The organism is Amycolatopsis sp. A133 (assembly GCF_031082405.1).
Classification (GTDB): Bacteria; Actinomycetota; Actinomycetes; order Mycobacteriales; family Pseudonocardiaceae; genus Amycolatopsis.
Genome location: NZ_JAVHJU010000036.1, coordinates 1 through 57010 on the forward strand (window position 1 = coordinate 1; position 57010 = coordinate 57010).

Below are 57010 nucleotides of genomic sequence, written 5' to 3' on the forward strand. Positions count from 1 at the left end.
AGCACGTCGATCCGGGCTCCGGTATCGGCGTCGATCAACACGGTGGCGTAGTCATGCCCCCTGCGCAGGGCGAAATCGTCGATCCCCAGCACCCGAGGCACCGCGTGCTCCGGTAACGGCAAGCCCAGCAAGACTCGTACAGCGGTGTCGCGCCCGAGGGCGATCCCGACTTTGGGCAGCAACCGGGCAGAGGCCCTGCCGGCCAACTCGCGCACGACAGCACGGACCTGTTCACCGAGCCGGACGGTGCGTCGCTGGTAGCGCTCGACCAGGCCCGGTACTTGCTCCCGGAAGGTCTGGCGCGCGCACTCGATGACAGAGCACCGCATCCGGCGTACCCGCAGCCTCACCAGCACCCGGCGTCCATCAACCGGCACATCCGCCGGGACCCGCTCGTGGAAAGCATGAACCCGGCCCGTCGGCGTCCCACAGCCAGGGCACGCCACCGCATCGCCCCTGGTTGATGCCCGTACCACGATCACATCTCCAGCGTCCTCGACACCCTCGATCGACAGCGCCGAAAGCCCCGAGAACACCACACCGACCAGCTTCGCCATCTCAGCCACAAACGATCATGGCAACCCCGCAAAACCCGTCCCGGCCGGGGACCCACCGCCCCACCACCGAAAGCGCGCCAGAGCCGATCACGGGATAGACCCACAGTCGGCGGGACTGCCGGCGGAACTCGCGTGACCAGACCCGTATCTCACGTGACTGAAGACGGAACTCGCGTGATTGGACGCGGAACTCGCGTGACTGGAGGGGCTTCTCGCGTGACTGGGGAGGTATCTCGCGTGATTGGGGAGGCTTCTCGCGTGATTGGCGGGGCATCACCGCTTACCGGGCCGGGCGGCGAAGCAGGTATGTGTCCATGATCCAGCCGTGGCGTTCCCGAGCCTCGGCGCGAACCTCGCGGATGCGGGACGCCAGCGCCGGCGTCAGCGGACCCGAGATCAGGATCTCGTCGGGCGTCCCCACGTACGCGCCCCAGTAGATCGTCAAGCCCGCGGACGTGAAGCGGTCGAACGTCGTGTGGGCGTCCAGGAGCACGAACACGTCGTCGACCCCCTCCGGCCAGCCCGCGGCCAGCCGGCGGCCCGTCGTCAGCTGGACAGCGCGGCCGATCTGGTTCATCGTCGTGCGGTGGCGGGCCACCAGCGCCGAGATGCTGCTGATCCCCGGCACCACCTCGTACTCGAACGTCACGTTCCCCCGCGCCAGGACCGCCTCGATCAGCGCGATCGTGCTGTCGTACAGCGACGGGTCGCCCCACACCAGGAACGCCCCCACCCCGGCGGGCCCGAGCTCCGAACCGATCAGCTCCTCGTACACCGCCGCCCGCGCGGCGTGCCAGTCGGCCACCGCGGCCCGGTAGTCCGCCGGCGTGCGGTCGCGCGGCGGGTCCGGAACCAGGACCACCCGGTACTCCCGCGTCACGAACCGGTCGAGGATCTCCTGCCGCAGCCGCACCAGGTCGGCCTTCTCGGACCCCTTGTCGAGCACGAAGAAGACGTCTACGCGGTTGAGCCGGTCGATCGCCTGCACCGTCAGGTGTTCCGGGTCGCCGGCGCCGATCCCGATCGCGTAGAGCTTCCGCATGCCGCGAGTCTCGCGTGCCCCGATAGAGAACCCCTACCCCCGATGGGTATAAAGGAAGGAGACGAAAGGAGCGGGAGATGGCCGAAACGACCTACACCGTCGAGGGCATGACCTGCGGACACTGCGCCACCTCGGTCCGCGAGGAGGTCTCCGAGCTCGACGGCGTCCGGCAGGTGGACGTCGACGTCGAGAGCGGGCGCGTGACCGTGACGAGCGACACCCAGCTGCCCACCGACGCGGTCGCCGCCGCCGTCACCGAGGCCGGCTACCGCCTGGTCGCGTGAGCCAGGCCGAGGTGACCACCGCGGCCCGCGTCGAACTCGCCATCGGCGGGATGACGTGTGCGTCCTGCGCCGCCCGTGTCGAGCGCAAGCTCAACAAGGTCGACGGCGTCACCGCGACCGTCAACTACGCCACCGAAAAAGCGCAGGTCATCTATCCGAGCGGGCTGTCGGTCGACGACCTGCGGGCCGTCGTCGAAGCCGCCGGCTACTCCGCGCGGCTGCCCGAGCCGGAGACCGCCGACGAGACGCCGGCGCTGCGCAAGCGTTTGCTGATCTCGGCCGGGCTCACCGTTCCGCTGATCGCGCTCGCGATGGTTCCGGCCTGGCAGTTCGCGGCCTGGCCGTGGGTCGCGCTCGCCCTCGCCGCGCCGGTCGTCACCTGGGGCGCGTGGCCGTTCCACCGCGCCGCCGCGGTCAACCTGCGCCACGCCACCGCCACGATGGACACGCTGATTTCGCTCGGCGTCGTCGCTTCCGTGGCCTGGTCGCTGTACGCGCTCGTCTTCGGGATGCCCGGCCACCACCAGCTGTACTTCGAGGTGGCCGCCGCGATCACCACGTTCATCCTGGCCGGCCGCTACTTCGAGACGCGCTCGAAGCGTCGCGCCGGCGCCGCCCTCCGCGCGTTGATGGATCTCGGCGCGAAGGACGTCGCCGTGCTCCGCGACGGCGAAGAGCACCTCATCGCCGTCGAAAAACTGCAGGTCGGCGACGTCTTCGTGGCCCGGCCCGGCGAGAAGATCGCCACCGACGGCGTGGTCGCCGAAGGCGGCTCCGCGGTCGACACCAGCGTGCTCACCGGGGAGCCCGTGCCGGTGGAGGTCGGCCCGGGAGACGCGGTCACCGGGGCGACGGTCAACGTCGGCGGCCGGCTGCTCGTGCGCGCCACGCGCGTCGGGACGGACACCCGGCTGGCGCAGATGGCGCGGCTCGTCGAAGCCGCGCAGAACGGCAAGGCCGACGTCCAGCGGCTCGCCGACCGGGTGTCCGCGGTCTTCGTCCCGGCGGTCGTCCTCGCGGCGCTGGCGACGCTGGCCGGCTGGCTGGCGACCGGCGGCACGGCGGAGGCGGCGTTCACCGCGGCCGTCGCCGTCCTGATCATCGCCTGCCCGTGCGCGCTCGGCCTCGCAACGCCGACGGCGCTGCTGGTCGGCACCGGCCGCGGCGCGCAGCTGGGCATCCTCATCAAGGGTCCCGAGGTGCTCGAGTCCACCCGCCGGGTCGACACCGTGGTCTTGGACAAGACCGGCACGGTCACCACCGGCCGGATGGCGCTCGTCGAGGGCGACGGCGAGGCACTCCGGCTCGCGGGCGCCGTCGAGGCCGCCTCCGAGCACCCGATCGCCCGCGCCATCGCGGCCGCGGCCCGCGAGCGCTCCGGCGCGCTGCCCGCCGTCACGCAGTTCCGCAGCACCGCGGGCCTCGGGGTGACCGGCGTGGTGGAGGGACACGAGGTCGCTGTCGGGCGGGCGGCGTTCGTCGGCGGTGAGCTCACCGAGACCAAAGGCGCGACCACGGTCGGCGTGGCCGTCGACGGCGAAGTCCGCGGACGGCTGGTCGTCGCCGACACGATCAAGCCGACGTCCGCGCGGGCGGTCGCCGAGCTGCGCGAACTCGGCCTGACGCCGGTGCTGCTGACCGGCGACAACGCCGGCGCGGCGCGGGCGATCGCGGCCCAGGCGGGGATCGACGAGGTCGTCGCCGAGGTGCTGCCGGAGGAGAAGGTCGCCGTCGTCAAGCGGCTGCAGGCCGAGGGCCGCGTGGTGGCGATGGTCGGCGACGGCGTCAACGACGCGGCCGCGCTCGCCCAGGCCGACCTCGGCTTGGCCATGGGCACGGGAACGGACGCGGCCATCGAGGCGAGCGACCTGACCCTGGTGCGCGGCGACCTGCGGGTCGCGGCCGACGCGATCCGGCTGGCCCGCCGCACCCTCTCCACGATCAAGGGGAACCTGTTCTGGGCGTTCGCCTACAACGTGGCGGCGCTGCCGCTGGCCGCGCTCGGCCTGCTCGACCCGATGATCGCGGGCGCGGCGATGGCGTGCTCGTCGGCGTTCGTGGTGAGCAACAGCCTCCGGCTGCGTCGCTTCCGCTGACACCCCGGGAGGGTATAGTCGGGGCGAAGGGTGCCGACGACGGGGACAGGTGGGCGATGACGGGTTACGGCAGCGAGCGGGACGCCTATCTCAAGCGCTTGCGCCGGATCGAGGGGCAGATCCGCGGGTTGCAGCGGATGGTCGAGCAGGACAAGTACTGCATCGACATCCTGACCCAGGTCTCGGCGGCGACGAAGGCACTGCAGTCGTTTTCGCTGGAGCTGCTCGACGAGCACCTGGCGACGTGCGTGGTCCAAGCCGCCGCGGCGGGTGGCGAGGAAGCGGATCTGAAGGTGCGGGAAGCCTCGGACGCCATCGCCCGGCTGGTTCGTTCGTAGGCCGGGGCAGGTCAGCGGACCAGCACCGCCAGCGTCAAGCCGCCCGCGTTCGTCGTGAAGTGCACGATCACCGGCGCCAGCACGCCGCGGCCCGCGTGGCGCCACCAGTGCATGAAAATGCCCGCCGCGGCCGCGGCCGCCATCGCCAGCACCTGGAGCACCACCGCCGGCGTCGAGCCGAACACCGCGTGGACCGCCGCGTTGCGGCCGATCGCCAACGCCGGCAGGGCGTGCCACAGCCCGAACAGCGCCGCCGCCGCGAGGATCGGGGGCCAGCGCCACCGCTCGTCCGTGGCCCCGAACAACGCCGGGAGCACTCCGCGGAACGCCACCTCCTCGATCAGGACCGTCCCGAACAGGATGCGGCCGCACGTCAGCCACAGCAGCTGGCCCACGTCCGGGTCGCCGACGCGGCCGTCCTGGTACACCGTGCGCAGCGACGGCACGGCCAGCGCGATGCCGAACCCCAGCGCCACCAGCCCGGCTCCGGCCAAGCCGACCAGCGCCGGGCGGCGGAACGTGCGCAAGCCCAGGTCGTGCCACGTGCAGCTGGCCGCGCGCCCGAGCAACACCAGGACCAGCGCCGCGACCAGACCGCACAGCGGATACGCCCAGCCGGGCAGCACGCGGTTGGCCAGCGTCGTCGACGCCGCCAGCGTCACCACCGCCGCGACCACAGCCGGCGCGCGCCGGGGCGGGGCAGGTGCGGCGTCGGTCAAGGCACGCTCAGCCGACCGCGTCGGTGAGGTCGTCCGCGGGTGACCGTCGCTGGACCGGCACTCTCTTCGACATCGGCAGGGTGGCCTCGGGGTCGAACGGTGCCGCGCGTTCGTCGAGGGCCACCGCCGCGTCGGCCAGCAGGGCGCGGCAGCCCGTCAGGCTCGCGTGGAGCTTGTCGCGGACCTCGGTCAACGCCGTGACCTCGCGTTGAGCCGCCTCGACCAGCGTTTCGCCGTGGCGGGTGGCGTCGGTGACCAGCTGTTCGGCTTTCTTCCGGGCGGCGGCCAGCTCGCCCTCGCCGGTCGCGACCAGCTGTTCGGCCTTCGCGCGGCCGGCCGCTTCCTGCTCGGCCAGTTCACGCATCGCGTCGGCGCGCCGGACCGTCATGGCGCGCGTGTGGTCCTCTTCCAGCTGCGCACGCCGGCGCGCCGCGGCTTCGTCGAGCTCACGGCGTCGCTGCTCGGCCGCGCGCACGAGTTCCTCGTGCTCGGCGCGCTGCCGCTCGCGTTCGGCTTCGGCCTCGGCGACCAGCCGGCGTTCCTCCGCGGTGAGCCGGACGGCCTCCGCCTCGGCGTCGCGCCGGATCCGCTCCGCGGCTTCCGTTGCGTGCGCGGTGATTTCCGCCGCTTCCTCGCGGGTCAGCTCGATCATCCGGCGGGAGCGCTCCTGCAGCGCGTCCGCGGGGATCGGGGTCATGCTGATCCGGTCGATCTTCACGCGGAGCTCACGGTTCTCCTCGGCGAGCGCCGTTCCGCGACGGCGCGCCGCGTCGCGTTCGGCGGTGAGTCTGCGGATCTCGGCCTCGGCCCACGCGACGTATTCGGTGACCTGGGCGCGGTGAAAACCGCGCCACGCCAGGTCGAATCCGGGCACCGCGAGCGCCGCGTCCTCGCCACCGCCGGGGGCCATGCCTCACCTCCGAATTGGATGGTTTCTCCCCGGCCGCGCGTTTTTGTTGCGGCACCGGGGAATTTCGCGTGCACCCCAGTGTGCCGCAAACTCACCGCCGAGCGCTCCCCGGGCGGCCGATCATTCGTCGAACGGTTCCCCGCGGCCGGTGGACGTGCCCCGCACGTCGGCCGGTCCGGCCGGTTCCGGCGCAGCGTGACGACCGCGATCCGTTGTCCCTCTTCGGAAAGCGGCTCGTGGTCGACATCGACGTGGTGCACCGACCAGCGCTCGCCGAGGTGGACGACCGAGTGGGCAAGGTCACGACCTCCCGAGGGGCCGGGCTGGGGGGCAACCGGGGAGAACCGCCGGGCCCGTCACCAGGTCATACTGGGCCGGGAGCACGACCGTGCCAGGGTGAGGTGGAACGCGTGACAGCGACTCGGCCGGTCCCGGCCCCGGACTTCGTGGCCTACCCGGAGGTGCGGCGGGGCATCCGCGCGCTGCTCGACGGGCGGCCCGGCACCCACCGCCGCCCGGTCCCGGCGTGTCCGGAATGGACGGTCACCGACCTGCTCGGCCACCTCACCGCCATCGCCGAGCGCGTGCTCGAGCGCCACGGCGGCACCCCACCGGCACCGGCGGCGGCGTTGGCGGTGCCGGAGCTGCTCGACCGCTGGGACGACGTCGGCGAGGACCTCGACCGGCGGCTCGCGGACGCGGGCGGCCGCAGCGGCGAGGTCATGGTGATGGACGCCTACACCCACGAACTCGACCTGCGTGCGGCACTGGGCGTCCCGCCCCCGGTGGAGCACGTCGCCTGGGCCCCGAGCTTCGAAGTGCTGGTTCGCGGCTTCTCCGGTTCGGTCGCCGGCCGCGGCCTCCCCCCGCTGCGCCTGCGCACCACGGGCGGCTCGACGTGGACGGCGGGCCCGGGACGCCCCCGGGCATCGGTGACGGCCCCGGCCCACGACCTGTACCGCGCCCTGGCCGGCCGGCGGTCGGTCGCCCAGCTGGTGGCGCTGGAGTGGAGCGAGGCGCCGGGGCCTTGGCTGGCCGCCTTCAGCTGGGGGCCGTTCGTGCCGCCGGCGCGACCTGGGGTTTGAGCCCGGACGCCGGGGCGGGATCGCCGTTCTCGGAGCCGGCAGCATCGCTCGTGCCGCTGCCGCCGGCGCGACCTGGGGTTTGAGCTGGTGGTGGGCGGTCCCGGTGCCGTTCTTCCGGCGGCCGCGGCTTGGTGTCCGAACCCGGCCGCCGGGTGGGATCACGGCCGCTCGTGCCGCCGCTGCGAGCCGGTGGGCGGGTTGGGGCGGTGGTGTTCGTCCGGCGGCCGGGGCCCAAGGCCGGCGCCGCCGGGTGGGGCCGCCCTGCCCAGCGCCGCCGCGGCGGGCCTGGCAACTCAGGCTGCCGCCCCTCCCGCCGCGGCGGTCTGGCAACTCAGCCGTTGGGTGGGGTCGCCGCACCCGGCCCACCCGCGGCCCCCGCAATCACCCGCCCGGCGGGGTCACCGTCAGCAGGGCCGCCAGCCCCAGCACCAAAGTACTCAGCACGACCTCCGCGGCCACCGCCAGCCGCAACCGGCGCAAATCCGCCGTTACCGTTGCCGTCGCGCCCGCTCCCGGGGCCGCCAGACCTCGCTGCACCACCCGCCGGGACCGGCTCGCCACCGCCAGCAGCAGCACGAACCCCGCGATCTTCAGCAGCACCAGCACCCCGAAGCGGGTCGTCCACAGGGACGACAGCGACGGCATGATGCGCAGCGCCAACACCGCTCCGCTGATCGCGATCGCCGTCACCGAGCCCGCCGCGATGCGGGAGAACCGGGCCGCCACCGGGGTCAGGTCCTCCCCGCTGCTCGGGCGGTACAGGCACACGGCCAGCTGGATCAGCCCGCCCGCCCACACGGCGATCGCGCCGAAGTGCACCAAGTCCGCCGAGACCGAGAAGAACATCACCGGGTCCGTGACCGGGTGGCCGGTGGCCGAGAACGTCAGGAGCACGAGGAACCCCGTCACCATGGTGAGGTTCTCGTACCGGGAACGCAGCCGGTCCGGCAGCTCCGGCCGCAGCAGCCTCGGCAGCAGCACGGCGAACGCCGCCACCGCGGCCAGCCTCAGGAGCAGCAGCTTCCCGTACGCGACGCGCAGCGTGTCCGCCAAGAGCCCCGTGTCGAACACCGCTCCGAGGCCCCGGCCGGCCGCGTACGGGCCCTGCAGCACGAACGCCGCGACCGTCGTCGCCGCGACCAGGCCGACGCCGCCCGACAGCAGGCGGCGGGCTCGGCGGTCGGTGCGGGCGGCCGGGCGGCACAGCACCACGAACACGAGGCCGCCGAGGAGCACCACCCCGAGGTAGGCCAGCCAGCGCACCGCCGTCGACGTCGTGTCGACCGCCGTGTCGGTGCCGGTGGCCGCCGAGACCGCGCCCGCCGAGGTCACGAGCGGCCCGGTGCCGACCACAAAGGCGAACGTGCCGCGCACCGGGTGCGAATCGGCCGAGACGAAGGCGTATTCGACCAGGTAACTGCCGTCCGGCAGGCCCGGCCGCAGCCGTACCCCGACCTCCTCGGCCACCTGGCCCGGCTGGAACACCGGGCCGGAGTCGACCTGGTGGCCTTCGAGGTCGACGACCTTGATCGACCCCGGCTGGATGCCGACGTTCTCCGACAGGGTGATCGACACCAGGGACGGCGCCGCGCTCAGGCGGGCGCCGTCCCCGGGGGTCGACGAGACGACTTCGACGTGCGCCGAAGCCGGTGTGGCGCTGAACAGCAGCCAGCCGGCGAGCAGCGTCAGCAGGGTCAGCGCCCGCTTCACGACGCGGCGAGCGCGGGCTGCCTCGGCACGCCGCAGGAGCAGCCGGTCAGTTCGCGTTCGGCGGCCGAGGCGCGCCGGTGCAGCACCACCGCGACGATCATCGGGATGGTGACGATCGTGTTGTAGAACAGGTGCAGCTCCACGCGCGGCACGAGCAGCTGGACGATGCTGGTGGGCACCTTCGAGCCGGCCAGCCGCCAGCCGGACTGGGCCTGGACGAACAGCAGCAGGTGCTCGATGTGGTGCCAGAACTGCAGGCCCAGCGCCAGGTTCCACCACTGCCGCGACCGGCCCGCGAACCCGCGCCGCAGAGCCCACAGGAACACCAGCATCACCAGCGCGTAGCCGTAGTGCAGCCATTCCTGCGAAATCAGCCACGGGAACGGCACGCCGAGGATGCCGCGCGCCCGCGCGGTGGGCCAGCCGAACCCGTAGATCTGGACGGCCTGGACGATGTGCTCCGCCCAGTGCGCCACCACGACGAGCATGAACACGGCGAGCGCGCGGTGGTGGTGGCGGCTGTTGAGCCCGCCGAGGAACCCGCCCGGCCGGGCGATTTGAGACGTCGACATGCTGACCCCAGTTCCCGAAGACGACGGTGTGCGTAGACGATAGCCGCTCCGGAACGATGATCCGTTACTCCGGATTGCTGATCTCGCAACGGAAATTACGATGCTCGGCGGATTGCCTGCCGCCGGGCGGGGCAGTGCGCCCCGCCCGCGCGACTGGTCAGTGCGCGACGAGGCCGGTCGGGCGGTCCGGCGACGGCGGGACGTGGAACAGCCGGGTGAACAGGTCCAGGTGCGCCGGGTCGCCCTGGACGCGGACCTTGCCGCTGGCGATGGCGTCCCGTGCGGACAGGCTGCCCCGCAGCAGGTCCAGGATCGCCGGCCCCTGCGGCTCGATCACCAGGTCGGCGGCGGGCAGCGCGCCGGCGGAGGCCTTCAGCGCGCCGTCGTCGACCATGGCGTGCACGATCATCTCGCCGCCGAGGTGGTGCAGTTCGTAGTTGACGTGCACGCCCGCGGCGGCCTCCTCCTGGAAGGTCGTGTACAGCGAGATGATCGCGGCGTCGAGCGTGAAGACCTCGTCCGGCTTCGGGTAGCTCAGCGAACGAGCGCCCCACAGGCCGAGGTCGAGCACGATGTGGTCGAGTTCGCAGCCGTACTCGGTCAGCTCGTAGACGACGCCGGCGTCCAGCTGCGACAGAACGCGCCGGCGGACGACGCCCGCCTCTTCGAGCTCGTTGAGGCGGGAGGTCAGGATGCTGACCGGGATCCGCGGGAGGGTGCGCTGCAGGTCGTCGAACCGCTTCGGGCCGAGCATGAGATCACGCACCACGAGCAGTGACCACCGTTCGCCGACGATCTCGAGCGCCCGCGCCAAGCCGCAGAACTGTCCGTACGTGCGAGCAGAGGTAGTCATACTCGGGTCCTCACTTGTCTCGGGGTGCCAGGCCGGGCGCCGCCCGATTCGCGCAGGGCCGCGAGTTCGGTTACGGTCCCCCGTGACGCGCCGTGCCGCCACGGGCGTCGCTGTCTACGGTGACGGTTCGCCGCCGTGCCCGGCCAGTGAGCCGTACACCGCCGCCCCATGTGTTTCGCACGCCGGACCATGCGTTTTGCACGACTTCCCCGTGCTCACGGCACTGGTCGAGTAGACGTCGGGTGGAGCAGGATTCCCTGGTCTCCCATCTCGCCTCCCGACGACCGGCAGGAGAGCTCATGCGCACGACAGCGGTGGACGCGTGGGTCCCGGACGACGGGGGCGCCGCGGCCGCGCCCGCCGCTCCCACGCGGTCCCCGGCGTTCCGGCGGCACCTGCGGGCGGAGGTCCGGGCCGGCAAAGGGGCGTACCTGTTCTCCGAGCAGGGCGTGATCGCGATGCGCGGGGCGAAGATCGAGTCGCTGGCCGCGCTGCTGGACGGCACGCACGACCTCGAGCGGCTGCTGCGCGGCCGTCCCGGCGGGATGGCGCCGGAGGAGGTCGCCGCGCTGCTGGCCCAGCTCGTCGACGCGGGGCTGGTGACGCTGCGCAGCCAGGGCGGCGACGAGCGGCCCGGCGACGAGCACGCGCTGGCCTACTGGGACGCCTGCGGCGTCGACGCCGACGTGGTCGCGGCCCGGCAGGGCACCGTGCGGCTGACCGCGGTCGGCGACAGCGCCGACGGCGTCGACCCCGGCGCGGTCGAGCGGGCACTGGCCGGGGCCGGCCTCGAAGTGGTGCGCCCGGACACCGGCGCCGCCGACCTGTCGGTGGTGCTGTGCGCCGACTACCTCGACCCGCGGCTGGCCCGGATCGACGCGGAGCACCGGCGGGCCGGGCGGCCGTGGCTGCTGGCGCGCCCGTTCGGGGCCCAGGTGTGGATCGGGCCCGTGCTGCAGCCCGACGGCGCGTGCTGGCACTGCCTGACCCACCGGCTGTGGGGACACCGGCACGCCGAAGCGTGCGTCCAGGAGGAGCTCGGCCACGCCGGCCCGGCACGCCGCCCGGTCTCGGCGCTGCCGCCGCTCACCTCGGCCGCGGCGCACCTCATCGCGCTGGAGGCGGCCAAGTGGGTGGCCGGGTACCGCCACCGCGGCCAGCAGTGCGTGTGGACGCTCGACACGCTCGACCTGCAGGGCAGGCTGCACGAGCTGCGCCGCCGCCCGCAGTGCCCCCGCTGCGGCGACCCGTGGCTGGTGGCGTGGCGCTCGACGCGCCCGGTCGTGCTGCAGCCGGCCAGGAAGGCGACCACCGGGGGCGGCGGGCACCGCACGGCGACGCCGGCGCAGATGCTCGACCGGCACCGGCACCTGGTCAGCCCGGTCACCGGGATCATCAAGGAGATCCAGCCCGACCCGGCCGCGCCGTGGTTCGCCAACGCCTACCGCTCCGGGCCCAACATCGCCCGCGGCGTCACCGGGATGGCCGCGCTGCGCGCCGGATTGCGCTGCGAGAACGGCGGCAAGGGCGTCAGCCCGCTCGACGCCGAGGTCAGCGCGCTCTGCGAGGCCGCGGAACGGTTCTCCGGCAACTTCCAGGGCGACGAGCTGCGCATCCGCGGCTCCTACGCCGAGCTGGGCGAGGAAGCCGTGCACCCCAACGAGTGCATGCTCTTCGCGGACCGGCAGTACGCCGAGCGTGCGACCTGGAACCCCGAACACGCGGACTTCCAGCGCGTCGGCGAGCCGTTCGACTGCGCGGCCCCGATCGACTGGACGCCGGTGTGGTCGCTGTCCGGGCGCCGCCGTCTGCTGCCGACGTCCTACCTGTACTACGGAACCCCGCGGGAGGGCGCGGCGCGCGGGGTGCGCGCCGACTCCAACGGCGCCGCGGCGGGCAGCAGCCTGGAGGACGCGATCCTGCAGGGCGCGCTGGAACTCGTCGAACGCGACGCCGTCGCGCTGTGGTGGTACAACCGCACGCCGGTGCCGGGTGTCGACCTCGCCTCCTTCGCCGACCCGTGGCTGGACGAGATGGTCGCGAGCTACGCCGGGATCGGCCGTCAGCTGTGGGTCCTCGACGTGACCTCGGACCTGGGGATCCCGGTGACCGTGGCGCTGTCGCGGCGGATCGACGGGCCGCACGAAGACATCATGCTGGGCTTCGGTGCGCACCTCGACCCGCGGATCGCCGTGCGCCGCGCGGTGACCGAGCTCAACCAGATGCTGCCCGTCGTGCAGGCCGCCGGCCACGGCCTCGACGACCCGGACGCGCGGCGCTGGCTCGAGTACGCCACCGTCGCGAACCAGCCGTACCTGCGGCCCGCGGCCGGGCAGCGGATGCGGACCGCCGCGGACTTCCGGTTCGTCAACCGGGCCGACGTCCGCGACGACGTCGAGGCGCTGACCCGGGTGTTCGACCGCGCCGGGCTGGAGCTGCTGGTGCTCGACCAGACCCGGCCGGACGTCGGGATCCCGGTGGTCAAGGTGCTGGCGCCGGGGCTGCGCCCGTTCTGGGCCCGCTTCGCGCCCGGACGGCTCTTCGACGTCCCGGTGCGGCTGGGCAGGCTCGACGCACCGACCCCGTACGAGCGGCTCAACCCGTTCCCCATGTTCCTGTGAAGGCGCCCGCGGGCGCCCGCTGTTCGTTGTCCGCTTGAGGAGTTGGCCTTGCCTGCTGAGCGCCCGGAGGGGATCCCGGAGACCATCCGGCTCTGGTCCCTCACCGAAGACACCCTGCTGGAGGCGGGGGACGACGACACGGTCGTCGCGATCACCTGGTGGGGCGAGTACGAGCTGCCGGGCATTCCCGGGCCGGTCCGCGAGTCGCTGAGCCGGATGGTGCTCGGCCCGGTGTCGATGCGCAACCTCGCGTCGTCGGCGAGCGGGGGTTCCGAAGCCTGGGCGGTCGTGCTGCGCAAGGTCCTCAGCCGGCTGTCCGGCTCGGTGGTGCACTCGCTGGCGCTCAACGACGGCCGCGGGCCGGTGCTCTCGGCGATCCCGGTGACCCAGTCCCCGGTCTTCCCGACCGATCCGGTGCCGCCCGGCAGGCTGATCAAGCTGTCGCGGTTCTCGGCGATGCGCCCGGACAGCGGCGGTCTGCTGCTCGAGTCGCCCCGCGCCCGGTACCGGGTCGCGCTGCTGCGGCCGCCCGCGGTGAGCGTCGCGTCGTCGCTGGCCGGGCCGGTCACCGTCGCGCAGGTCGCCGAGACCACCGGGCTGACCGAGGCGCTCGTGGCGGACGTCGTGGCGTTCCTGGTCGCCGCGGGCGTGGTGCTGGTGGCCGACGACTGGGCGGCGTTCGCCGAGGACACCGACGCGGAACTGGCCGTCTGGTCGCCCGACGACCTGATGTTCCACGCCCGCAGCCGGACGTGGCAGAAGGGCGGGCCGCCGGACCCGGAGGCGCACCGGAAGGGCACCGAGCCGCCGGTGGTCAAGCAGATCACCGCCGGCCCGACCTTCCCGCTGCACCGACCCGACCCGGCGGTGCTCGAGGCGACCGACCCGACGCTGAGCACGTTGCTCGAACACGACCACAGCTGCCCCGAGGTCACCGAGCGCGCGCTGTCGGCCGAGCAGGTCGGGGAGCTGCTCTACCGCGCGGCCCGGGTCCGGTCGATCGGGCCGGCGTACCTGCCCGGCGGGCCCGGCCACGAGGCCTCCCAGCGGCCGTACTTCAGCATCGCCTGCCTGTACGAGCTGGAGATCTACGTCGGGATCAACCGCTGCGCGGGCCTGGCGCGGGGGATCTACCACTACGACCCGCTGTGGCACACGCTGACGCTGATCAACGACGACATGGGCGTCCTCGACGGCATGCTCGACCTGGCGATGATCGGCGCCGGCAGCCACCGCAGGCCCTCGGTGCTGCTGACGATGACCGCGCGGATGTCGCGGATCGCCTGGGTGCTCGGCAGTGCCGCGTACGCGACGACGCTGGTGCACGTCGGCGCGCTGCAGCAGGTCCTCTACCTGACGGCGAAGGCGATGGGACTGACCGCGCACGCGGTGCCGGTGGACGCCGGCGACCGCGTCGACCGCTCGCTGAAACTGGAGTGGCCGGCCGAGGTCAGCGTCGGCGAATGCGTCCTGGACTTCCCGCTCGCGCGGTGAAACGGCGGTCCGCCCGGTACGTCCGCCCTGTTACCTTGGTGTCGCCGGGGTGCGGGGGGTATGCGGGAGAGGGGCCGTGGTCAGCCGGTGCGGATTCGCGGTGCGTGGTTTCGGGAACGGGACGACGGGCAAGCTCCCCCGTTCAGGGAGGAGCGGCCCGGCAGCCGCACGCTCGTCTTCGGCGCCCAGGCCGTGGCCGCCGCCGCGGTGGCGTCACTGGCGTTCCTGCCCGTGCTGGCCGGGCGGGAGCCCTGGTTCGTGCGGCTGGCCGCGCTGGTCTGCGCCGCGGCGCTCGCGGGCGCGCACGTGGCCTGGTTCGCTCGCGGCCGCGTCCGGCGTCCGGTGCTGGCTCTCGTCGTGCAGGCCGCACTGGGATTCCTGCCGTTCCTGCAGCTCGGCGCGTTGTGGAGCACGGCGCCCAGCTTCTTCGCCGGCGGGCTGCTGCTGGCGTTCCGGCCGGGAAAGGCGGTGCCCGGCGCGGTGCTGGTGTGCGTCGCGGCGGGCGGCGTCTCGGGGTGGTCGGCCGGTTCGGTGGACGCGGCGGTGGCGGGTGCGGTGTCGGCCGGGGTGGCCGCGCTGACGCTGTTCGGGCTCGCCACGGCCGCGCGGCTGGTGGCCGAGCGCGCGGACGAGGTGCGCGAGCTGAAGCGCCAGGCCATCGCCGAGGAGCGGAAGCGGTTTTCCCGCGACCTGCACGACCTGCTGGGGTTGAGCCTTTCGGCGATCACCCTCAAGGGTGAACTGGTCGACCGGCTGGTGCTGAGCAGACCCGCGCAGGCGAAGGACGAACTGGCGGAGCTGCTGGTGATGTCGCGACGGGCGCTGGCCGACGTCCGCACGATCGCCGCGGGCTACCGCGAGCTGTCGCTGGACGACGAGTGCCGCGCGGCGGCGGCGGTGCTGAGCGCGGCCGGCACCCGGGTGACGGTCGCCCGTTCGGGTATCGGCGACCTGCCGCCGCGGGTGGCGACGGCGCTGGCCACGGCGCTGCGCGAAGGGGTGACGAACGTGGTGCGCCACAGCACGGCGAGCTGGTGCGCGTTTTCGGTGAGCACGGAGGACGGAACGGCCTGGCTGGAGATCGTCAACGACGGCGCGGGCGGCGCGGCGGGCGGCGGCGTGGATTCCGGTGCGGGGCTGCGCAACTTGAGCGCACGCGTCGAGGATTTGAAGGGCACGCTGACGACCGAAGCCGGCGCGGACGGCACGCACCGGCTGGTGGTGGCGATCCCGGTCCGCGAACCACGGGCACCGCGGGCGCCACGCACACCGCGCGCACCGCGCCAGGGCGGCCGGCGGTGGGCGAGCTGAGGCGGTAAGCGCTTTCCACCTCGGGCGGTGCGGGGCCGGCTCAAGCGCCCCAATGTGGCGTTCGGTGCGCTCAACGCACCCAATGTGGCGTTCGGTGCGTTGGACGCAACCAACGCCACATTGGGGCGGTAGGGCCTGCTAGAGCCACTCGGCTTCGGTGGCGATGCGGATCGCGTGGACGCGGTTGCGGGCGTTCAGCTTGGTCACCACCGCCGCCAGGTAGTTGCGGACCGTGCCCGCCGACAGGAACAGCTCCGACGCGATGTCCGCGACCGTGCGCCCGCGGGCCGCCAGCGAGAGGATCTCGATCTCGCGGGGGGTGAGCGGGCAGTCGTCGGTCTCCCAGGCCGCCAAGGCCAGCTCGCTGTCGATCACCCGGCGGCCGATCGCCACCGAGCGGACCGCGTTCGCCAGCTTGTCCGACGGCGCGTCCTTCAGCAGGAAGCCGTTGACCTTGGCGTCCAGCGCCCGGCGGACCGTGCCCGGCCGGCCGAGGCTGGTGAGGATGAGCGTGTGGCAGTCGGGGAGGCTCTCGTGGATCTCGATCGCCGCGGACAGGCCGTCCTTGCCCGGCAGATCGATGTCGATGACCGCGACGTCGGGCTGGGACGCCTTCGCGGCCGGGAGGATCTGGTCGCCCGAAGACACTTCGGCCACCACTTCGATGTCCGATTCCAGGTTCAGGAGGGCGACCAGGGCGCCGCGGACCATGTGCATGTCCTCGGCCAGCAACACCTTGATCACGACGGTACCTCGCACCCCAGTCCGGCGACTCCGAAGGGCAATTGTACGCCATTGCGCGACAGCGCCGGTGTTTCCGCGTTCGCGGCCGCCGTGAATACCGAATTGCCCGGCCGGTTACCCGAGTTCGGCCGGTGACCGCAATCCTGCCGCCGATGTCGGCAGGTTGGGCCGAATGGCTGCGGTTCGGCCCGGACCGGGTGAGCCCGCCGCCCGCGGATTAACGGACGGCGGATTCGGGGTCCGTCAATTGCACGCTCAGCTCGCCATCGGGCGGGCGACGGCGGCCTGGCGCAGGTCCGGCAGCGCCAGCAGGACGGGCGGGTCGAAACCGTGGCGCGGGCGCAGCCGGACGTCGGCCAGGCTCGCGGTGACGCCGCGGTGGATGGTCACCGGCCCGGTGAGGCCGGTGAACGGGCGCAGCCCGTGGTTGTCGAGCGGTGAGGTCCCGTAGGCGTGCGTCAGCACGTACCACGAGCCCTGCGGCACGTCGGCCAGCGCGTACGGGCCCGGCCCGGGCAGGATCGCGTACCGGGCCGGCGCGCCCTCGGCGATCCGGGCGGCGAAGAGCCCGACGAACACCGGCCCGACCTCGGCGGGCGAGGGGACGCGCAGCTGACCGCGCACGGTCGCCCCCGAACCCGGCTGGGCCTGCCGGTCGGCGATCCGCGGCGCCATGCCGTGCAGCTGGCGGTAGCCGGACGGCGAGACGCCGACGCTGCCGCTGAACCGCGCGCTGAACGTGCCGACGCTGTTGTAACCGACCTGGTGGCTGATGTCGGCCACCGAGATCACGGTGGTGGCGAGCAGGCGCTTGGCCTCCGCCAGCCGCAAGGCCGAGAGGAACCGGCCCGGCGACAGCCCGGTGACCCGCAGGAACACCCGGGTGAAGTGGAACTTGCTGAACATGGCCGCGCGGGCGAGGTCGTCGATCGTGAGCCGCTCGCCCAGGTTGTCTCGCATGGTCACGATGGCTCGTGCCACGGCTTGCCGGACGATCTCATCCATGGCCGTCCCTCCGGTCGACGGTGCCGCCGCCGGTGCCTCCGAAGCGGAGGCACCCGGTGCGGGGAAATGATTTCGGCTAAAACTGTAGGTCCGCGGCCGTCTACTTCTTAAGTGCTCTGTGCACCGGTCGGGATGGATTTCACCGGTGGTCGACATGCGTTTTGCACATGCCTGGTTTGGCCGCGCCGTCGCCGGGTACTCCGCCCATGACGGATGCACGTCGAAGCCGTCGTTGATAGCGCGGTGCACCTGTGCGATCGCGCATGGTGACGAAATTCGCGGGTTTCGACGTCCTTTCGATGCCTTGTTAGTCCATTCGGACTCCCTCCCGAAACCGCACGGACCATGTGTAAGCCACAGCAGCCCGATGACGCGGGCACTGGCTGTTGCTGCACTGCTGGGCGACGATTTATGTCACGTGAAGCATTCATCTTCGCCACTGGGAGCACAAAATGTCCGCACAGGTTTCTGCTGACGTCCGCACGCTTTTCGCCGGTCTGGGCATCGAGGTCGAGAAGACCGTCACCGATCTGGCGATCGACCGGTTCGAGCAGTGGAGCGACGGTGTCGCCGACGTCCGGCCGATCCTGGGCAGCATCTGCCGGCTCGACGTCCTCGAGGCGGCCTGAGGCCGTTTTCGCAGTTCTCGTGTCTGCTGAGCCGGTCCCGTCGGGCGCGCGCCGCGCGCCGGCGGTGGCCGGCTCATCGCGTGTGGAGCACAGAAATGTCCACAAGCGACGTGACGGGAAAATTTCCAACAGCATCCCGTAGGGGGTGTACATCCGTCACGGGTGGTAGCCGCCCGGTCGCGACCAGACGTTTTCAACCTGACATTTGCCTGTGCATGTGCATTTCGGTGCATCGCCCCCAAGAGGTGCCCGAATGGTGCATCCGATTCGCCAAGCAGAATGGTTGACTTGGCTTCTGGGGAATCGTGAGTGCGGAGGCACCCGTGATCAGAGTGCTGGTTGCCGAGGACATGCACATCGTGCGGGGCGCGCTGGTCGCCCTGCTCCGGCTGGAACCCGACATCGACGTGGTCGCGGAGGTCGCCTCCGGGCTGGAGATCCTGCCCGCGGCCCGCGCCAACCAGGCCCAGGTGGCCGTCATCGACATCGACCTGCCCGGCAAGGACGGGCTCACCGCGGCCGGTGAGCTGCACGAACAGCTGCCGGGGTGCCGGACCCTCATCCTCACCAGCCTCGGCCGGCCGGGGACGCTGCGGCGCGCGCTGGACGCCAAGGTGGGCGGGTTCCTGCTGAAGGACGCGCCTCCCGACAAGCTGGCCAACGCCGTCCGCGGGGTCCTCGCCGGCCGCCGCATGGTGGACGGGGACCTCGCGCTGGCCGCGTGGGACACCGTCGACTGCCCGCTCACCGGCCGCGAGCTGGACGTGCTCCGGATGACCGCGCAGGGCTACGGGACGGTGGAGGTCGCCGCGCGGCTCTACCTGTCCGCCGGCACGGTCCGGAACTACCTGACGACGGTGGTCGCGAAACTCAACGCCCGCAACCGGGTGGACGCCATCCGCATCGCCGAGGAGTCCGGCTGGCTCTGACCGGCCGGAGGTCCAGACCAGCCGGTCAGCCGGTTCAGACCGGGACGACCGCCCGCAGCCGGAACCGCCCGTCGGGCTCGACGCCGGCGGTCAGTTCGCCGCCGAGGTCGGCGACCCGGTGCGAAAGGTTGCCGATCCCGCTGCCGGGCGACGAATCGCGGGGCGCCTCGCGCGGAGCGGGCACCACGGCCGCCGGCTCGGCGTCGTCGCCCGTCCCCGGGACCGGCGATGCCCCCGAGCCGTTCCGCACGACGCCGTCGTTGACGATGTCGAGGCTGATCCCGCGGTCCGTGTGGTACATCGCGATCTCGCAGCTCTCCACCCTGCTGTGCCGCAGCACGTTCGTGACGCCTTCGCGCAGGACCACCGCCAGCACCGTGCGCACCGGCGTGGGCAGGTCGTCGGAGAGCATCTCCATGCGCACCCGGACGTCGGCGGCCGCGAGCACCGACTTCGCGGTGCGTGACTCGCTGTCGAGGGAAAGCTCGCGGTAGCCGCTGGCCACCGACCGCACGTCGGACAGCGCCTGGCGCGTCAGGCCGAGGACCTCGGCCAGCTCTTCGGCGGCGCGGTCGCGGTCCAGCGGCAGGACCCGGGCGGTCAGCTCGCTCTTCAGCGCGATCGCCGACAGGCTCATGCCGAGCAGGTCGTGCAGGTCGCGGGCGAAGCGCAGCCGTTCCTCGGCCAGCGCCATCTCGGCCAGCCGCCGCCGGGTGTTGTCGAGCTCGGTGACCAGCCGGACCAGCCACAGCAGCCCGAACACGGCGAGCGAGGTCATCACGGTCGCGGCGGTGTAGAAGACGGTGGACGTGACGTCCGCACCCGAAATCCGCTGGATCTCGGCGTAGGCGGCGATGTTGATCGCGAAGAACACCCACCCCGCGACGGGTGGCAGGACCAGCAGCGCGCTGCCGATGAGCAGGCCGGGCAGGCTGACCCAGTTCGGGCCCAGCGGCAGCAGCGGCAGGTAGATGAGGCAGGCCTGCACGAACAGCATGCCGTAGCTCTGCCCGGAGCGAAGGTGGGTCGACGGCCGGTTGAAGTAGGAGAACTGCAGGGCCAGCAGCGCCACGATCGAGCCGACGACCAGGGCCACCTGCCACGGCTGGTCGGTCAGCTCGAGCACGTGCAGCGTCGCGCCGCACGCCATCAGGGCCATGACCACCGGCAGCAGCCGCCGGATCCGCTTCGAGTCGGCGTCCGACTGCTGCTCGGCTTCGTGCGCGACGGCGCCGCCCAGCCGCTCGGGCACGGGCAGCTCGACGCGCAGCCGGAAGCGGCCGTCGGGGCCGGCCTTCGCGGTCGCCGTGCCGCCGAGCGCGGCGACCTCGTCCGGCAGGGTCGCCAGCGTGCTGGCCGGGTCGTCCGCCGTCACGCCGTCGTTGACGATTTCCAGGGTGACCTTGCCGTCGTGGTGCCGGACGTCGATTTCGCAGTGTTCGACGTCGCTGTAGCGCAGGACGTTCGTGACGCCTTCGCGCAGCACCTTGGCCAGCAGCGTCCGGGCCTGGACCGGCAGGTCGCCCTGGTCGAGGTGGACCCGCACGGCGATCTCGGACGCCGACAGCAGCGATTCGGCCGTCCGGGATTCCTTCTCCAGCGACAGCTCGCGGTAGCCGTGCGAGACCGCGCGGACGTCGGACAGGGTGCGCTGGGCCGTCGCGGTGATCTCGCCGAGCTCGGCCTTGGCCGCCTCGACGGATTTGCGCATCAGCCGCTGCGCGAGCTCGCCCTTCAGCGCGATCGCCGACAGGCTCAGGCCGAGCAGGTCGTGCAGGTCGCGGGCGAAGGCGAGCCGCTGCTCGGCCACCGCGCGCTGGGCGAGTTCGGTGCGGGCCTGGTGCAGGTCGTGGACCATCCGCGCGAGCCGGGCCAGCAGGTAGTAGAGGATGCTGTAGAAGCAGGCCGAAAACCCGATGTAGATCGTGTCCAGCGGCGACGCGCCGAACGTGTGGTAGACCCACACCTCGCTGAGGGCGACCACGCCCAGCGTCGGCCACGCGTACCGCGGCGGCAGCACCAGCAGCGCCGCGCCGCCGACGAAGTCGGGCATGTCGGCCCACAGGATGCCGAAGGTCGGCAGCGGGACGTAGGCCAGCACGACCACCACGGCGAGCAGCACCCGGCTGGTGACCGAGTCGAGCCGGGCCGACGGCCGGCTGAACCACAGCAGCTGGATCCCCAGCAGCACGGCGACGGCGACGATGCCGTACAGGGCGTGCAGACCGTCGACCGAAGCGGGCAGCAGGCTCACGACGCCGATCACGCTGAACCCGGCGATGACCACGACGATGATGGCGGAGGCCAGGTAGGTGGCCAGCCGGGGGCGCCGGTCCGCCGCGGTGGTGCCGCGGGGTTCGGCGGTCGCTGAGCGCCCGGTGGTGGGCTCGAGTGCGGCGACCGGAGACATCAGTGAGGACCCTCCGGGATCTGCGCGGCGACCGGGCCGCCCGGGAGGCCGGGTCTGGGCGCTGTGTGCGTGCTGACGGCTGATCCTAACTCACGCCGAGCGCACCGGAAGCGGTGCGAAAGCGCGCGAAGGAGCGGGGAACAGTGAAAAACCGGCGGCCGTCCGGTCCGATTCGGTCCGATCCGGTTCGGTCAGCGGCCGTCCGGTGTGGGCGGCAGGCCGCCGGGATTCGCGAGCAGGCCCACGAAGTCCAGGTGCGGCACGGCGACCGACCCGGTGTGCAGCACGGAACCGTCGACCAGCCGGAAGAAGCTCACCCCGGATTCGTCGTCGTCCCACGCGTCGCCGCCACCGGCGCCGGCCACGTGCCGGGTCGCCGGGAAGTCGCCGGTGAACGCGGTGCCCGCGGCCGAGTACGCGGCCACGTCCCAGCCGAGGTGGCGCCGGTACTGCTCGAGCTTGGCGTAGGGCGCGCGGGAGACGAGCACCAGCCGCAGGCCGGGGTCGTGCAGCGCGGCGGTGACGTCGGCGGTCGGCACGACGTCCGCGGGCCCGCTGTGGTCGGTCATCGGGTGGTGCACGGCCAGCCGCTCGCACCCGCCGAACAGCGCGGCCAGCGACACCCGTCCCCGTGGGCCTTCGAACCGGTACCCGGCCCCGGCGACGAAGCGGGGGCGGTCGAGCTCCGGCACGGTCAGTTCCGACATGGCTGGCCCTCCCTGGCTGTGGTCCCACTGCGGATTGTGGGCCGCGGCCGGCGGCCGGGCCCAGCATTCGGCCCGGGAACCGCAAGCTGGGAGACGCGCGGGCCCGCCGTGCCGGTGCCGCGGGGCGACCCTAGGCTCTGTCGCATGGCACGTTATTTCGACCTGCACCCGGAGAACCCCCAGAAGCGGGCGCTCGGCCAGGTCGTCGAGATCCTCCGGAACGACGGGCTGATCGCCTACCCGACCGACTCGTGCTTCGCCCTCGGGTGCCGGCCGGGCAACCGCGACGGGCTCGACCGCATCCGCTCCATCCGCAAGCTGGACCACCGGCACCACTTCACGCTGGTGTGCCAGGACTTCGCCCAGCTCGGGCAGTTCGTGCACGTCGACAACGCGGTGTTCCGCGCGATCAAGGCGACGACGCCGGGCAGCTACACGTTCATCCTGCCCGCCACCAAGGAGGTGCCGCGGCGGCTGATGCACGAGAAGAAAAAGACGGTCGGCGTGCGCATCCCGGACCACCGCGTCACCCAGGCGCTGCTGGCCGAGCTCGGCGAACCGCTGTTGTCGAGCACGCTGCTGCTGCCCGGCGAGGGCGAGCCGATGACGCAGGGCTGGGAGATCAAGGAAGAGCTGGACAACGTGCTGGAAGCGGTGCTCGACTCCGGCGACTGCGGGGTCGAGCCCACGACCGTCGTCGACTTCTCCTCCGGCGAGGCGGAGATCCTGCGCGTCGGCGCCGGTGACCCGGCGCCGTTCGAATAGGGCTCAGCGTTCCAGCAGCTCCAGCCATTCGGCGGTGTGCCCGCCGGCGAACGCCAGCGCGAGGTCTTCGGCGAACCGCCGTCCGGTCACCAACAGGCAGAAGTCCACGGCCGGGCCGGTGACGCGGTCGGTGGCGTCCGGCGGCCCGAAGTCCCACCGCGTCCCGGACGGTGCCTGCAGCTCGAACCGGAACGGCACGGGCGGCGGCGGCAGCTGGTGCCGCCGGTAGGCGCGGTCGCGGGTCCGGACGCCGTAGTAGGCGACGTGCCCGATGGCGTCGTCGCGGCGGGCGGGGACGCCGAGCGCGTCGGCGATGTCCTGGCCGCAGGCGAACAGTTCGGTCAAGGCGGCCGCGGCGAGCACCGACGGGCGCAGCGGGCCGTCGCTCCACGGCAGCAGGAGCTCGGGCGGGGCCGAGGCGAGCAGGGCGTTGGCCTTCCGCTGTTCGATCAGCCAGGTCACGATCGCCTCGTCGAGCGAGCCGTAGGAGATCTGCGGGGTGACGCCGAACGCGTCCGGGTTCTCGGCGCTGAGCGCGATCAGCCGCGCGGTCGAGGTCAGCCGGGCGAAGTGCCCGGTGACGTCCGGGCCGGGACCGTCGCGTTCGGCCAGCTCGGCCAGTGCCTCGGTCTCGGTCTGCAGGTCCGTGAACACGTCGGTCACAGTGCCAACCTCCTGGTCCGGTCAACCGGGACTGCCCGGATCCAGGCTGGCAGCCGGCTGCGGGGTGGCTCCACTCCGCGCTTGCGCCGTGGTCGGCTATGTTCGGCCCCGGACGCGGCGAGGGTGGTCGAAGGGAGCCCGGACGTGAAGTACCTGCTGGCGATGTACCTGAACCCCGACGTGATGGCGAGCCTGTCCGAAGCGGAGATGGACACCATCATGACCGGGCACCAGGAGTTCATCCGCACGATCCGGGAATCCGGCGAGATGATCAGCACGCAGGCGCTCGGCGCGGTCGCCGACAGCAGCGTCGTGCGGGTGCGCGGCGGCCTGCCGGCCGTCACCGACGGCCCGTTCCTGGAGTCGAAGGAATTCCTGGCCGGTTACTACCTCGTGGAGTGCGCGAGCAAGGAGCGCGCCGTCGAGCTGGCGGCGATGATCCCCGACGCCGCGGTCGAGGGCCTCGGCATCGAGGTCCGCCAGGTCGTCTTCTTCGCCGACGCCGAAACCGAAGCCGCCATGGCGTGACCGGCGTCGCCGAGGTGCTGCGGCCGCTCGTGCCGCAGGTGCTGGGCGTGCTGGTCCGCCGGTACGGCCAATTCGACGCGTGCGAGGACGCCGTCCAGGAGGCCCTGCTCGCGGCGAGCGAGCAGTGGCCGGCCGAAGGGGTCCCGGACAACCCGCGCAGCTGGCTGATCACGGTCGCGACCCGGCGGCTCACCGACCTGTGGCGCAGCGAGAGCGCGCGACGGCGGCGCGAGGAGTCGGTCGCCGTGCGGGAGCCGGTGCCGGTCGTGGCCGGCCCCGGCGAGGAGCGGCCGCCGGACTCCGACGACACGCTGTCGCTGCTGTTCCTGTGCTGCCACCCGGCGGTTTCGCCGCCTTCGCAGGTCGCGCTGACGCTGCGCGCGGTCGGTGGCCTGACCACGGCCCAGATCGCCAGCGCGTTCCTGGTGCCCGAGGCGACCATGACCCGGCGCATCACCCGCGCGAAGGAGAGCATCGCCGCGGCGGGGTCGACGTTCAGCAAGCCCTCGCCGGACGACTTCCCGGCGCGGCTGCGGGTGGTGCTCCAGGTGCTGTACCTCATCTTCAACGAGGGGTACACGGCGACGTCGGGGGAGAACCTGCTGCGCGACGAGCTGGCGGCGGAGGCGATCCGGCTGACCCGCGCGGTGCACGCGCTGATCCCCGGCGAGGGCGAGGTGGCGGGCCTGCTGGCGCTGATGCTCCTGACCCACGCCCGCCGCGCGGCGCGCACCGGCCCGGACGGCGAGCTGGTCCCGCTGCCGGAGCAGGACCGCGGGGTGTGGGACGCGGCGATGATCGAGGAGGGCGTCTCGCTGGTCCGGGCGGCGTTGGGGCGGGGCCCGGTGGGCCCGTACCAGGTCCAGGCGGCGATCGCGGCGGTGCACGACGAGGCGCCCAGCACGGACGACACCGACTGGCCGCAGATCGTCGAGCTGTACGGCGTGCTGGGCGAGCTCATGCCGAGCCCGGTGGTGACGATGAACCTGGCGGTGGCGATCGCCCAGGTGGCGGGCCCGGAGGCCGGCCTGGCGGTGCTGGACGGCATCAACGCGAAGCTGGATTTGGGCCGCCGGGTCGACGCGGTACGCGCCCACCTGCTGGAGCGCGCGGGCCGTACCGCGGACGCGCGGGAGTGCTATTTGCGGGCGGCGGACCGCACCGAGAGCGGGCCGGAGCGGCGGTACCTCCTGGCACGGGCCGAGGCGGCGGGGCGGTGAGCCCGAGGTCGCGAATGAGTCATTGGCGACCTTTGGTGAGGTCGCGGTCGGTGGGGCTTGGCCGCGGGTCTGAGGTCGCGAATGAGTCATTGGGGACGTCCGGGGTCGCGAATGAGTCATTCGCGACGTTGCCACCCCCCTCGGCCGAGCCGGTCGCGGCCGTGAGGGGTGGTTTTGGCCGGCCCGGGCCGGACCCGGTGGCGGTTGGCGTCGGCGGCCTGGCAGGGCTGGACGGACACACCACCGAGCTCGGCCCGGGCCGGCCGGTCGGGGCCGGGCCTGCCGGGGGGAGCAGGCCCGGCCGCGGCTCAGCGGACCACGATCCCCGTGGCCGGCTCCGGGGCCGCCGGAACGAAGAACAGCTGCGCGAACAGCTCCAGGTCCGCGATGTCGCCCTCGATGCCGAGCTTGCCCGAGCGGATCGCCGAGGCCGCGGTGAGCTGGCCGCTCATCAGGTCCAGCAGCGCCGCGCCGTGCACGGCCTTGATCACCAGCTCGGCGCCGGGGAAGCGGCCTTCGCCGACCTTGACCGCGCCGTCCTCGACCAGGGCGTGGACGATCATGCGGTCGTCGTAGCGGATCTCGAAGTTGATCTGGACGCCTTCCGCGCACTCGGCGCGGAACGTCGTGTACAGCGACAGGATCGCCGCGTCGAGGGTGAACACGTCGTCGGCGCCCGGGGCGTGCAGCGAGCGCGCACCCCAGAGACCCAAGTCGAGCAGGATGTGGTCGAGCTCGCTGCCGTACTGGGTCAGCTCGTAGACCACACCCGCGTCGAGCTCGGCGCGGACGCGGCGGCGGATCACGCCGGTGCCCTCCAGCTCGTTGAGCCGGGCGGACAGGATGGACGGCGGGATCTTCGGCAGACCGGCCTGCAGCTCGTCGTAGCGCTTCGCGCCGAGCACCAGGTCACGGATGATCAGCAGAGACCAGCGCTCACCGATGATCTCGAGCGCGCGGGCGACGCCGCAGAACTGGCCGTAAGCACGGGTGTGCGGAGTGGGCATCGAACTTCCTCACTTCTTTCTCGGGCGGTGCGATGGTTCGGCAGGGTGCCGGGGAAGCAGGGGGCGGCTCACCGGTGGTCGCCCTCGGAAATCAGCTCTCGGTGCAACAACTGCAGGTCGTCGCACGGTTCGACACCCAGCTCGCCGGCCAGCCGGGAGCGGAGCTTGCGGTAGACGGCCATCGCGTCGGACCGCCTGCCGCTGCGGCCCAGCACCCGCATCAGCTGGCCGTGCAGGGCTTCGTCGAGCGGGCTGCCGGTGGTCAGCGAACGCAGCTCGCCGATCAGCTCGCGGTGCCGCCCGCTGACGATCTCCGCCTCGATCCGCAGGTGCAGGACGCTGCGCCGCTGTTCGAGCAGCTCGGTCCGGTACGCGGACAACACCGGTCCACAGTGGACGTTCGCGAACGGCGAGCCGGACCAGAGGTCCAGTGCCGCCCGGTAGGCGTCCGCGGCGCCGGCGTGGTCGCCGACGTCCTGGTGCTCGTGCCCGAGCTGCTGCAGCCGCACGAACCGGTAGGTGTCCACCTGGGACGGATCGATGTGGAAGGTGTAGCCGGACTGCTTGGTGGCCAGCATCTTCTCGCCGTCGGGCGCGAGCCCGTTCTGGTCGATGCAGCGCCGCAGGTGGTAGACGTAGGTGTGCAGCGTGGTCCGCACCGTCCGCGGCGGGTTGTCCGACCAGAGCTCCCGGATCAGGGTGTCGATGTGTACCATCTTGCCCGGGCGCATCACGAGCACGGCAAGCAGCGCGAGCACCTTGGGCGTGGTCGGTGCGTAGTCGACCCCGCCGCGCAGCACTTCCAACGGCCCCAGCACGGTGAAGCGGACACCACCGTGGTCCGGCTCGTCGGTTCGCCGCTGTTCGGAGTACATGGCAGGCCTCCAGCCTCGTCAATGCGTCCTCGCGCTCCCCAGTTCGTGCCGCGCGGGTCGGTGGACGGCCGATCTCCGGGCTTCTATCCGAATGTGACAGAGTGCCGCCCCGGCGGCCAGTGAGCCGCCCACCAGAGTCGACGTGCGTTCACCCCGTCCCCACCTGCGTTTTGCAGGTGTCGGATGTGCATCGCGCACCCGCGGCCATCCGGCGCAACCTGCGGCTCGCCGGTCACGGGGTCCCTGGAACGGACCAATGAGGCGTCCCGCGGGGCCGCCGCGGATCATGGCCGCGGGTGTCCGGCACACCGCACCCGGGTGTTCCGCACGGACGGTCCGGGTGGATCACCCGCCCCCCGCCGGGTGTCCTGCGGACGGGTGACGCCGGACGGTCCGATTCCTCCATCGCGCGTCAATCGATCTGCGAGAACCGGCGTCTTCCCTGACACCAGGAGAACTGCCATCAGGGGAATTCGAGGTTGGACTGATGATGTTGCGCTCTATTGCGGCTGTCGGACACGACAGCGAGTTCGGCGATCCGCCCCGCGAACCGGCGCTCGAGCGAGTGGAAAAGTCGGTCCGGCCCGCGGTGCTGCAGGCCATCTCTTCCATCCAGGAGCGGTACTTCGAGCCGATCACGCTCGCGGAGCTGGCGTCCGAAGTGTTCGTCAGCAGGTTCCACTTCTCCCGGATGTTCGCCGAAGCGACCGGGGTGACACCCGGCCGGTTCCTCACCGCCGTCCGCCTGTTCGAGGCGAAACGGCTGCTGCTGACGACGTCGCTCAACGTCTCCGACATCGTGTGCAGCGTCGGCTACAGCAGCGTCGGCACGTTCACCAGCCGGTTCTCGCGCGCGGTCGGGATGACGCCGACGCAGTACCGGGAGCCGCAGGTGGCCGAGCTGCTCGTGGCGATTTCGCCGACGTTCCAGCGGCTCCCGCCGCTGCGGACGCTGCGGGCGGCCGGCCGCAGCTGCGCCTCGCTGCAGACCGGCACCGGCGTGCTGTCCCTGCAGCTGGCCATGCCGCACGGCTCGGCCCCCGCCGACACGCTGGTCGGGCTCTTCGCCGACCCGGTGCCCCAGTGCGGCCCGGTCGCCTTCGGCGGCATGGCGAACATGAGCTCGGGCGAGCTGACCATCCACGGCGTGCCCGCCGGGCGGTGGACCGCGATCGCGGTCGCGCAGCACCGGCCGGGTGCGCCCGGGCCGCGGTTCTCCATCGGCTACTCGGGGGTGCAGGTGTCGCCGTACGGCCAGTCCACCGGCCGGGTCGGCCTGCGCCCGCCGGCGGCCACCGACGCGCCGATCGCGATCACGCTCGCGTCGAAGCAGTCGCCGTTCACCCAGCGGATGCTCGCCGCGCAGCGGCCGCACCTGCGCGCTGTCGCCTGATCCCCCCGACGAGTAAGGAACGATCACGGATGTCGACCGTCATCGGAGTTCTCCGCAAGCGGTTCCTCGCTCCTTCGCTGTCCTCGGTCGGGTTCGCCGAGCGCGGCTTCCCGGTCACCCACACCGACGCGACGGCCCGGCTGGAGGCGGTGCCGCAGGCGGTGGTGTGCGGGTTCGAATGGGCCATCGAAGGCGCCTCGCTGTGGGAGATCGAACGCCGCCTCGCGCTGATCGAGCCGGAGCAGCGCGGGTTCGCCTACGAGGGCGCCACGATGGGCTACTCGATCCTCGACGCCATGCCCGGCGGCGGCCGCAACCGCACGCGCGAGCTGCTCGAAGGGCCGGCCCGCCCGCACATCTTCCTGACCTACATCGGGATCGGCTTCGCCATGGCCCGGCTGCCGCGTCCTCTGTGGAAGAACATCCTGCCCGAGCTGACCGGCGTGGCCTACCACCCGGTGATGAGCTGGCTCGCCGTCGACGGCTACGGCTTCGACCGCGCCTACTTCGACACGGACAAGTGGATCGGTGAGCAGGCCGACCCGGTGCCCTACCCGTGGGCGGGCCGTCCGGAGTACTTCGGCCGCGCCTTCGACCAGGGGGTCGGCCGGGCGCTGTGGTTCATCAACGGCGGCAACCCCGAAGCCGTGGCGGCCGCGGTCGGGAAGTTCCCCGAGCCCCGCCGGGCGGACCTGTGGAGCGGGGTCGGACTCGCCGCGACGTTCGCCGGCGGCAGCGACCAGGGCGGCCTGGGCAAGCTGCGCCGGGCGTCCGGGGAGTACTACGACGAGCTCGCGCTCGGCGTCGTCTTCGCCGTGAAGGCCCGCACGTACTCCTCCTACGTCCCGGCCCACACCCACCTCGCGGCCGGCGTGCTCACCGACCTGTCCGTGCAGGGCGCGCAGAACCTCGCCGACCGCACCGAGCAGGCCGACGGCGAGGACGGGCCGGAGCCGGCCTACGAGCTGTGGCGGCAGCGGATCCGGGCGGAATTCGACCCGGCGGCCCGCCGCAAGGCCGGCTGAGCGGATTGCGCATTCGCGCGTGATCCGCACGCAAGCGTGGAGTAGAGCGCTGATCAGCGGATCTGTGACCGTAGAACGAAGAACCGATCCGTTCCATCCGACCCTAAGGGGGAGAGTGCGTTGGGCAATGGTTGGCGCACGCTCAGACGTCGCATCCTGACACCGAACGTCTCCGAAACCTTGCTGGAGACGCGAGGATTCCACCGGAAGAGCCCGGCCGCACAGGAACGGCTCGAAACCGTCGGGGAGATGTTCCTCCTCGGGTACGCCCACGCCGTCGAAGCCAAGTCGGCCGAGCAGGCCGAAGAATGGCTCGAGCGCATTCCCCCGCAGTTCCGCGGATTCGCCTACGAAGGCGCGGGAATGGGGTACGGCGTGCTGGACGGGCTGCCGTTCGGCAAAAGCTCGAACACCGCCGAGTTCCTGGCCGGCCCCGGCGAGAAGCACGACTACATCATCTACGTCGGCGTCGGCTGGGCGATGGCCCGCCTCCCGCGGTTCGCGTGGCCGAAGGCCTCGGCCTTCGACCCGCTGCTGCGCTGGCTGGTGCTCGACGGCTACGGCTTCCACCAGGCGTACTTCAAGACCGAGAAGTACATCCGGCAGCAGCACCAGGAGCACGGCTTCTCCTGGCCGGACCGGCGCTACGACGGCTACGCGCTGCGGGCCATCGACCAGGGCATCGGCCGGGCGCTGTGGTTCATCTGCGGCACCGACGTCTCCCTGGTGACCAAGACGATCGAAGAGTTCCCCGAGTCGCGCCACGGCGACCTGTACGCCGGGGTCGGGCTGGCCTCGACCTACGCGTGCGGGGTCACGGCCGGCGAGCTGGCGGAACTGGTCGACCGGGCCGGGATCCACCACGGACCGCTGGCGCAGGGAAGCGCCTTCGCCGCCGAGTGCCGGGTGCGGTCCGGCCTGCTGATCCCGGAGACCGAGATGGCGGCCCGGGCGATCTGCGGGCTTTCGGCCGAACGCGCGGCGGCCATCACCCAAGAGGTCCGGCCGGACGTGGTCGTCGACGGTGACGACGTCCCGGCCTTCGAAACCTGGCGGCAGCGGATCGCCGAAGAAGTGCTGACCCACGGAGGGAAGAACAAATGACCGCGACCTTCGGCTGGCTGCGCAAGCAGCTGGCGGGCATCGTGGCGCTGGTGCTGATCCTCGGCCTGTTCCTGGTCGCGCGGCTGCCCAGCGTCTCGGCCGCCGAGCAGGACTCGATGGCGGACAAGTTCCACTTCACCCCGATGACGATCGCGTTGCCCGCGGCGAAGAAGTCGCAGTCGATCCGGACGGTGAACAAGGAATACGAGCACATCGCCGCGTGGATCTCCTCGGTCGGCGCCGCCATCGCGATCAACGACATCAGCGGCAGCGGCAAGCCGAACGACCTGTGCCTGGTGGACCCGCGCAGCGACCAGGTCGTCATCACGCCGGCGCCGGACTCGGGCCCGCGCTACGCGCCCTTCGCGCTCGACCCCGCACCAGCCCTGCCGACCTGGGACTACATGGCGCCGATGGGCTGCGTCCCCGGTGACTACAACGAAGACGGCCGCACCGACGTCCTGGCCTACTACTGGGGCCGCACCCCGGTCCTGTTCCTGCAGAAGGCCACCGCGACGAAGTTCGACGCCGACGCGTTCCAGCCGACCGAGCTGGTGGCGGGCAACCACCGCGGCCCGGACGGCAAGTACAACGGCCCCCTGTGGAACACCGACTCCGTCACCATCGGCGACTTCGACGGCGACGGGCACGTCGACGTCTTCGTCGGGAACTACTTCCCGGACAGCCGGGTCCTCGACCCGAACGCCGACGGCGGCATCACGCTGAACCAGTCGATGTCGCACGCGGTCAACTCGGGCGCCAAGTTCATCTACCGCTGGACCGGCGCCTCGTCCGGTGCGCACCCGAGCGCGCAGTTCGCCGACGCCTCCGCCGGCATCCCGGAGAGCGCGCGGCTCGGCTGGACGCTGGCCTCCAGCGCGACCGACGTCGACGGCGACAACCTGCCGGAGCTCTACATCGCCAACGACTTCGGGCACGACCACTTCCTGTACAACAAGTCCACCCCGGGCCACGTCGAGCTCGCCGAGGTCACCGGCGTCCGCGGGATCGACGACCCGAAGTCGAAGGTGCTGGGCCACGACTCCTTCAAGGGAATGGGCGTCGACTTCGGCGACCTGAACCACGACGGCCTCTACGACCTGTTCGTCAGCAACATCACGACGTCGTGGGGCATCGAAGAGTCGAACTTCCAGTTCATGAACAAGGCCAAGGACAACGGCGACCTGACCCGGCAGCTGAAGGACGGCGTCGCGCCGTTCCACGACGACAGCGCCGCGAACGGCACGGCGTGGTCCGGCTGGGGCTGGGACGTCAAGATCCAGGACTTCAACAACAGCGGCGACAACCAGATCGCCCAGGCGACCGGGTTCGTCAAGGGTGCGGTCAACCGCTGGCCGAACCTGCAGGAGATCGCCACCGCCCACGACGGCCTGCTGTCCAACCCGTTCTGGTGGCCGAACGCCCGCGCCGGTGACGACATCGGTGGTGACCAGACGCTGCACTTCTTCGTGAAGAGCCCGGACGGCCGCTACGCCGACCTCGCGCCGAAGCTGGGTCTGGCGGTGCCGGTGCCCACCCGCGGCATCGCCGTCGGCGACACCGACTCCGACGGCCTGCCCGAGTTCGCCGTCGCCCGGCAGTGGGAAGAGCCGATCTTCTACCACAACGACAGCCCGAACCCCGGCAAGTACCTGCAGCTGAAGCTGACCACCGACGCCCCGGTGGCGCCCGGTCCGCTGCCCGCGGCCGGCGTGCCCGCGATCGGCGCCCAGGTCACCGTGACGACCTCGGACGGCAAGAAGTACCTCGGCCGGGTCGACGGCAGCAGCGGGGAGGCCGGCCGGCGCAGCTTCGACATCCAGATCGGCCTTGGTCACAACGTCAGCGGCCCGCTCGACGTGCACCTGCAGTGGCGGGACCGGACCGGGCAGCTGCGGACGCAGGACCTGAAGCTCGAACCCGGCTGCCACATGTACCAGCTCGGCTCCACGGCGAAGGAAGCGATGTGACATGGCCACCCCGACCCTGACCAAGGTGGACAGTGCCCCACCGAAGCGGACCAACAAGGTCATCACCGCGCTGCGGCGGTTCGCGATCTCGATCACGATCTTCAACATCGTCGGCTACACGGTCCTCGGCTTCGAGCAGCCGTGGCTGTACCCGTTCGTCGCGCTGGCGACCGCGTACACCACGGAGATCGTCCTCGAGATCATCAACGCCCGCGTGACCCAGCGCGACGTCCGGTTCCGGGGCAACGGGTTCAAGGGGCTGATGGAGTTCCTCCTCCCGGCGCACATCACCGGTCTCGCGCTGAACATGCTGACCTACGTCAACGACCAGATCCTCGTGATGATGTTCGGGGTCGCCGTCGCGGTCGGCACCAAGTGGGTCCTGCAGGCCCCGGTGTACGGCCGGATGCGGCACTACATGAATCCGTCGAACTTCGGGATCACGATGATCCTGCTGGTGTTCCCGTGGGCCAGCATCGCCCCGCCGTACCACTTCACCGAGCAGATCCCCACCTGGGGCGGCTGGCTGATCGTCGGCATCATCCTGGTGTCGGGCACGGTGCTCAACGCGCTGCTGACCAACCGGATGTGGCTGATCGCGGGCTGGCTGAGCTTCTTCGTCGTCCAGGCCTTCGTCCGCGGCTGGATCTTCGGCACCTCCATCCCCGGCGCGCTGGCGATGGGCACCGGCGTCGCGTTCGTGCTCTACACCAACTACATGGTGACCGACCCGGGCACGTCGCCGTCGAAGCCGGCCTCGCAGTTCGCCTTCGGGGCCGGGGTGGCGCTCGCGTACGGCTTCTTCACCGCCGTGCACGTCGCCTACGGGCTGTTCCTGGCCACCGCGACCATCTGCCTGATCCGCGGGATGTTCCTGTGGGGCCTGCACTTCTCGAACAAGGCACGGATCAAGTTCGAGGCCGACCAGGCCGCGCTGAAGGCGAAGCTCGAGCTCGCCAAGCCGGCGAGCGACGAGAAGCCGGGAGCCGTCGCGGCATGACCGCCTCGCAGCACGAAGCCCGGGCGGCGCGCACCGCGCCGCCCGGGCCGCCGCGCCGGGCGACGTTCCGGTTGCTGAAGCAGCTCTTCACCGACCGGCTCGCGCTCATGGGCGACAACGCCGAGACCTACGGCGACGTCGTCCGCATCGCCATCGGACCGAAGGCGATGTACCTCGTCAACCACCCGGACCTGGCCAAGCACGTGCTCGCGGACAACGCCGCGAACTACCACAAGGGCATCGGCCTGCAGGAGGCCCGCCGGGCCCTCGGCGACGGCCTGCTCACCAGCGACGGGGACACCTGGAAGAAACAGCGCCGGACCATCCAGCCGGTGTTCCAGCCCAAGCGGATCTCGCGGCAGGCCGCCGTGGTGGCGTCCGAAGTGGACGGTCTGATCCGGCGGCTGGCCGCGCACGACGGGCCGGTCGAGATCCTGCACGAGATGACCGGGCTGACGCTCGGCGTGCTCGGCAAGACGCTGCTCGACGCCGAGCTCGGCGGCTACGAGACGCTGGGCCACTCGTTCGAGGCCGTGCAGGACCAGGCCATGTTCGAGGCGGTCACGCTCAGCATGGTCCCGCAGTGGGTGCCGCTGAAGAAGCAGCTGCACTTCCGCAGCGCCCGCGACGACCTGCGCCGGATCGCCGACGAGCTCGTCGAGCAGCGGCTGGCGAACCCGGTCGAGAACGGCGAGGACGTGCTGTCGCGGCTGCTCGCGTCCGGGTCCGAGCAGGGCGCGTCACGCGAACGCATGCGCGACGAGCTGATCACCCTGCTGCTGGCCGGCCACGAGACCACCGCGAGCACGCTCGGCTGGGCGTTCCACCTGATCGACGAGCACCCCGAGGTCGGCGAGCGGCTGCACGCCGAAGCCGTCGAGGTGCTCGGCGACCGGCTGCCCGAGCACGAGGACCTGCGGAAGCTGACGTTCACCGTGGCGGTGGTCGAGGAGGTCATGCGGCTGTACCCGCCGGTGTGGCTGTTGCCGCGGGTCGCCCAGGCCGACGACGAGATCGGCGGGTACCACGTGCCGGCCGGGTCCGACGTGGTCGTCGTGCCCTACACGCTGCACCGGCACCCGGAGTTCTGGACCGACGCCGAGCGCTTCGACCCGGGCCGGTTCACCGCCGCGGAGCGACCACCGCGGTACGCCTACCTGCCGTTCGGGGCCGGGCCGAGGTTCTGCATCGGCAACAGCCTCGGGGTGATGGAGGCGGTGTTCGTGCTCGCCATGGCCGCGCGCGACCTGGAACTGCGCAAGGTGCCCGGCAAGGTCGTCGAACCCGAGGCGATGCTCTCGCTGCGGGTGCGTGGCGGGCTGCCGATGACCGTGCACCCGCGGGCGGCGCGGGCGCGCAAGGCCGCCTGAACCTGTTGTGGACATTTCGATGAGGAGGTAGGCCGGTGCAACCCGAGGCCACCGAAGAAGAACGCGTCAAGAACATGACTCTCGAGGCCTACGCGGACACGATCGTGCCCGGGGAGAAGCGGTTCCCCGAAGACCGGGCGATCGCCGGGGCGGCCCCCGGCGCGGGGTCGGTGGCGGCGGGCGCGCTCGACCTGCTGAACTTCGACGCCACCGGCGTCACGGCCGGCCTGCCGTACCTCGCGCAGTCGCTCAACGACCACGCGAAGTCCTACGCGGGCGAGGTGGAGCTGGCGCTCGACCACGACGTGCCGCCGTTCGTCGCGCTGCCGTACGAGCACCGCCGCGAGCTGGTGCGCCGGCTGACCACACCGGGGCACCCGGAGAAGGACGGCTGGGTCAGCCTGGCGCTGTTCTGCAACATGGCCTACGACAGCGCCCCGCACCTGCACACCGCCGACGCCATCCGCGACGGCCACCCCGGCCTGCTGGCCCTGGGGTACCGGCCGCCGGACGCGGACGGGTTCTGGCGGTTCCCGAAGTACGGCTACGGCCGCAAGCTGGCCGAGCTCCACCCCGACACGACTGCCTCCGGGAGCCCCGCATGAACGCGATCGACAAGACCGACGTCGTCATCGTCGGCAGCGGTTTCGGCGGATCGATCCCGGCCTACCACCTCGCCGCGGGCGGGGCCAAGGTGACCGTGCTGGAACGCGGGCCGTGGCTGGCCGCGGACGACTTCGAGCACGACTACCTGCTCGGCTCGTCCTACACCCGCGCGTTCGACTTCGTCGTCGGCGACGGGATGAGCGTGCTGGGCGGCAACTGCGTCGGCGGCGGCAGCGTGGTGTACTTCGCCGCGATGCCGCGCGCGCCCAAGTTCGTCTTCGAGCGCCACGGGAGCATCGGGCGCCGGATGTGGCCGTCGGTGATCACGCGCGACAGCCTGGAGCCGTGGTACGACCGCGTCGACGAGTCGATCCCGGTGTCCAAACAGGACTGGAGCGACGTCTCCTACGCCGGTGGCCTGTGGGCCGCGGCCTGCAACCACTCCGGGCGCACCGCCAACCCGGCGCCGGTCGCCGTCGACAACGACACCTGCGTCAACTGCAACTTCATGATGGCGGGCTGCAAGTTCGACGCCAAGCGGTCGATGCTGACGAACTACCTGCCTGCCGCGCTGGCGCACGGTGCGCAGATCCGGCCGCTGCACGAGGTCCAGCGGCTCGAGCGCACCGAAGACGGCGGCTACCGCGTCTACTTCGACGTCGTCGACGAAGAGGACTACCGGGTGCACACCGGCACCGGCGTGATCGAGGCGAAGGTCGTCATCATCGCCGCCGGTGCCGGTGCGACCCCGGTGATCCTGCAGCGCTCGGAGGCTTCGCTGGGCGAGATGCCGCACGGCGTCGGCCGGTACTTCTCCGGCAACGGCGAGCGGCTCAACACCGCGATCATCGACGAGGACCGCGTCCGCGAGGTGCTCGGGCTCTCCCGCGAGGACGGTCCGGTGTACTCGGCCAACCACATCGGCAAGGGCCCGACCGTCGCGAACTGGGACAAGCTCGACGGGTCGCTGCCGGAGTACGAGCGGTATTCGCTGGAGCAGCTGTACTTCCCGCCCGGGCTGGGGACCATCCTCGCCCAGGTGCCCGGCGGCGAGGAGCCGCGCTGGTACGGGGCGGAGAAGAAGGAAATCCTCAAGCAGTGGGCGAACTGGCTGACGATCTTCTTGATGACCGAGGACGACAACGAGGGCGTCTTCGGCACGCCGCCGCCCACCGGAAACGCGTACCGGATCTCGCAGCAGATGCTCGGCCGCGGCCCGCTGCGCTACGACCCGACGCCGAACACGCGTCGCGGCTGGGCGCTCGCGGACGCCGACTGCAAGGCGATCATCGAGAAGGACGGCATCGCCAAGGTCGCGCCGTGGACCAACGACGTCGTCGGGGCGTACACCGTGCACCCGCTGGCGTCGTGCCGGATCGGGGACGACGAGGCGACGTCCGCGCTGCACCCGAACCACGAGCTGCGCAACCACCCGGGCATCTTCGTCACCGACAGCGCGTCGGTGCCGGGCGCGCTCACGGTGAACCCGGCGATGACCATCGCCGCGCTCGCCGAGCGCTCGATCCCGGGCATCGTCCGGGCCCTGCAGGCCCGCGACGTCGACGTCAAGTACGGGGCCCCGGCCCCCGACGGCTCCATCACGGGCCGCCGTGCGGTGTCCAAACTGGACCTGGTCGCCGGCAACTGAGGACACACGTGTGATCGGACGGGCATCACGTGTGATTGAAGGGGCATCACGCGTGATTGGAAGGGCATCGGATGTGATGCCCCGCCAATCACGCGTGTGTCCCCTCTGATCACGCGTGATGCCCGTTGGCTTGAGGAGGAGTTATGACGGCGGGTGTGGTGCGGGTTGCGTTGCGGCGGACGCTGCGGGAGGTGAAGTACGTCGGGGTGGTGCGGCCGCGGCGGGCGCGTGGGCTCGTGCGGGACGTCTACCGGCAGGTGGAACGGGACTTCGGGATGCTCGCCCCGCCGATCGCGCTGCACTCGGCGGCGCCGGAGGTGCTCGCCGCGGCTTGGCTGGTGCTGCGGGAGTCGCTCGTCGCGGCCGGGACGGCGAGCCGGGCCGACAAGGAGGTCGTCGCGGCCGCGGTGTCGGCGGCGAACTCGTGCCCGTACTGCGTCGAGGTGCACGGGATGGCGTTGAGCTCGCTGGGTGAGCCGGACGCGGCCGCGGCCATCGAGGCCGGCGACGCGGGGTCCATCCAGGACCGCGACACACGGGCGCTGGCGCTGTGGGCGCGGGGCGAAGGCGCCCTGCCCCCGGACGTGCCCGCCGGCACCGCGGCGGAGTTCATCGCCGTCGCCGTCGCGTTCCACTACCTCAACCGGGTGGTGAGCGTGTTCCTCGGCCCGTCGCCCCTGCCCGAGGCCGTCCCGCCGCAGGCGCGCGGCAAAGCCAAGGCGGTCCTGGGCTTCCTGCTCAAGCCGGGGGACGCGCCGCCCGCCGGTCAGTCGCTGGAACTGCTGCCCGCCGCGCCCGGAACGACCCCCGCCGACCCGCTCGACGACGCCTTCGCGCGCGCCGCGGCGGCCGTGGAGGCCGCCGGGGAACGCTCGGTGCCTTCGCGCGTGCGGGACCTCGTCCGCCGCGAACTCAAGGACTGGGACGGGAAACCGCCCGGGCTGAGCCGCGCGTGGGTGGAGCCGGTGCTCGCCGAACTGCCGGCTGAAGAGCGTGCCGCCGGACGGCTGGCGTTGCTGACGGCCAAAGCGGCGTACCAGACCGGGCCCGCGGACGTGGCCGCCGTCCGTCCGGAAAGGACGGACGATCGCGGCCTGGTGGAGCTGGTGTCGTGGGCGGCTTTCACCGCGGCCGTGGCCGCCGGTGAACGGCTGCCGCACCGCGCGCGAAGAGAAGACTTCCCAGGTCGGCGCGGGTGATGATCGAAAGGTCGGATCGCCCGCCGGGGCGCGCAGCACCGGGACACACCGAATCGCCCGGTTCGCGCTTGCCGCCCCGCGCGGTGGCCGATCTGCCCGGCCGGCGGTCGCCGCACGGTGGCTCGCCACCCGCGACGACCGCCGGCCCACGAAAAGACGTCGTATCGGTGAGAGGACAGACGGGTGACTGACACCAGGGGCGTGATCGCCGACCTGACCGCAGAGGCCGAGGAAGTCGACGCGCTCGTCGCGGGCCTCGCCGACCACGGGTGGGACATGCCCACCCCCGCGCCGGGCTGGCGCGTCCGGCACCAGATCGGGCACCTCGCCTTCATCTTCCGCATCGCCGGCCTGTCGGCGGCGCAGCCGGAGGCGTTCGTGGCGATGACGAAGTCGCTCGCGAACGTCGGGTTCGAGAAGGCGGTCGAAGGCGCGCTGCAGGAGTACATCCACGACCCGGCCGAGGTGCTGCTGACGCGCTGGCGGGCCGAGCGGGACGCCGGCATCAAGGCCCTCGCGGCCGTGCCCGGCGACCAGCTGGTGCCGTGGCTGGTGAACCCGCTGCCGCCGTACGTGCTGGCGTGCGCCGGGATGATGGAGGTGTTCGGCCACGGCCAGGACATCGCCGACGCGCTGGGCGTCCGCCCGGAGCGCACCGACCGGATCCGGCACCTCGTCGGGTTCGCCGTGCGGGTGCGGGACTTCGGCTACGAGGCGCGCAACCTGACGCCGCCGGCCGAGGAGTTCCGGTTCGAGCTCACCGCGCCCTCGGGCGCGCTCTGGACATTCGGGCCCGCGGACGCCGAGCAGCGGATCAGCGGCAGCGCCGAGGACTTCTGCCTGCTCGTCACCCGGCGGCGGCACCGCTACGACCTCGACGTACGGGCGAAGGGCACGTTGGCCGACCAGTGGCTCGACATCGCCCAGGCCTACCGCGGACCGGCGGGCCAGGGCCGCCGTCCGGGTCAGTTCGGCGCCTGAAGTTCTTGCAAGACAGCGAAGATCCTTGTCCGAGCGTGCTGACGTGGTGGCCGCGGGCAGGAAGAGAGAAGACGGTCCGCACCGCCCGGGAGATGCTGGACCGGACGGCCCGGCGGACCGGGCACCGGGCGGCGGCACAGGCCGCCGCCCGATGGCAAAACCGGAGCGGGACCCCGATCCCGTTCCGGAGGACAGCGGGGACCTGAAGGTTCCGGTGATACGGGGCTCGAGAGCCAGTGGGAGTGCGGTGGCATGAGCGTAGAGCGGATTTCGATCGTCGGTATCGGTCTCCGGTACCCCGACGCGAGTTCTCCGGAGGAGCTCTGGGAAAACGTGCTGGCCGGGCGCCGGGCGTTCCGCAGGCTGCCGGATGAACGGATGAACCGGGCGGACTACTATTCGCCCGACCCGAAGGCCCCGGACCGCTTCTACGCCCAGAAGGCGGCGGTGCTGCGGGACTACGAGTTCGACCGGGTGGCGCACAAGGTGGCCGGCAGCACGTTCCGGGCGACCGACACGACGCACTGGCTGGCCCTCGACGTCGCCGCCGCGGCTCTCGCGGACGCCGGCTTCGGCGAGGGTGACGGTGCGCCGCGGACGACCACCGGTGTTGTCATCGGCAACAGCCTCACCGGCGAGTTCTCCCGCGCCAACATCATGCGGCTGCGCTGGCCGTACGTGCGCCGGACGGTCGCGGCGGCGCTGACCGCCCGCGGCTGGGAGGACGAGGACACCGCGAACTTCCTGCGGGAGCTCGAGGTCCAGTACAAGGAGCCGTTCCCGGAGATCAACGAGGACACCCTCGCCGGTGGCCTGGCGAACACGATCGCCGGCCGCGTCTGCAACTACTTCGACTTCGCCGGCGGCGGCTACACCGTCGACGGTGCCTGCTCGTCGTCGCTGCTTTCCGTGGTGACGGCGGCCAACGCGCTCGCACAGGGCGACCTCGACCTCGCCATCGCCGGCGGTGTCGACCTTTCGATCGACCCGTTCGAGGTGATCGGCTTCGCGAAGACCGGCGCGCTGGCCAAGCGCGAGATGAAGGTCTACGACGCCGACTCCAACGGCTTCTGGCCCGGCGAGGGCTCGGGCATGCTGGTCCTGATGCGCGAGAGCGACGCGCTCGAGCAGGGCAAGCGGATCTACGCGTCGATCGGCGGCTGGGGCGTTTCCTCCGACGGCAAGGGGGGCATCACCCGGCCCGAGGCGGCCGGGCACCGGCTGGCCCTCAAGCGCGCTTACGACCGCGCCGGCTACGGCGTCGAGACCGTCTCGTACTTCGAGGGTCACGGCACCGGCACCGCGCTGGGCGACGCCACCGAGATCGAGGCGCTGTCCACCGCCCGCCGCGACGCCGACCCGCTGGCCAAGCAGGCCGCGCTCTCGACGATCAAGGGCAACATCGGCCACACCAAGGCCGCGGCCGGCGTCGCCGGCCTGATCAAGGCGACGCTGGCGGTGTACCACCAGGTCATCCCGCCCGCCACCGGGCACTACGACCCCCACGAGTCGCTGACCGGGACGTCGGCGCGGATGTACGTCCCGCGCGACGCGGCGCTCTGGCCGGCGGACCAGCCGGTCCGCGCCGGCGTGTCGGCGATGGGCTTCGGCGGGATCAACTCCCACGTCACGGTCACCGAGGCGCCGACCGCGGCCCGCCGCCGCGAGCTCGACGAGCGGGCCAGGACGCTGGTCGCCGGCCGGCAGGACGCCGAGCTGCTGCTGTTCGACGCCGACGACGTCGCGACCCTGCGGGGGAACATCGCGGCGACGCTGGAGGTCGTGCCGAAGCTGTCGTTCGCCGAGCTGACCGACCTCGCCGGCTCGCTGGCGAAGGAGCTGTCGGGCAAGCCGGTGCGGGCCGCGGTCGTCGCGGGCAACCCGGAGCAGGCCGAGCGGAAGCTCACCAAGCTCCTGGAGCAGCTCGAGTCGGGTGACTCGGTCTTCAACGGCGCCGACGGCATCTTCGCGAGCAGCCGCACCTCCGCGCCGAAGATCGGCTACCTGTTCCCCGGCCAGGGTTCCGGCCGCGGGGGCGACAGCGCGCTGCGCCGCCGGTTCACGGTGGCCGACGAGATCTACCGCGCCGCCGCGCTGCCGGTCGCCGGCGACCAGGTCGCCACCGAGGTGGCGCAGCCGCGGATCGTCACCGGTTCGCTGGCCGCGCTGCGGGTGCTGCGTTCGTTCGGCATCGAGGCGTCGACCGCCACCGGGCACAGCCTCGGCGAGCTGACCGCGCTGCACTGGGGCGGCGCGCTCGACGAGCGCGGGCTGCTCGACCTGGCGAAGGTCCGCGGCAAGGTGATGGCCACGACGACCGGCGACGGCACCGGCGCGATGGCGGGCATCGCCGCATCGCCGGGCCGGGTGGAGGAACTCGGCCTGGGCGACGACGTCGTCATCGCCGGGTACAACGCCCCCGAGCAGACGGTGATCTCCGGGCCGGCCGGGGCGATCGACAAGATCGTCGCCCGGGCCAAGGCCCAGGGCGTCGGCGCGACCCGGATCAAGGTCTCGCACGCCTTCCACTCGCCGGCGGTCGAGCCGGCCGCGAACGCGATGACCGAGCAGCTGGGTCAGTTCGCCTTCTCCCGGCTGGAGCGGCCGGTCGTCTCCACCGTCAGCGGCGACGTCCTGCACGCCGCGGAGAACCTGCCCGAGCTGCTGCGCGACCAGATCGTGCTGCCGGTCCGCTTCCGCGAAGCCGCCGCCAAGGTGGCCGAGCGCAGCGACCTGGTGGTCGAGGTCGGCCCCGGCCGGGTGCTGACCGGGCTGTTCGAGGAGATCGCCCCGGACACGCCGGTGCTCGCCATCGACACGGACAACGCGTCGCTGCAGGCGCTGCTGCGGGTCGTCGGTGCGGCGTTCGCGCTCGGCGTGCAGCTGACCGTGGACGCGCTGTTCGAGGGCCGGGTCGTCCGGGCCCTGCCCGCCGACGGCCAGTTCAACTTCCTCGCCAGCCCCTGCGAAGCGGCTCCGTCGATCGACAGCGAGCTCGCTGCCGAGCTGGCCGCGGAGAAGGCGCAGGCCGCCGAGGCCGGCGCAGGCGCCGAGAGCGACGGCAGCTCCACGCTGGACCTGCTGCGCAAGCTCGCCGCCGAGCGCGTCGAGCTGCCCCTGGAGACCGTCACCGCCGACACCCACCCGCTCGACGACCTGCACCTGTCGTCGATCACGGTCGGGCAGCTGGTCAACGACGTCACCCGGGCACTGGGCCGTCCCGCACTGGAAGGCATGCCGAACTTCGCGACGGTGTGCCTCGGTGAGCTCGCCGAGATGATCGACGAGCTGGCGCAGACGGCGAAGCCGAGCGACTCCTCCGGTGGGGGCGAGGCCCCGGGCGTCGGGCCGTGGGTCCGGCCGTTCGCGGTCGAGTACGTGCCCGCGCCGCGGCCGACGGCGGACCTGACGCCGGGTGCGGGCAACGCCGAGTGGCAGGTCTTCGCCACGCCGCGGCACCCGCTGGCCGAACCGCTGCGGGCCGCGCTGGCGAAGTCCGGTGCCGGCGACGGCGTGCTGCTCTGCCTGCCCGCGGACTGCGACTCCAGCCACGTCGGCCTGTTCCTCGACGCCGGCCGCGCCGTCATGGCCGCCCCCAACGGCACGCGCTTCGTGGTCGTGCACCACGGTTACGGCGCGGCCGGTCTGGCCAGGACCCTGCGGCTCGAGGACCCCTCGGCGAAGACGACGATCATCGACTTGGCGAACCCGACGCCGTCGGGCGCCGACGAGATCGCCTCGGCCGTGACCACCGTGGTGGCCGAGGTCGCCGCGACCACGGACTTCACCGAAGCCCGCTACGGCGCCGACGGCGGACGCACCGTGCCGCGGCTGTCCGCGCTGCCGGCGCCGAAGCCCGGCCCGATCCGCGATTCGCTGGACGCCACCGACGTCCTGCTCGTCACCGGTGGTGGCAAGGGCATCACCGCGGAGAGCGCGCTCGCGCTGGCCAAGGACTCCGGAGCCCGGCTGGCCCTGCTCGGACGCAGCGACCCGGAGTCCGACAGCGAGCTGGCGGAGAACCTCGACCGCATGGAAGCGGCGGGCATCCGCTACCGCTACGAGCGCGCCGACGTCACCAGCGCCCCGCAGATCGCCGAGGCGGTCGCCCGGGTCCAGGCCGACCTGGGCCCGGTCACGGCGATCCTCCACGGCGCGGGCCGCAACGAGCCGGCTGCCCTCTTCAGCCTGACCGAGGACAGCTTCCGCAAGACCCTCGCCCCGAAGATCGGCGGCCTCAACGCGGTGCTCGCCGCGGTGGACTCCGACCGGATCAAGCTCCTGGTCACCTTCGGCAGCATCATCGGCCGGGCCGGCCTGCGCGGTGAAGCGCACTACGCCACGGCGAACGACTGGATGACCGAGCTGACCCTGCGCTTCGGCCAGGAACACCCGAAGGCGCGGGCGATCGCGCTGGAGTGGTCGGTCTGGTCGGGCACCGGCATGGGCGAGAAGCTCGGCGTGGTCAGCGCCCTGATGCGCGACGGCATCACGCCGATCCCGACCGAGGAGGGCATCACCATCCTCCGCCAGGTGCTGGCCGACCCGGCCGCACCGCCGGTGCTGGTGGTCTGCGGCCGCACGTCGGGCCTGGCCACGCTGCCGATCCAGAAGCGGGAGCTGCCGCTGACGCGGTTCGTCGACCGGGCGATCGTGCACTACCCGGGCGTCGAGCTGATCACCGAGGCGGACCTGTCCGACGGGGCCGACCCGTACCTGACCGACCACCTGCTCGACGGGCAGCTGCTGTTCCCGGCGGTGCTCGGCATGGAGGCCATGACGCAGGCCGCGGCGGCGACGCTGGACCGCACCGGCACCCCGGTGCTGTCGGACGTCGAGTTCCTCCGGCCGATCATCGTCTCGCCCGGTGGGTCGACCACGGTCCGGCTGGCCACGCTGGCCCGCGACGCCGACACCGTCGACGTCGTGATCCGCAGTGACGAGACCGGCTTCAGCGCCGACCACTTCAAGGCGCGGCTCAGCTTCGCCCGGCCGGACCAGATCGGCGAATGCGTGCCTCGCGACGTCGCGCTGCCGCCGGTGCCGGTGGAGCCGATCAGCGAGCTGTACGGTTCGGTTCTCTTCCAGGGCAAGCGGTTCCAGCGGGTCCTCGGCTACCGCCGGGCCAGTGCCCGGCACGCGGTCGCCGAGATCTCGACGAACGCGGACCACTACTGGTTCGCCCCGTTCCTCCCGCAGGAGCGGCTGCTGGCCGACCCCGGCACGCGGGACGCGATGATGCACGCGATCCAGTGCTGCGTCCCGGACGCGACGCTGCTGCCGCAGGGCATCGAGAAGCTGTACCTGGCCGAGCCGGGCCGCCAGCACGACGAGTACGTCTTGCTGGACGCGAAGGAACGGTCCCAGGACGGCGACAGCTACGTCTACGACCTCGACGTCCGCAACCCCGACGGGACGCTGGTCGAGCGCTGGGAAGGCCTGAAGCTGCGCGCGGTCCGCAAGCGCGACGGCGCCGGGCCGTGGGTCCCCTCGATGCTGGGGTCCTACGTGGAGCGTGCGTGCGAGCGGCTGCTCGGCGGGACGCGGTCGGTGGTGCTCGAGCCGGACCCGGCCGGGCGCCCGGCGGAGGGCATCGCCGAGCGGAGGGCGCAGACCGCGCTCGCCGCGGGCCGTGCGCTCGACCGGCCGGTCGAGGTGCTCTACCGCCCCGACGGCAAGCCGGAGTGCGACGGCGTCCAGGTCAACGCGTCGCACACCTCGCAGCTGACCCTCGTGGTCGCCGGCGCCGACCAGGTCGCCTGCGACATCGAGACGGCGATCGAACGCACCGACGAGGACTGGGCCGGGCTGCTCGGCGAAGAGCTCCTCGCACTGGGCCGGCTGCTGGCCGCCGACACCGGCGAACCGATCAGCGTGGCCAACACCCGGGTCTGGAGCGCGCTGGAGTGCGTGCGCAAGACGGGCTCGATGACCCAGGCGCTGACCGTGCGCCAGGTCGACGCCGACGGGTGGGCGCTGCTCGCCTCCGGCGGTGCCCGGATCGCCACCTGGTCGACCACCGTCAACGACCGGACCGACCCGATCGTCTTCGCCGTGCTCCACGCAGAGGGGAACTGAGGATGTCCGACTACTACGAGATCCGCCACACGGTCGGCTTCGAAGAGACCAACCTGGTGGGCAACGTCTACTACGTGAACTACGTGCGCTGGCAGGGCCGGTGCCGCGAGATGTTCCTCAAGGAAAAGGCCCCGGCGGTGCTGGAGGAGGTCCGGCACGACCTCAAGCTCTTCACCCTCAAGGTGGAGTGCGAGTTCTTCGCCGAGATCACCGCGTTCGACGAGCTGTCCATCCGGCTGCGGCTGGAGGAGCTCACCTCGACGCAGATCCAGTTCGCTTTCGACTACGTCCACCTGCGTGCGGAGGGCGAAGTGCTGGTGGCCAGGGGACGGCAGCGCATCGCCTGCATGCGCGGGCCCAACACGGCCACCGTGCCGTCGCGGGTCCCCGAGCAGCTGCGCGAGGCGCTGGTGCCCTATTCGACGGCCGCGGTCAACGGCAAGGGAGTCTGAAGTGGGCTACGAGTCTGAGCCTTCGGAACGGCCGGTGCTGAAGCGGCTGCCGACGTCGCCGGCCCGCCGCGGCCTGTCGGCCCAGCCGGGACTGCGCCAGGTGATGGCGCAGTTCGCGACCGGGGTGACGGTGCTGACGGCGGGCGGGGAAGACGCGCACGGGATGACCGCGAACGCGTTCTCGTCGGTGTCGCTGGAACCGCCGATGGTGCTGTGCTGCGTGTCCAAGGCGGCCCGGATGCACGCCGCGATCGTCACCGCCGGCTCGTTCGGGGTGAACATCCTCGCGGCGGACCAGCAGGAGACGTCGAAGTACTTCGCCGACTGGCGCCGTCCCGACGGGATGGCCCAGTTCGAGGCCGTCGGCTACACCGCGGGCGGCAAGACCGGGTCGCCGTTGCTGACCGGCGCGCTGGCCTGGCTGGAGTGCGAGCTGGCGCAGGTGATCGAGGGCGGTGACCACTCGATCTTCCTGGGCCGGGTGGTCGCCACCAGCCGGGGCACCGGCGAGCACGCCCTCGTCTTCTACGGCGGCGGTTACCACCACGTCGACGGGAAGGCCCGCGCGGCCTGAGAGGGGCGAAGGTCATGCTGATCGCGGTCACGGGCGGTACCGGCTTCCTCGGTGCCCACACGGTCGCGGCGCTGCTGCGGCGGGGGCACCGGGTCCGGCTGCTCGCCCGTGACGCGAGCGGCGTGGCCGGTGCGCTGGCTCCGCTCGGCGTCGATGCGTCCACTGTGGACGTCCAGGTGGGCGACGTGACGGACGCCGCGGCGGCCGGCCGGCTGGTCGCCGGGGCGGACGCGCTGCTGCACGCGGCCGGCGTCTACACCTTCGACAGCAGGCGGCGCGCCGAGCTGTGGCGGGTGAACGCCGGTGGCACCGAGGTCGTCCTCGGTGCCGCGCGGCGGGCGGGCACCGGGCGGATCGTGCACGTCTCGACGGTCGGGGCGCTCTACCCCACGGCCTCGCCGTCGATCGGGACGGCGAGCCCGGTCGGCGCGCCGCGGGAGCCCTACCTGGCGTCGAAGGCCGAAGCCGAGCGGATCGCCCGGCGGCACCGGGCCGACGGCGTGCCGGTCACCGTCACCTACCCGCCGGCGCTGCTCGGCCCGCACGACCCGCACCTGGGCGACCAGAACGCGCGGCTGCGGGACCTGCTGCGCGGGCTGATGCCGATCTGGCCGGGCCGCGGGCTGCCGCTCGGCGACGTCCGCGACTCGGCGGCGTTGCACGCGGAGCTGGTCCGCGGTCCGGCCGTGCCCGCGGCCTTCGGGCCGGGGCACTTCCTGGCCACCCGCGAGTACCTGGCGACGGTCCGGGCCGCGACCGGGCGCGCCCTGCCGGCGGTGTTCCTGCCGCCGCGGGCGATGTTCCCGGTCGGCCGGGCCGCCGACCTGCTGCAGCGCGTCTGGCCGTGGCACGTCCCGGCCCAGTACGGCGCGCTCTACGTCTGCGCCACCGCCGTCCCGGTCGCCGCGGACGCACCCACCGGCGGCGTTGCGGCGCGGCCGGCTCTCGACACCGTGCGCGACACGGTGGCCTGGTTGCACACGACCGGGCGCCTCACCGACCGGCAGGCCGGTGCGGCCGCCGTGTCCACCGCATCCATTCCGGACGCCGGTCCCGGCCGATCCGGGATCCAGACCGAGGAGGTCCTGCCATGACCGCCAGCGACGCCGCCCGTGCGGGCACCGGTGACCAGCAGCCCGTGCGGCTGGCCGCCGACCCGGTCCCGGCCGGGCTGCCGGTGGACGTGCCGGTCCGCCCGATGCCCCGGCTGGGCCGCGGCATCGTGTGGTCCGACATCGTCGCCGAGATCGAGCGGGACGAGCGTGCCCGGATGAGGGATGCCGCGTGAGCGGAAGCCAGGAGGCCGCCGACGACGCCGAGGTGGTGCCGGTCCCGGACGGGCTCTCCCGCGGCCGCCGCCGGCTCGGGCGGCCGGGGGAGGCCGGTGACGCCCAGGTGATCGAGCTGGCGCGGGCCGCCGACCAGGCGCGTCCCGCGCCGCCGGACATGCCGCTGCTGCGGCGCCGGCGCGAGGAACTGCGGGCGCACATCCACGAGGGCAAGCTCGACGCCGTCCGGCGCCAGCACTCGCTGGGCAAGCTGACCGCACGCGAACGGCTCGCCCTGCTGCTCGACGACGACTCCTTCACCGAGATCGAGCCCTACCGGCGGCACCAGGCGAGCGGACCGGGCCTGGCGGGCAACCGCCCGCACACCGACGGCGTGGTCGCCGGCTCCGGCACGATCGACGGGCGGCGGGTGTTCGTCTACGCCCAGGACTTCACGCTGTTCGGCGGCTCGCTCGGCGAGGCGCACGCGGCGAAGATCCACAAGGTGCTCGACCTCGCGGTGGCCAACGGCGCACCGGTGATCGGGCTCAACGACAGCGGCGGCGCCCGGATCCAGGAGGGCGTGCTGGCGCTCAACGGCTACGGCGGGATCTTCCGCCGCCAGGTCGAGGCGTCCGGCGTCATCCCGCAGATCAGCGTGATCCTCGGGCCGTGCGCGGGCGGCGCGGCGTACTCGCCCGCGCTGGCGGACTTCACGTTCATGGTCCGGGACACCGCCCGGATGTACCTGACCGGGCCCGACGTCGTGGAGGCGGTGAGCGGCCAGCGCGTCACGCACGAGGAACTCGGCGGCGCGGACGTCCACGGTTCGGCTTCGGGCGTCGCGACGGTGGTGCACGACGACGAGGAGAGCTGCCTCGCCGACGTCCGCTACCTGGTCTCGCTGCTGCCGTCGAACTACCTCGACCCGCCACCGGTCACGGCGTCGACGAACGCGAAGGACGACTACCGGCCCCTCCTGGCGGAGCTGGTGCCGGTGGAGCCGAACCAGCCGTACGACATGCGGGACGTGTTCGCCGAAATCGCCGACGACGGTGAGTTCTTCGAGCTGCACGAAGGCTGGGCGCGCAACGTGCTGTGCGCGCTGGCGCGCATCGACGGCCGGGTGGTCGGCCTGGTCGGCAACCAGCCGATGGTGTTCGCCGGGGTGCTCGACGGGCCGGCGTCGCAGAAGGCCGCGCGGTTCGTCCGGTTCTGCGACGCGTTCGGCATTCCGCTGGTGAGCCTCGTGGACGTCCCGGGTTTCCTGCCGGGGGTGGAGCAGGAGCGCGGCGGCATCATCCGGCAGGGCGCGCAGCTGCTGCACGCGTACTGCGAAGCGACGGTGCCGCGGATCCAGGTGATCCTGCGCAAGGCCTACGGCGGCGCGTACATCGTGATGGACTCGCGGTCCATCGGGTGCGACCTGTCGCTGGCGTGGCCCACCAACCAGATCGCGGTGATGGGCGCGGAGGGCGCGGTGAACGTCCTGCACCGCCGCGAACTGGCGGCGGCCCCGGACCCGGCGGCGCTGCGGGCGAAACTGGTGGCGGAGTACACGGCGGAGTTCCTGAACCCCCAGTACGCGGCCGAGCGCGGGCTCGTCGACGACATCATCGACCCGGCGGAAACCCGCGCGGCACTGGCCAGGGGGCTGGCGATGCTGCGGGACAAGCGCAAGGCCGGCCCGGGACGCAAGCACGGCAACCTGCCGATCTGACGGGAGTGGATGGTGTCGGCGACCGAAAGTCCGGACCTGGTCCGGGTGCTGCAGGGCACCCCCGACGACGTCGAGCTCGCGGCCTTGGTCGCCGTCCTGACCCTGCGGCGGGCGGCCCCGGAGCCGCCACCGCAACCGTCGGCGTGGTCGCGGCCGGTGTGGGGCCGCGGGGTGGAGGTCCGAGCGGGGCGCGACGCCTGGCGGATGTCGGGGCTGCCGCGCTGAGGTTCCGGGTCTGAAGCGCCCCAATGTGGCGTTGGTTGCGTGAACGCATCCAACGCCACATTGGGGCGTTTGCGCTGGGCCGGGTTTGGGCGATTCGGCGGGTCTCGCGCCGTGAGGTAGGGGCCGCCCTGGGCGTGGTGCCCGCTCTGCGGCTGCGCGGCGGAGCCGGCCGAGTTTTGCGGCCGGTCCGGCGCTCTGCCCGAGTTCGGTGGTGACCCCCGGCTCGCCGGCGACGACCTGTTGCGCCCCAATGTGGCGTTCGGTGCGCTCAACGCACCCAATGTGGCGTTCGGTGCGTTGGACGCAACCAACGCCACATTGGGGCGCTCGAGGCGGGCCGCCGGCGCGTGAGCCGCGCGTGGGCCGCGTGGGCCGCGAGCCGCGTGGGCCGCGTGGCCGCGCGTGAGCCGCGTGGCGCCGCGTGGGCCGCGAGGGCCGCGCGTGGGCCGCGTGGCCGCGAGTGAGCCGTGTGGCCGTGTGGCCGCGTGAGCCGCGTGGCTGCGAGGGAGCGAGTGGGCCGCGCGTGAGCCGCGTGGCCGCGAGTGAGCGAGTGAGCTGCTGAACCCGTCAGGCCGCGTTGTGCAGGCGTGTGGCCGCGGCGCGTTCCCGGCGCGGTGAGTACGTCGTGTGGCCCGCGTGGACCGCTACGTACCTCACCTCGCCGTCCAGCAGCACCTCCACCTCCGTGCGGTCGCCCAGCTGGAACGCGGCGCCGCAGGCTGCGCACGTTCGCTGGCGCTCGGCCGCCGATGGGCGGGGGACGGGGGAGCCGTTCGAGGGGGTCATCGCGCACCTCCGGGGTCGTCGGGCGGGATGCGTGCCCGGGGCGGGCATGCGGAATTCCCGTTCTCCAGTGCACCTCTCACGCCCGGGCGCCCACCACTCGTCCGCTGCGGGCGCGGCCCGCCGATAGCGATTTCCATCCGATCCTCGAGCCCGGCCGCGCATGGTGGAACCCACCACCGGAAGCGAAAGCGAGGTCCCACCATGACAGCAGCGGCGGCGGTTCCGGAAGGTCCCGACCGGACGATCACGGCCGGAGCCGAGGTGCGGCTCCGGCTGGTCGAGGCCCCCGCCCCGGCGGCGGCGGACGAAGACGACCTGGGCGAGCACATCGTCCTCGGCTACAACTGACCGGCTCCCGGCACCGGCACGGACGGTACCCGTCCCGTGCCGGAGCGCACGCTCGGAGATGAGCGCCGCGCAAGCCAGACGCCAGACTTGCAAGTGTTCGGGCCGGAGTGTCACCGGGCTTCCGGCGGGTGCTGCCGGTCGCCCGTGCGTGACTACGCACGAGCGGCGACCGGCCTACGTTGGTTGGGAGGCCGGCGGATGGCAATGCGCCTCCAGCTCACCACGGGCCTCGACGTGCTCGAGGAGTGGGCCGAGTCCGCGTCGCAGGCGCAGCGGAACGTCGTCTACGAAGCATTGTTCGCTATCGGCGACGGTTCCGTGTTCCTGGTTCACGACATTTTCGCCGATCCGGCGGATCCAGGTACTTTCATCATTGTCGTGAAATCGGGTCTCATCATGAAAGTCGCTATTCAACGGGCCGAATGCACGTTCGGGATCCGGTACGTCGGCGCCGTCGAGGACGAGGTCGACTCCCCTGCCTTCCAGCAGGAACCCTCGTCTTCGGAGTGAGCCGAACGGCCTAATCGGCGACGCACCCGGCTGCGGGTGATTGCGCCGACCGGATGACGAATTACCCGGCCGGACCGTGTATTCGTCATCTTGACGCAGGTGTCCTCGATGTGAAAGCCTTTGCGTGTTCGCTGGTCACGCCTTTATCTCTGGGGTGGATTACGTAGGAGGCTGCACCATGTCGTCACCTGAATTGCCGGGACTCGATGTTTCCAGCCGGGTTCGCGCCCGGGACGTCCAGATGACCGGGACCGCCGACCTGGCCCGCCGGGTGCTGATGATCACCGGGGCCATCGACACCACCGATCACGACGTTTCGGTGAGCGTCAACCTGCCCGAGCCCGGCCGCTGGCAGGTCATCAAGGCGGAAACAAACCTGACCGACCAGACGTGGGTCGCGATGCAGGCGGTGATGGACGAAGACTCGACGTTCCTCGACGACGAGATGCTGATGTCGCCGCAGTTCTCCAAGAGCTTCATGACCCCGGACCAGCGCCGCCTCACCTTCTACGAAGGCGAGGTGCGCCCGGGCGAGACGGTGCTCAAGACCTACTCGATGGAGACGAGCGGCCGCAAGCCGACCTACTTCTACTCCCGCTACAGCCCGATCGCGACCGACAGCGCCGAACAGTCCCAGCAGACCCTCGGCGAGCTGGTGGCCAACGGCATGGGCCAGCGGCCGGTGGTCGAGCTGATCGTGCCGGTCACGGTGCTCTGAACGCGCCGCCCGACCGAGCGATCCGAGGAATGCCGTGATCACGTTCGTGCCGGAGCCGCACCTGCTCGACTCCCCGCGCGGCCGGGAATGGCCACGCCCGCCCGCGCCACCGTCCCCGGCGCGGGGGGCGTCGCCGCCGGCGTCGGCCGACGTCGTGATCGTCGGCGCCGGCCCGGCCGGGCTCGCCGTCGCCTCGGCCCTGTGGCACCACGGCGTGCACGACGTCGTCGTGGTGGACCGCACCGGGCGCCCGTGCGGGCGCTTCTTCGACCGGATCGACACACTGGGCCAGCGTGTCCTGCGCTCGCCCTACGAACACCACCCGGGCGTCGAAGGCTTCCGCGACTGCGAACTGCTCGACTTCGCGCGGCTGCACTGGAGCCGGCTGACCCGCACCGAGCGCCGCGAGATCCGGATGGCGCAGTCCGGCCACCGCTCGGTGGTGCCGGTGGACGTCTTCGACGCCTACTGCGCCCACCTGGCCACCTCCCACCACGTGGCCGAAAAGGCGTGGCAGGCCACCGTCCGCGCGGTCGAGCCCGGCCGCGATGCGGTCACCGTCCGCACGGACCGGTTCTCCGTCGCCGCGCGCCACGTCGTGCTGTGTCCCGGTGAAGAACGCCGCTCCGCCCCGGAAACGTGGTGGGGCGGCGGCCATCCGCCGCGCGGGGTGTCGTTCTGGGACGAGTCCGTGCCGTCGGGCGCGCAGTGCCAGGTGGTCGTCGGCGCCGGGCTGACGGCGGCGCACCTCATCACCGGCGCGCTGGCCGCGGGCCGCGAGGTGCAGTGGGTCGTCCGCGAACCCGGCGAGCGCTACCAGTGCGCCGACGTCAACTCCTCGTTCTTCCGCCCGGAAGGGCGCAAGCGCTTCGACGGCGTCGGCTGGTCCGAACGGCTCGAGCTGATGGGCCGGTTCCGGCGGGCGTCGATCATGTTCGAGTTCCGGCCGCAGCTGGAACGCGCCGAAGCCGTGGGCCGGCTGGTCGTGCACCGCGGCGAGGCGGTCAAGGAGGTCGCGGCCGCCGTCGGCGGCACCGTCGTGCTGCGGCTGGAAAGCGGCCGCCGGGTCGCGGGCGACCACGCCGTGCTGGCCCTGGGCACCACCCCTTCGATCGGCACCGGCCTGCTGCCCGACGACGTCGTCGCCGCCCGCGACGGCTGGCCGGAGCTCGACGAGCGGACGCTGTCCTACCGCCGGGAGCCGCGCGTGTCGGTGGTCGGGGCGGCGGCCGGGATGGTGCTCGGTCCCGCGGCGCGCAACATCGACGGCCACCGCGTCGCCACCACCCGCGTGGCCGCGGCCATCGCCCACCGGCTGCGCCACGGCGTCCCGGCCGAGGTGGCGGCCGGTGTCTGAGCCGCACGACACCCGCTTCGCGCTGCCTGCCGTCGACGACCCGGGGTCCACCGAGGCCGGGGTGATCCTGCTCGGCCTGGACCCGGACCGGCTGCTGGCCGGGCTCGGCGTGGCCCGGCTCGCCGACGACGCGGCCGTGGTCACCCAGGTCGTCGACCAGGCCCGGCACGGGGCGGGCGGGTTCACCATGGCGGCGCTGGTCGACTCCGGCGCCGGGCACTGGCGGGCCCTGCGCGACGAGCTGGGCGAGCCGCCGTCGACGTCGTCACCCGGTTCGCTGCGCCGGACGTGGGCCGACCGGCTCGAGCGGGTCGCCGCGGCGGTGCCGGGGGCCGGCGCCGCGACCGTCGCCTACCTCACCGCGTGTGCGCTGCGCCGCACCGAGGTCGACCAGCTCGCCGACCGGCGGGCGGACGGAAAGGAATCCCCCGATGTCGTACCTGAGGTCCCTGCCGGCTGAGACCACGCTGCTGCAGGTCTTCAAGGCCTACCCCGGACCGGCGCGGCACCTGCTGGCGTTCCACGAGGAGCTGCTGCGCGGCGAGTCGCCGTTCACCCCCGGCGAGCGGGAGATGATCGCCGCGTACGTCTCCGGGGTCAACAGCTGCGATTACTGCCACGGAATCCACACCGTGACCGCCGAGGCCTTCGGCGTCCCCGAGGGCGTGCTCGCCGCGGCGGTCGCCGATCTGGAGACGGCGCCGGTCGAGGAAAAGCTCAAGCCGGTGCTGGCCTACGTGGGCAAACTGACCCGCACGCCCGCGCGGATGACCGACGCCGACGCCGAGGCCGTCTTCGCCGCCGGCTGGGACGAGCGGGCGCTGCACGACGCGGTGCTGGTCTGCGCCCTGTTCAACTTCATGAACCGGATGGTGGAGGGCCTGGGCATCCGGGCCGACGAGGCCTACGCGACGACGTCGGGCGAGCGGCTCAAAGAAGGCGGTTACGCCGGTCTGGCGCACCTGCTCGCCTGAGCGGACGAAGAGGAGGAGGCCCCCGGCGGACCGCGCCGGGGGCCTTCTCCGTTCGCGGGAAGTCCACAAAGGATGAGCACAGTGGACGGTCGCGGACGGCGGCGCAGGGTGCTCGCGCGGACACGCTCGGTCGATGGTGGGCGAAGTGTACGTTTTCTGTTGCCTACCAACATGTTTCGCTTTGGCATTCCGGCCGTTCAGGGCATCGTGGGAGATGTACCGCCGCCCCCGCCGCGTACCGTCGCCTGGTGACAGAGCCGGTCCGTGCACCGGTTTTCCACGAGCCGATCGGTGATGGGGGTCGCGAACATGCGCCTGAAACAACTACGGAACGGCCGGATAGCCGGCCGTTCGGTGCTCGCCGTCGTGGCGGGCGTGCTGCTGCTGTCGTCCGGCCACGTCATCCCGGCCGCCGCCCGGTCCGACGGCCCGGCGCACACCCGCGTCGCCCCGGGCTGGGGAGAGCCCAACGGCGACAAGGCGGGCACGCGCCGGGTCGGCGGCCCGGTCGACAGCCGCACCGTCGGCACCCTGCAGACCGCCTGGACCGCCCCGCTGGTGGGCAACCTCGACCGCTACGTCGGCACGCACTCGGCGACGCCGGTCGTCGCGAACGGCGTGCTCTACACCCAGGACCACAGCTCCAACGTGTACGCGATCGACCTGCGGACCGGCCGTCAGCTGTGGACGAAGCTGTACCACTCCGAGAGCAACGGGCCCACCGGTGTCGCGGTCGGCGACGGCCGCGTCTTCGGCGGCACCGCCGACTCGGTCTTCGCGCTCGACGCGCGGACCGGCGCCGAGCTGTGGATCAAGAAGATCACCCGCAACGCCAACGAGGGCATCGACATGGCACCCGGGTACGACAACGGGACCGTGCTCATGTCCACCGTCCCCGGCGTCTACGGCGGGTTCTACCGCGGCAACGGCCAGGGCGTCGTCTGGGCGCTCGACGGGCGCACCGGCGCGACGAAGTGGAAGTTCGAGACCGTTCCCGCCGACCTGTGGGGCATGCCGGACGTCAACTCGGGCGGCGGGCTCTGGTACCCGCCGAGCTTCGACAGCCGCGGCGACGTCTACCTGGCGGTGACCAACCCGGCGCCGTTCCCCGGCACCACCGAGTACCCGTGGGGCTCGAGCCGGCCGGGCGCGAACCTCTACACGAACTCCGTGGTCAAGCTGGACGGCCGGACCGGGAAGCTGCTCTGGTACAACCAGGCCAGCCCGCACGACATCTACGACTGGGACCTGCAGAACTCGCCGATCGTCACCACGGCGGGCCGCCGTCCGGTGGTGATCGGGTCGGGCAAGGCCGGCTTCGTCTACTCCTACGACCAGGCGACCGGCAAGACGCTGTGGAAGACGGCCGTCGGGATCCACAACGGACACGAGAACGACAACCTGCTGGCCATGAACGGCGAGTACGACAAGCTGCCGCAGCTGCCGGTCGAGATCTTCCCCGGCGTGCTGGGCGGCATGCCGGCGCCGCTGGCGGTCGACGACACGACCATCTACGCGGCGGTCAACAACCTGGGCGCCACCTGGACCACCCAGGGCCTGCCCACCCTGGCGCCGTTCGACAAGGGCACCGGGGAGATGGTGGCGCTGGACAAGGTCACCGGGGCGATCAAGTGGCAGCACCCGCTCGACCACTCGCCCTACGGCGCCTCGTCCGTCGTCAACGACGTCGTGTTCACCACGACCTACGAGGGCAAGGTGCACGCCATGAGCACGAAGACCGGCGAGGAGCTCTGGTCGGCGCAGCTGCCCGCCGGGTCCAACTCGCCGGTGATGATCGACGGCGACACCGTGGTCGCGGTCGGCGGGTACCCGCTGACCCCGGACCAGAAGCCGACGATCGTGGCCTACCGCCTGGGTTCCTGCCCGCGGCGCTGAGCCGCTCCCACCACGATGGCCGTCCCGGGCTGCCCGGGACGGCCATCGTGCTTTTTTGCTTCTCCCGCAGCGGGTCCGGGGCAATCGGGAAGACGTCCGGCGCCCCGGCGCGGTGTGAGGATCGCAAGGTCAGTTGTCCTCGCCGACGAACGGGCCGTGACCAATGCAGCCGTTTCGCGTCTCCATCCCGCAGGCCGACCTCGACGACCTGAACGCCCGCCTCGCCGCCACCCGCTGGCCCGCCGAACTGCCCGGCGTCGGCTGGAGCCGGGGCGTTCCGCTGGGGTACCTCAAAGACCTCGCCGAGTACTGGCGAACCGAGTACGACTGGCGCGTCGCCGAAGCGAAGCTCAACTCCTTCCCCCAGTTCCGCACCCGGATCGACGGTTCGGACATCCACTTCGTCCACGTCCGCTCGCCGCACGAGAACGCGATCCCGCTCCTGCTCACCCACGGCTGGCCCGGCGGTGTGGTCGAGTTCGTCGACATCGTCGAGCCGCTCACCCACCCCGCTCCCGGCGAGCAGGCGTTCCACCTGGTCGTCCCGTCGATCCCCGGTTACGGCTTCTCGACGCTGGAGGAGACCGGCTGGGACGTGCCGCGCATCGCCCGCGCGTGGGCGGAGCTGATGAGCCGTCTCGGGTACGACCGTTACATCGCCCAGGGCGGGGACGCGGGCTCGGTGATCTCGCTGGAGCTCGGCCGCCTCGCTCCCGACCACGTGCTCGGCGTGC

Annotated in this window: 52 protein-coding genes (1 of these 52 cut by a window edge); 37 read left to right on the plus strand and 15 right to left on the minus strand. The window is 72.2% G+C overall.

Going from position 1 to position 57010, the window contains the following annotated elements; genetic code table 11:
• Together Q5425_RS23365 and cobF are read right to left on the minus strand one after the other, a co-directional pair.
• A partial coding sequence (locus Q5425_RS23365) for a transposase family protein (protein ID WP_308674732.1) occupies positions 1-536 on the minus strand: 536 nt, incomplete at its 3' end.
• Between the two features lie 301 nt (positions 537-837).
• Positions 838-1599 (minus strand): precorrin-6A synthase (deacetylating), encoded by a 762-nt coding sequence (cobF, locus tag Q5425_RS23370; protein WP_308674420.1) that lies wholly within the window; start codon positions 1597-1599, stop codon positions 838-840.
• A gap of 77 nt (positions 1600-1676) precedes the next feature.
• Between cobF and Q5425_RS23375 the strand changes: the two genes are divergently transcribed.
• The 3 genes from Q5425_RS23375 to Q5425_RS23385 are packed head-to-tail and all read left to right on the plus strand — an operon-like array spanning position 1677 to position 4317.
• The gene (locus tag Q5425_RS23375; RefSeq protein ID WP_308674421.1) at positions 1677-1883 is read left to right on the plus strand and encodes a heavy-metal-associated domain-containing protein; all 207 of its coding nucleotides are present in this window, start codon (positions 1677-1679) and stop codon (positions 1881-1883) included.
• Entirely contained in the window at positions 1880-3979 is a 2100-nt protein-coding gene (locus tag Q5425_RS23380; protein WP_308674422.1) for a heavy metal translocating P-type ATPase, read from the plus strand. The genes Q5425_RS23375 and Q5425_RS23380 overlap by 4 nt, the downstream gene beginning before the upstream one ends.
• Before the next feature lie 56 nt (positions 3980-4035).
• The gene (locus Q5425_RS23385) at positions 4036-4317 is read left to right on the plus strand and encodes a metal-sensitive transcriptional regulator (RefSeq protein ID WP_043785431.1); all 282 of its coding nucleotides are present in this window, start codon (positions 4036-4038) and stop codon (positions 4315-4317) included.
• An 11-nt stretch (positions 4318-4328) separates the two neighbouring features.
• Here the strand turns inward: Q5425_RS23385 and Q5425_RS23390 are convergent, their stop codons facing one another.
• Both Q5425_RS23390 and Q5425_RS23395 read right to left on the minus strand, forming a co-directional pair.
• Complete coding sequence (locus Q5425_RS23390; protein ID WP_308674423.1) at positions 4329-5036, minus strand: CPBP family intramembrane glutamic endopeptidase; 708 nt, start codon at positions 5034-5036, stop codon at positions 4329-4331.
• A 7-nt stretch (positions 5037-5043) separates the two neighbouring features.
• Positions 5044-5946, minus strand: a complete 903-nt coding sequence (locus Q5425_RS23395) for a M protein (protein ID WP_308674424.1) — start codon at positions 5944-5946, stop codon at positions 5044-5046.
• A 410-nt stretch (positions 5947-6356) separates the two neighbouring features.
• Here Q5425_RS23395 and Q5425_RS23400 point away from each other — a divergent pair, with 410 nt between their 5' ends.
• Complete coding sequence (locus Q5425_RS23400) at positions 6357-7031, plus strand: maleylpyruvate isomerase family mycothiol-dependent enzyme (RefSeq protein ID WP_308674425.1); 675 nt, start codon at positions 6357-6359, stop codon at positions 7029-7031.
• Positions 7032-7412: 381 nt separating this feature from the next.
• Here Q5425_RS23400 and Q5425_RS23405 read toward each other — a convergent pair whose 3' ends face one another.
• From Q5425_RS23405 to Q5425_RS23415, 3 genes are all read right to left on the minus strand, one after another.
• Positions 7413-8741 carry a copper resistance protein CopC gene (locus Q5425_RS23405; RefSeq protein ID WP_308674426.1) on the minus strand — a complete coding sequence of 443 codons (1329 nt, stop codon included), beginning with the start codon at positions 8739-8741 and terminating at the stop codon, positions 7413-7415.
• Positions 8738-9313: a hypothetical protein gene (locus Q5425_RS23410; RefSeq protein ID WP_308674427.1), complete on the minus strand. Its 576-nt coding sequence runs from the start codon at positions 9311-9313 to the stop codon at positions 8738-8740. Before Q5425_RS23410 ends, Q5425_RS23405 begins: the two co-directional genes overlap by 4 nt.
• Before the next feature lie 157 nt (positions 9314-9470).
• Positions 9471-10166 carry a helix-turn-helix domain-containing protein gene (locus Q5425_RS23415; RefSeq protein ID WP_308674428.1) on the minus strand — a complete coding sequence of 232 codons (696 nt, stop codon included), beginning with the start codon at positions 10164-10166 and terminating at the stop codon, positions 9471-9473.
• Between the two features lie 299 nt (positions 10167-10465).
• Between Q5425_RS23415 and Q5425_RS23420 the strand changes: the two genes are divergently transcribed.
• The 3 genes from Q5425_RS23420 to Q5425_RS23430 all read left to right on the plus strand — a co-directional run bounded on the left by Q5425_RS23420 (position 10466) and on the right by Q5425_RS23430 (position 15592).
• Positions 10466-12787, plus strand: coding sequence for a TOMM precursor leader peptide-binding protein (locus tag Q5425_RS23420; RefSeq protein WP_308674429.1), 2322 nt, complete (start codon positions 10466-10468; stop codon positions 12785-12787).
• 48 nt (positions 12788-12835) lie between these two features.
• Positions 12836-14281 carry a SagB/ThcOx family dehydrogenase gene (locus Q5425_RS23425; protein WP_308674430.1) on the plus strand — a complete coding sequence of 482 codons (1446 nt, stop codon included), beginning with the start codon at positions 12836-12838 and terminating at the stop codon, positions 14279-14281.
• A gap of 87 nt (positions 14282-14368) precedes the next feature.
• The gene (locus Q5425_RS23430; protein ID WP_308674431.1) at positions 14369-15592 is read left to right on the plus strand and encodes a histidine kinase; all 1224 of its coding nucleotides are present in this window, start codon (positions 14369-14371) and stop codon (positions 15590-15592) included.
• 138 nt (positions 15593-15730) lie between these two features.
• On the opposite strand, the gene Q5425_RS23435 is transcribed toward Q5425_RS23430, so the two are convergent.
• Both Q5425_RS23435 and Q5425_RS23440 read right to left on the minus strand, forming a co-directional pair.
• The gene (locus Q5425_RS23435; protein WP_308674432.1) at positions 15731-16336 is read right to left on the minus strand and encodes a response regulator transcription factor; all 606 of its coding nucleotides are present in this window, start codon (positions 16334-16336) and stop codon (positions 15731-15733) included.
• Between the two features lie 255 nt (positions 16337-16591).
• Positions 16592-17341 (minus strand): AraC family transcriptional regulator, encoded by a 750-nt coding sequence (locus tag Q5425_RS23440; protein WP_308674433.1) that lies wholly within the window; start codon positions 17339-17341, stop codon positions 16592-16594.
• A gap of 452 nt (positions 17342-17793) precedes the next feature.
• On the opposite strand from Q5425_RS23440, the gene Q5425_RS23445 reads away from it, so the two are divergent.
• The gene (locus tag Q5425_RS23445; protein WP_308674434.1) at positions 17794-17970 is read left to right on the plus strand and encodes a hypothetical protein; all 177 of its coding nucleotides are present in this window, start codon (positions 17794-17796) and stop codon (positions 17968-17970) included.
• 323 nt (positions 17971-18293) lie between these two features.
• Positions 18294-18899, plus strand: a complete 606-nt coding sequence (locus Q5425_RS23450) for a response regulator transcription factor (protein ID WP_308674435.1) — start codon at positions 18294-18296, stop codon at positions 18897-18899.
• A gap of 34 nt (positions 18900-18933) precedes the next feature.
• Here Q5425_RS23450 and Q5425_RS23455 read toward each other — a convergent pair whose 3' ends face one another.
• On the minus strand, positions 18934-21309 hold the full coding sequence (locus tag Q5425_RS23455) for a histidine kinase (RefSeq protein WP_308674436.1): 2376 nt from the start codon (positions 21307-21309) through the stop codon (positions 18934-18936).
• A gap of 191 nt (positions 21310-21500) precedes the next feature.
• On the minus strand, positions 21501-22016 hold the full coding sequence (locus Q5425_RS23460; protein ID WP_308674437.1) for a DUF899 family protein: 516 nt from the start codon (positions 22014-22016) through the stop codon (positions 21501-21503).
• Between the two features lie 144 nt (positions 22017-22160).
• On the opposite strand from Q5425_RS23460, the gene Q5425_RS23465 reads away from it, so the two are divergent.
• The gene (locus Q5425_RS23465; RefSeq protein WP_308674438.1) at positions 22161-22781 is read left to right on the plus strand and encodes an L-threonylcarbamoyladenylate synthase; all 621 of its coding nucleotides are present in this window, start codon (positions 22161-22163) and stop codon (positions 22779-22781) included.
• Positions 22782-22784: 3 nt separating this feature from the next.
• On the opposite strand, the gene Q5425_RS23470 is transcribed toward Q5425_RS23465, so the two are convergent.
• Entirely contained in the window at positions 22785-23444 is a 660-nt protein-coding gene (locus tag Q5425_RS23470) for a maleylpyruvate isomerase family mycothiol-dependent enzyme (RefSeq protein ID WP_308674439.1), read from the minus strand.
• 144 nt (positions 23445-23588) lie between these two features.
• Between Q5425_RS23470 and Q5425_RS23475 the strand changes: the two genes are divergently transcribed.
• Positions 23589-23972, plus strand: a complete 384-nt coding sequence (locus Q5425_RS23475) for a YciI family protein (protein ID WP_308674440.1) — start codon at positions 23589-23591, stop codon at positions 23970-23972.
• Positions 23969-25192 carry a DUF6596 domain-containing protein gene (locus Q5425_RS23480; protein WP_308674441.1) on the plus strand — a complete coding sequence of 408 codons (1224 nt, stop codon included), beginning with the start codon at positions 23969-23971 and terminating at the stop codon, positions 25190-25192. Before Q5425_RS23475 ends, Q5425_RS23480 begins: the two co-directional genes overlap by 4 nt.
• Before the next feature lie 308 nt (positions 25193-25500).
• On the opposite strand, the gene Q5425_RS23485 is transcribed toward Q5425_RS23480, so the two are convergent.
• Positions 25501-26199 (minus strand): winged helix-turn-helix transcriptional regulator, encoded by a 699-nt coding sequence (locus tag Q5425_RS23485; protein ID WP_308674442.1) that lies wholly within the window; start codon positions 26197-26199, stop codon positions 25501-25503.
• Positions 26200-26267: 68 nt separating this feature from the next.
• Positions 26268-27074 carry an AfsR/SARP family transcriptional regulator gene (locus Q5425_RS23490; protein ID WP_308674443.1) on the minus strand — a complete coding sequence of 269 codons (807 nt, stop codon included), beginning with the start codon at positions 27072-27074 and terminating at the stop codon, positions 26268-26270.
• Between the two features lie 487 nt (positions 27075-27561).
• On the opposite strand from Q5425_RS23490, the gene Q5425_RS23495 reads away from it, so the two are divergent.
• The 17 genes from Q5425_RS23495 to Q5425_RS23575 all read left to right on the plus strand — a co-directional run bounded on the left by Q5425_RS23495 (position 27562) and on the right by Q5425_RS23575 (position 49687).
• Complete coding sequence (locus Q5425_RS23495) at positions 27562-28467, plus strand: AraC family transcriptional regulator (RefSeq protein WP_308674444.1); 906 nt, start codon at positions 27562-27564, stop codon at positions 28465-28467.
• 29 nt (positions 28468-28496) lie between these two features.
• Positions 28497-29492 carry a DUF1702 family protein gene (locus tag Q5425_RS23500; protein WP_308674445.1) on the plus strand — a complete coding sequence of 332 codons (996 nt, stop codon included), beginning with the start codon at positions 28497-28499 and terminating at the stop codon, positions 29490-29492.
• A gap of 120 nt (positions 29493-29612) precedes the next feature.
• Positions 29613-30596 (plus strand): DUF1702 family protein, encoded by a 984-nt coding sequence (locus Q5425_RS23505; RefSeq protein ID WP_308674446.1) that lies wholly within the window; start codon positions 29613-29615, stop codon positions 30594-30596.
• The gene (locus tag Q5425_RS23510) at positions 30593-32566 is read left to right on the plus strand and encodes a CRTAC1 family protein (protein WP_308674447.1); all 1974 of its coding nucleotides are present in this window, start codon (positions 30593-30595) and stop codon (positions 32564-32566) included. Before Q5425_RS23505 ends, Q5425_RS23510 begins: the two co-directional genes overlap by 4 nt.
• A gap of 1 nt (position 32567) precedes the next feature.
• Positions 32568-33566 (plus strand): enediyne biosynthesis protein, encoded by a 999-nt coding sequence (locus tag Q5425_RS23515; RefSeq protein ID WP_308674448.1) that lies wholly within the window; start codon positions 32568-32570, stop codon positions 33564-33566.
• Entirely contained in the window at positions 33563-34936 is a 1374-nt protein-coding gene (locus Q5425_RS23520; RefSeq protein ID WP_308674449.1) for a cytochrome P450, read from the plus strand. Before Q5425_RS23515 ends, Q5425_RS23520 begins: the two co-directional genes overlap by 4 nt.
• A gap of 35 nt (positions 34937-34971) precedes the next feature.
• Complete coding sequence (locus tag Q5425_RS23525) at positions 34972-35541, plus strand: DUF5987 family protein (protein WP_308674450.1); 570 nt, start codon at positions 34972-34974, stop codon at positions 35539-35541.
• Complete coding sequence (locus Q5425_RS23530) at positions 35538-37190, plus strand: GMC family oxidoreductase (RefSeq protein WP_308674451.1); 1653 nt, start codon at positions 35538-35540, stop codon at positions 37188-37190. The genes Q5425_RS23525 and Q5425_RS23530 overlap by 4 nt, the downstream gene beginning before the upstream one ends.
• A gap of 143 nt (positions 37191-37333) precedes the next feature.
• Complete coding sequence (locus tag Q5425_RS23535) at positions 37334-38389, plus strand: carboxymuconolactone decarboxylase family protein (protein WP_308674452.1); 1056 nt, start codon at positions 37334-37336, stop codon at positions 38387-38389.
• Positions 38390-38572: 183 nt separating this feature from the next.
• Positions 38573-39370 carry a TIGR03084 family metal-binding protein gene (locus tag Q5425_RS23540; RefSeq protein ID WP_308674453.1) on the plus strand — a complete coding sequence of 266 codons (798 nt, stop codon included), beginning with the start codon at positions 38573-38575 and terminating at the stop codon, positions 39368-39370.
• Positions 39371-39622: 252 nt separating this feature from the next.
• Positions 39623-45448, plus strand: coding sequence for a type I polyketide synthase (locus Q5425_RS23545; RefSeq protein WP_308674454.1), 5826 nt, complete (start codon positions 39623-39625; stop codon positions 45446-45448).
• Between the two features lie 2 nt (positions 45449-45450).
• Positions 45451-45900, plus strand: coding sequence for an acyl-CoA thioesterase (locus tag Q5425_RS23550; RefSeq protein WP_308674455.1), 450 nt, complete (start codon positions 45451-45453; stop codon positions 45898-45900).
• Position 45901: 1 nt separating this feature from the next.
• Positions 45902-46474, plus strand: coding sequence for a flavin reductase family protein (locus tag Q5425_RS23555; protein ID WP_308674456.1), 573 nt, complete (start codon positions 45902-45904; stop codon positions 46472-46474).
• A 14-nt stretch (positions 46475-46488) separates the two neighbouring features.
• Entirely contained in the window at positions 46489-47568 is a 1080-nt protein-coding gene (locus tag Q5425_RS23560; RefSeq protein ID WP_308674457.1) for an SDR family NAD(P)-dependent oxidoreductase, read from the plus strand.
• Positions 47565-47762 carry a DUF6222 family protein gene (locus tag Q5425_RS23565; RefSeq protein ID WP_308674458.1) on the plus strand — a complete coding sequence of 66 codons (198 nt, stop codon included), beginning with the start codon at positions 47565-47567 and terminating at the stop codon, positions 47760-47762. The genes Q5425_RS23560 and Q5425_RS23565 overlap by 4 nt, the downstream gene beginning before the upstream one ends.
• A gap of 158 nt (positions 47763-47920) precedes the next feature.
• Complete coding sequence (locus tag Q5425_RS23570; RefSeq protein ID WP_308674733.1) at positions 47921-49462, plus strand: acyl-CoA carboxylase subunit beta; 1542 nt, start codon at positions 47921-47923, stop codon at positions 49460-49462.
• A 12-nt stretch (positions 49463-49474) separates the two neighbouring features.
• A complete protein-coding gene (locus Q5425_RS23575) occupies positions 49475-49687 on the plus strand; it encodes an acyl-CoA carboxylase subunit epsilon (protein WP_308674459.1) in 213 nt (70 codons plus the stop codon).
• A 567-nt stretch (positions 49688-50254) separates the two neighbouring features.
• Here the strand turns inward: Q5425_RS23575 and Q5425_RS23580 are convergent.
• Positions 50255-50473: a hypothetical protein gene (locus tag Q5425_RS23580; RefSeq protein ID WP_308674460.1), complete on the minus strand. Its 219-nt coding sequence runs from the start codon at positions 50471-50473 to the stop codon at positions 50255-50257.
• Between the two features lie 201 nt (positions 50474-50674).
• Between Q5425_RS23580 and Q5425_RS23585 the strand changes: the two genes are divergently transcribed.
• From Q5425_RS23585 to Q5425_RS23620, 8 genes are all read left to right on the plus strand, one after another.
• Positions 50675-50821 carry a hypothetical protein gene (locus Q5425_RS23585; protein ID WP_308674461.1) on the plus strand — a complete coding sequence of 49 codons (147 nt, stop codon included), beginning with the start codon at positions 50675-50677 and terminating at the stop codon, positions 50819-50821.
• 198 nt (positions 50822-51019) lie between these two features.
• Complete coding sequence (locus tag Q5425_RS23590) at positions 51020-51331, plus strand: DUF6235 family protein (protein WP_308674462.1); 312 nt, start codon at positions 51020-51022, stop codon at positions 51329-51331.
• A gap of 241 nt (positions 51332-51572) precedes the next feature.
• Positions 51573-52049, plus strand: a complete 477-nt coding sequence (locus tag Q5425_RS23595; protein WP_308674463.1) for a DUF6423 family protein — start codon at positions 51573-51575, stop codon at positions 52047-52049.
• 34 nt (positions 52050-52083) lie between these two features.
• Positions 52084-53406 (plus strand): FAD/NAD(P)-binding protein, encoded by a 1323-nt coding sequence (locus Q5425_RS23600; RefSeq protein ID WP_308674464.1) that lies wholly within the window; start codon positions 52084-52086, stop codon positions 53404-53406.
• The gene (locus Q5425_RS23605; protein WP_308674465.1) at positions 53399-53866 is read left to right on the plus strand and encodes a DUF6187 family protein; all 468 of its coding nucleotides are present in this window, start codon (positions 53399-53401) and stop codon (positions 53864-53866) included. The genes Q5425_RS23600 and Q5425_RS23605 overlap by 8 nt, the downstream gene beginning before the upstream one ends.
• On the plus strand, positions 53838-54380 hold the full coding sequence (locus tag Q5425_RS23610; RefSeq protein ID WP_308674466.1) for a carboxymuconolactone decarboxylase family protein: 543 nt from the start codon (positions 53838-53840) through the stop codon (positions 54378-54380). Before Q5425_RS23605 ends, Q5425_RS23610 begins: the two co-directional genes overlap by 29 nt.
• Positions 54381-54689: 309 nt before the next feature.
• Entirely contained in the window at positions 54690-56276 is a 1587-nt protein-coding gene (locus Q5425_RS23615) for a PQQ-binding-like beta-propeller repeat protein (protein WP_308674467.1), read from the plus strand.
• Positions 56277-56439: 163 nt separating this feature from the next.
• Positions 56440-57010 carry the 5' portion of an epoxide hydrolase gene (locus Q5425_RS23620; protein ID WP_308674468.1) on the plus strand. It continues 566 nt past the right edge of the window, so the window shows 571 of its 1137 coding nt (coding positions 1-571); the start codon lies at positions 56440-56442; the stop codon falls past the right edge of the window.

Excerpts from the sequence above, each read along its gene's own strand:
- cobF (WP_308674420.1), bottom strand. The coding sequence starts at position 1,599 with ATGCGGAAGCTCTACGCGATCGGGATCGGCGCCGGCGACCCGGAACAC.
- Q5425_RS23375 (WP_308674421.1), top strand. The coding sequence starts at position 1,677 with ATGGCCGAAACGACCTACACCGTCGAGGGCATGACCTGCGGACACTGC.
- Q5425_RS23385 (WP_043785431.1), top strand. The coding sequence starts at position 4,036 with ATGACGGGTTACGGCAGCGAGCGGGACGCCTATCTCAAGCGCTTGCGC.
- Q5425_RS23395 (WP_308674424.1), bottom strand. The coding sequence starts at position 5,946 with ATGGCCCCCGGCGGTGGCGAGGACGCGGCGCTCGCGGTGCCCGGATTC.
- Q5425_RS23410 (WP_308674427.1), bottom strand. The coding sequence starts at position 9,313 with ATGTCGACGTCTCAAATCGCCCGGCCGGGCGGGTTCCTCGGCGGGCTC.
- Q5425_RS23415 (WP_308674428.1), bottom strand. The coding sequence starts at position 10,166 with ATGACTACCTCTGCTCGCACGTACGGACAGTTCTGCGGCTTGGCGCGG.
- Q5425_RS23420 (WP_308674429.1), top strand. The coding sequence starts at position 10,466 with ATGCGCACGACAGCGGTGGACGCGTGGGTCCCGGACGACGGGGGCGCC.
- Q5425_RS23440 (WP_308674433.1), bottom strand. The coding sequence starts at position 17,341 with ATGGATGAGATCGTCCGGCAAGCCGTGGCACGAGCCATCGTGACCATG.
- Q5425_RS23445 (WP_308674434.1), top strand. The coding sequence starts at position 17,794 with ATGTCCGCACAGGTTTCTGCTGACGTCCGCACGCTTTTCGCCGGTCTG.
- Q5425_RS23455 (WP_308674436.1), bottom strand. The coding sequence starts at position 21,309 with ATGTCTCCGGTCGCCGCACTCGAGCCCACCACCGGGCGCTCAGCGACC.
- Q5425_RS23460 (WP_308674437.1), bottom strand. The coding sequence starts at position 22,016 with ATGTCGGAACTGACCGTGCCGGAGCTCGACCGCCCCCGCTTCGTCGCC.
- Q5425_RS23465 (WP_308674438.1), top strand. The coding sequence starts at position 22,161 with ATGGCACGTTATTTCGACCTGCACCCGGAGAACCCCCAGAAGCGGGCG.
- Q5425_RS23485 (WP_308674442.1), bottom strand. The coding sequence starts at position 26,199 with ATGCCCACTCCGCACACCCGTGCTTACGGCCAGTTCTGCGGCGTCGCC.
- Q5425_RS23490 (WP_308674443.1), bottom strand. The coding sequence starts at position 27,074 with ATGTACTCCGAACAGCGGCGAACCGACGAGCCGGACCACGGTGGTGTC.
- Q5425_RS23495 (WP_308674444.1), top strand. The coding sequence starts at position 27,562 with ATGATGTTGCGCTCTATTGCGGCTGTCGGACACGACAGCGAGTTCGGC.
- Q5425_RS23500 (WP_308674445.1), top strand. The coding sequence starts at position 28,497 with ATGTCGACCGTCATCGGAGTTCTCCGCAAGCGGTTCCTCGCTCCTTCG.
- Q5425_RS23510 (WP_308674447.1), top strand. The coding sequence starts at position 30,593 with ATGACCGCGACCTTCGGCTGGCTGCGCAAGCAGCTGGCGGGCATCGTG.
- Q5425_RS23515 (WP_308674448.1), top strand. The coding sequence starts at position 32,568 with ATGGCCACCCCGACCCTGACCAAGGTGGACAGTGCCCCACCGAAGCGG.
- Q5425_RS23520 (WP_308674449.1), top strand. The coding sequence starts at position 33,563 with ATGACCGCCTCGCAGCACGAAGCCCGGGCGGCGCGCACCGCGCCGCCC.
- Q5425_RS23530 (WP_308674451.1), top strand. The coding sequence starts at position 35,538 with ATGAACGCGATCGACAAGACCGACGTCGTCATCGTCGGCAGCGGTTTC.
- Q5425_RS23535 (WP_308674452.1), top strand. The coding sequence starts at position 37,334 with ATGACGGCGGGTGTGGTGCGGGTTGCGTTGCGGCGGACGCTGCGGGAG.
- Q5425_RS23545 (WP_308674454.1), top strand. The coding sequence starts at position 39,623 with ATGAGCGTAGAGCGGATTTCGATCGTCGGTATCGGTCTCCGGTACCCC.
- Q5425_RS23550 (WP_308674455.1), top strand. The coding sequence starts at position 45,451 with ATGTCCGACTACTACGAGATCCGCCACACGGTCGGCTTCGAAGAGACC.
- Q5425_RS23560 (WP_308674457.1), top strand. The coding sequence starts at position 46,489 with ATGCTGATCGCGGTCACGGGCGGTACCGGCTTCCTCGGTGCCCACACG.
- Q5425_RS23565 (WP_308674458.1), top strand. The coding sequence starts at position 47,565 with ATGACCGCCAGCGACGCCGCCCGTGCGGGCACCGGTGACCAGCAGCCC.
- Q5425_RS23570 (WP_308674733.1), top strand. The coding sequence starts at position 47,921 with ATGCCGCTGCTGCGGCGCCGGCGCGAGGAACTGCGGGCGCACATCCAC.
- Q5425_RS23580 (WP_308674460.1), bottom strand. The coding sequence starts at position 50,473 with ATGACCCCCTCGAACGGCTCCCCCGTCCCCCGCCCATCGGCGGCCGAG.
- Q5425_RS23585 (WP_308674461.1), top strand. The coding sequence starts at position 50,675 with ATGACAGCAGCGGCGGCGGTTCCGGAAGGTCCCGACCGGACGATCACG.
- Q5425_RS23590 (WP_308674462.1), top strand. The coding sequence starts at position 51,020 with ATGGCAATGCGCCTCCAGCTCACCACGGGCCTCGACGTGCTCGAGGAG.
- Q5425_RS23595 (WP_308674463.1), top strand. The coding sequence starts at position 51,573 with ATGACCGGGACCGCCGACCTGGCCCGCCGGGTGCTGATGATCACCGGG.
- Q5425_RS23610 (WP_308674466.1), top strand. The coding sequence starts at position 53,838 with ATGTCGTACCTGAGGTCCCTGCCGGCTGAGACCACGCTGCTGCAGGTC.
- Q5425_RS23615 (WP_308674467.1), top strand. The coding sequence starts at position 54,690 with ATGCGCCTGAAACAACTACGGAACGGCCGGATAGCCGGCCGTTCGGTG.